The 57,671-nt window shown below is 34.7% G+C and carries 50 protein-coding genes (1 of these 50 running past the window's edge); 40 read left to right on the top strand and 10 right to left on the bottom strand.

What is annotated here, in order from left to right:
• Window positions 1-1,105: the 3' portion of a hypothetical protein gene (locus CF599_RS11540; RefSeq protein ID WP_121966172.1), read on the top strand. Its footprint begins 152 nt before the window's first position; only the last 1,105 of its 1,257 coding nucleotides appear in the window; its start codon lies beyond the left edge, outside the window; the stop codon is at window positions 1,103-1,105.
• 53 nt (window positions 1,106-1,158) lie between these two features.
• Here the strand turns inward: CF599_RS11540 and CF599_RS11535 are convergent, their stop codons facing one another.
• Together CF599_RS11535 and CF599_RS11530 are read right to left on the bottom strand one after the other, a co-directional pair.
• The gene (locus CF599_RS11535) at window positions 1,159-1,956 is read right to left on the bottom strand and encodes an AraC family transcriptional regulator (protein ID WP_121966171.1); all 798 of its coding nucleotides are present in this window, start codon (window positions 1,954-1,956) and stop codon (window positions 1,159-1,161) included.
• 4 nt (window positions 1,957-1,960) lie between these two features.
• Complete coding sequence (locus CF599_RS11530; RefSeq protein WP_254050289.1) at window positions 1,961-2,992, bottom strand: MBL fold metallo-hydrolase; 1,032 nt, start codon at window positions 2,990-2,992, stop codon at window positions 1,961-1,963.
• Between the two features lie 328 nt (window positions 2,993-3,320).
• On the opposite strand from CF599_RS11530, the gene CF599_RS11525 reads away from it, so the two are divergent.
• From CF599_RS11525 to CF599_RS11495, 6 genes are all read left to right on the top strand, one after another.
• Window positions 3,321-4,373, top strand: a complete 1,053-nt coding sequence (locus CF599_RS11525; protein WP_121966169.1) for a CNNM domain-containing protein — start codon at window positions 3,321-3,323, stop codon at window positions 4,371-4,373.
• A gap of 560 nt (window positions 4,374-4,933) precedes the next feature.
• Window positions 4,934-5,080 carry a hypothetical protein gene (locus CF599_RS19655; RefSeq protein WP_173835548.1) on the top strand — a complete coding sequence of 49 codons (147 nt, stop codon included), beginning with the start codon at window positions 4,934-4,936 and terminating at the stop codon, window positions 5,078-5,080.
• A 130-nt stretch (window positions 5,081-5,210) separates the two neighbouring features.
• The gene (gene thrA / locus CF599_RS11510) at window positions 5,211-7,658 is read left to right on the top strand and encodes a bifunctional aspartate kinase/homoserine dehydrogenase I (protein WP_121966167.1); all 2,448 of its coding nucleotides are present in this window, start codon (window positions 5,211-5,213) and stop codon (window positions 7,656-7,658) included.
• 1 nt (window position 7,659) lies between these two features.
• The gene (locus tag CF599_RS11505; RefSeq protein ID WP_121966166.1) at window positions 7,660-8,580 is read left to right on the top strand and encodes a homoserine kinase; all 921 of its coding nucleotides are present in this window, start codon (window positions 7,660-7,662) and stop codon (window positions 8,578-8,580) included.
• Window positions 8,580-9,869, top strand: a complete 1,290-nt coding sequence (gene thrC, locus CF599_RS11500; protein WP_121966165.1) for a threonine synthase — start codon at window positions 8,580-8,582, stop codon at window positions 9,867-9,869. Before CF599_RS11505 ends, thrC begins: the two co-directional genes overlap by 1 nt.
• Before the next feature lie 558 nt (window positions 9,870-10,427).
• Complete coding sequence (locus CF599_RS11495; protein ID WP_121966164.1) at window positions 10,428-11,156, top strand: MBL fold metallo-hydrolase; 729 nt, start codon at window positions 10,428-10,430, stop codon at window positions 11,154-11,156.
• Window positions 11,157-11,272: 116 nt separating this feature from the next.
• On the opposite strand, the gene CF599_RS11490 is transcribed toward CF599_RS11495, so the two are convergent.
• Complete coding sequence (locus CF599_RS11490) at window positions 11,273-11,545, bottom strand: hypothetical protein (protein ID WP_121966163.1); 273 nt, start codon at window positions 11,543-11,545, stop codon at window positions 11,273-11,275.
• Window positions 11,546-11,912: 367 nt separating this feature from the next.
• Between CF599_RS11490 and CF599_RS11485 the strand changes: the two genes are divergently transcribed.
• The 8 genes from CF599_RS11485 to CF599_RS11450 all read left to right on the top strand — a co-directional run bounded on the left by CF599_RS11485 (window position 11,913) and on the right by CF599_RS11450 (window position 21,598).
• Window positions 11,913-12,422, top strand: a complete 510-nt coding sequence (locus tag CF599_RS11485) for a hypothetical protein (protein ID WP_121966162.1) — start codon at window positions 11,913-11,915, stop codon at window positions 12,420-12,422.
• Window positions 12,423-12,693: 271 nt separating this feature from the next.
• Entirely contained in the window at window positions 12,694-15,063 is a 2,370-nt protein-coding gene (locus tag CF599_RS11480) for a TonB-dependent receptor (protein WP_254050288.1), read from the top strand.
• Between the two features lies 1 nt (window position 15,064).
• Window positions 15,065-16,354 carry a hypothetical protein gene (locus tag CF599_RS11475; RefSeq protein WP_121966161.1) on the top strand — a complete coding sequence of 430 codons (1,290 nt, stop codon included), beginning with the start codon at window positions 15,065-15,067 and terminating at the stop codon, window positions 16,352-16,354.
• 10 nt (window positions 16,355-16,364) lie between these two features.
• Window positions 16,365-17,555 (top strand): alpha/beta hydrolase, encoded by a 1,191-nt coding sequence (locus CF599_RS11470; RefSeq protein WP_121966160.1) that lies wholly within the window; start codon window positions 16,365-16,367, stop codon window positions 17,553-17,555.
• A 10-nt stretch (window positions 17,556-17,565) separates the two neighbouring features.
• Complete coding sequence (locus CF599_RS11465; RefSeq protein ID WP_121966159.1) at window positions 17,566-18,594, top strand: YncE family protein; 1,029 nt, start codon at window positions 17,566-17,568, stop codon at window positions 18,592-18,594.
• 175 nt (window positions 18,595-18,769) lie between these two features.
• Window positions 18,770-20,119 carry a sigma-54 dependent transcriptional regulator gene (locus CF599_RS11460; RefSeq protein ID WP_121966158.1) on the top strand — a complete coding sequence of 450 codons (1,350 nt, stop codon included), beginning with the start codon at window positions 18,770-18,772 and terminating at the stop codon, window positions 20,117-20,119.
• A gap of 175 nt (window positions 20,120-20,294) precedes the next feature.
• Window positions 20,295-20,900 carry a SatD family protein gene (locus CF599_RS11455; protein WP_121966157.1) on the top strand — a complete coding sequence of 202 codons (606 nt, stop codon included), beginning with the start codon at window positions 20,295-20,297 and terminating at the stop codon, window positions 20,898-20,900.
• Window positions 20,888-21,598 (top strand): DUF3307 domain-containing protein, encoded by a 711-nt coding sequence (locus CF599_RS11450; RefSeq protein ID WP_121966156.1) that lies wholly within the window; start codon window positions 20,888-20,890, stop codon window positions 21,596-21,598. The genes CF599_RS11455 and CF599_RS11450 overlap by 13 nt, the downstream gene beginning before the upstream one ends.
• A gap of 218 nt (window positions 21,599-21,816) precedes the next feature.
• Here CF599_RS11450 and CF599_RS11445 read toward each other — a convergent pair whose 3' ends face one another.
• Window positions 21,817-22,362 carry a hypothetical protein gene (locus tag CF599_RS11445; RefSeq protein ID WP_121966155.1) on the bottom strand — a complete coding sequence of 182 codons (546 nt, stop codon included), beginning with the start codon at window positions 22,360-22,362 and terminating at the stop codon, window positions 21,817-21,819.
• 588 nt (window positions 22,363-22,950) lie between these two features.
• On the opposite strand from CF599_RS11445, the gene kdpF reads away from it, so the two are divergent.
• The 8 genes from kdpF to lpxD all read left to right on the top strand — a co-directional run bounded on the left by kdpF (window position 22,951) and on the right by lpxD (window position 32,700).
• Entirely contained in the window at window positions 22,951-23,028 is a 78-nt protein-coding gene (gene kdpF, locus CF599_RS20075) for a K(+)-transporting ATPase subunit F (protein ID WP_080694226.1), read from the top strand.
• 102 nt (window positions 23,029-23,130) lie between these two features.
• Window positions 23,131-24,825 carry a potassium-transporting ATPase subunit KdpA gene (kdpA, locus tag CF599_RS11430; RefSeq protein ID WP_121966154.1) on the top strand — a complete coding sequence of 565 codons (1,695 nt, stop codon included), beginning with the start codon at window positions 23,131-23,133 and terminating at the stop codon, window positions 24,823-24,825.
• Window positions 24,826-24,828: 3 nt separating this feature from the next.
• Window positions 24,829-26,844, top strand: coding sequence for a potassium-transporting ATPase subunit KdpB (gene kdpB, locus CF599_RS11425; protein WP_121966153.1), 2,016 nt, complete (start codon window positions 24,829-24,831; stop codon window positions 26,842-26,844).
• A 7-nt stretch (window positions 26,845-26,851) separates the two neighbouring features.
• Window positions 26,852-27,412: a K(+)-transporting ATPase subunit C gene (gene kdpC, locus CF599_RS11420; protein ID WP_121966152.1), complete on the top strand. Its 561-nt coding sequence runs from the start codon at window positions 26,852-26,854 to the stop codon at window positions 27,410-27,412.
• Between the two features lies 1 nt (window position 27,413).
• A complete protein-coding gene (locus CF599_RS11415) occupies window positions 27,414-28,505 on the top strand; it encodes a porin (protein WP_121966151.1) in 1,092 nt (363 codons plus the stop codon).
• Window positions 28,506-29,636 (top strand): sensor protein KdpD, encoded by a 1,131-nt coding sequence (locus tag CF599_RS11410; protein WP_121966150.1) that lies wholly within the window; start codon window positions 28,506-28,508, stop codon window positions 29,634-29,636.
• Window positions 29,633-31,342 (top strand): ATP-binding protein, encoded by a 1,710-nt coding sequence (locus CF599_RS11405; RefSeq protein WP_121966149.1) that lies wholly within the window; start codon window positions 29,633-29,635, stop codon window positions 31,340-31,342. Before CF599_RS11410 ends, CF599_RS11405 begins: the two co-directional genes overlap by 4 nt.
• A 356-nt stretch (window positions 31,343-31,698) precedes the next feature.
• Window positions 31,699-32,700, top strand: coding sequence for a UDP-3-O-(3-hydroxymyristoyl)glucosamine N-acyltransferase (lpxD, locus tag CF599_RS11400; protein WP_121966148.1), 1,002 nt, complete (start codon window positions 31,699-31,701; stop codon window positions 32,698-32,700).
• 127 nt (window positions 32,701-32,827) lie between these two features.
• Here the strand turns inward: lpxD and CF599_RS11395 are convergent, their stop codons facing one another.
• Entirely contained in the window at window positions 32,828-33,577 is a 750-nt protein-coding gene (locus CF599_RS11395) for a metallophosphoesterase (protein ID WP_121966147.1), read from the bottom strand.
• Window positions 33,578-33,704: 127 nt separating this feature from the next.
• Between CF599_RS11395 and CF599_RS11390 the strand changes: the two genes are divergently transcribed.
• The 3 genes from CF599_RS11390 to CF599_RS11380 all read left to right on the top strand — a co-directional run bounded on the left by CF599_RS11390 (window position 33,705) and on the right by CF599_RS11380 (window position 36,833).
• Window positions 33,705-34,007 (top strand): hypothetical protein, encoded by a 303-nt coding sequence (locus CF599_RS11390; protein ID WP_121966146.1) that lies wholly within the window; start codon window positions 33,705-33,707, stop codon window positions 34,005-34,007.
• Between the two features lie 658 nt (window positions 34,008-34,665).
• Complete coding sequence (locus CF599_RS11385) at window positions 34,666-36,207, top strand: SulP family inorganic anion transporter (RefSeq protein WP_121966145.1); 1,542 nt, start codon at window positions 34,666-34,668, stop codon at window positions 36,205-36,207.
• A gap of 2 nt (window positions 36,208-36,209) precedes the next feature.
• Window positions 36,210-36,833 carry a carbonic anhydrase gene (locus CF599_RS11380; protein WP_121966144.1) on the top strand — a complete coding sequence of 208 codons (624 nt, stop codon included), beginning with the start codon at window positions 36,210-36,212 and terminating at the stop codon, window positions 36,831-36,833.
• Between the two features lie 51 nt (window positions 36,834-36,884).
• Here CF599_RS11380 and CF599_RS11375 read toward each other — a convergent pair whose 3' ends face one another.
• Window positions 36,885-37,178 carry a type II toxin-antitoxin system RelE/ParE family toxin gene (locus CF599_RS11375; protein WP_121966143.1) on the bottom strand — a complete coding sequence of 98 codons (294 nt, stop codon included), beginning with the start codon at window positions 37,176-37,178 and terminating at the stop codon, window positions 36,885-36,887.
• Window positions 37,168-37,383 carry a hypothetical protein gene (locus CF599_RS11370; RefSeq protein WP_121966142.1) on the bottom strand — a complete coding sequence of 72 codons (216 nt, stop codon included), beginning with the start codon at window positions 37,381-37,383 and terminating at the stop codon, window positions 37,168-37,170. The genes CF599_RS11375 and CF599_RS11370 overlap by 11 nt, the downstream gene beginning before the upstream one ends.
• Window positions 37,384-37,857: 474 nt before the next feature.
• Between CF599_RS11370 and CF599_RS11365 the strand changes: the two genes are divergently transcribed.
• The 6 genes from CF599_RS11365 to CF599_RS11340 all read left to right on the top strand — a co-directional run bounded on the left by CF599_RS11365 (window position 37,858) and on the right by CF599_RS11340 (window position 43,251).
• Entirely contained in the window at window positions 37,858-38,424 is a 567-nt protein-coding gene (locus CF599_RS11365) for a GNAT family N-acetyltransferase (RefSeq protein WP_121966141.1), read from the top strand.
• Between the two features lie 158 nt (window positions 38,425-38,582).
• Window positions 38,583-39,434 (top strand): GNAT family N-acetyltransferase, encoded by an 852-nt coding sequence (locus CF599_RS11360; protein WP_254050287.1) that lies wholly within the window; start codon window positions 38,583-38,585, stop codon window positions 39,432-39,434.
• A 13-nt stretch (window positions 39,435-39,447) separates the two neighbouring features.
• Entirely contained in the window at window positions 39,448-39,846 is a 399-nt protein-coding gene (locus tag CF599_RS11355) for a cytidine deaminase (protein ID WP_121966140.1), read from the top strand.
• 371 nt (window positions 39,847-40,217) lie between these two features.
• Window positions 40,218-40,724, top strand: coding sequence for a hypothetical protein (locus CF599_RS11350; protein WP_121966139.1), 507 nt, complete (start codon window positions 40,218-40,220; stop codon window positions 40,722-40,724).
• A gap of 967 nt (window positions 40,725-41,691) precedes the next feature.
• Complete coding sequence (locus tag CF599_RS11345) at window positions 41,692-42,399, top strand: hypothetical protein (protein WP_121966138.1); 708 nt, start codon at window positions 41,692-41,694, stop codon at window positions 42,397-42,399.
• A gap of 174 nt (window positions 42,400-42,573) precedes the next feature.
• On the top strand, window positions 42,574-43,251 hold the full coding sequence (locus tag CF599_RS11340) for a hypothetical protein (RefSeq protein ID WP_121966137.1): 678 nt from the start codon (window positions 42,574-42,576) through the stop codon (window positions 43,249-43,251).
• Between the two features lie 109 nt (window positions 43,252-43,360).
• On the opposite strand, the gene CF599_RS11335 is transcribed toward CF599_RS11340, so the two are convergent.
• Both CF599_RS11335 and CF599_RS11330 read right to left on the bottom strand, forming a co-directional pair.
• Window positions 43,361-43,954 (bottom strand): hypothetical protein, encoded by a 594-nt coding sequence (locus CF599_RS11335; protein WP_121966136.1) that lies wholly within the window; start codon window positions 43,952-43,954, stop codon window positions 43,361-43,363.
• A 655-nt stretch (window positions 43,955-44,609) separates the two neighbouring features.
• On the bottom strand, window positions 44,610-45,623 hold the full coding sequence (locus tag CF599_RS11330; protein WP_121966135.1) for a hypothetical protein: 1,014 nt from the start codon (window positions 45,621-45,623) through the stop codon (window positions 44,610-44,612).
• 474 nt (window positions 45,624-46,097) lie between these two features.
• Here CF599_RS11330 and CF599_RS11325 point away from each other — a divergent pair, with 474 nt between their 5' ends.
• Both CF599_RS11325 and CF599_RS11320 read left to right on the top strand, forming a co-directional pair.
• A complete protein-coding gene (locus CF599_RS11325; protein ID WP_121966134.1) occupies window positions 46,098-47,852 on the top strand; it encodes an MFS transporter in 1,755 nt (584 codons plus the stop codon).
• A 172-nt stretch (window positions 47,853-48,024) separates the two neighbouring features.
• Complete coding sequence (locus tag CF599_RS11320; RefSeq protein ID WP_121966133.1) at window positions 48,025-49,152, top strand: cysteine desulfurase family protein; 1,128 nt, start codon at window positions 48,025-48,027, stop codon at window positions 49,150-49,152.
• A gap of 74 nt (window positions 49,153-49,226) precedes the next feature.
• Here CF599_RS11320 and CF599_RS11315 read toward each other — a convergent pair whose 3' ends face one another.
• Window positions 49,227-49,625 (bottom strand): nuclear transport factor 2 family protein, encoded by a 399-nt coding sequence (locus tag CF599_RS11315; protein WP_121966132.1) that lies wholly within the window; start codon window positions 49,623-49,625, stop codon window positions 49,227-49,229.
• A 316-nt stretch (window positions 49,626-49,941) separates the two neighbouring features.
• On the opposite strand from CF599_RS11315, the gene CF599_RS11310 reads away from it, so the two are divergent.
• From CF599_RS11310 to CF599_RS11285, 6 genes are all read left to right on the top strand, one after another.
• Window positions 49,942-51,114 carry an AIR synthase related protein gene (locus CF599_RS11310; protein ID WP_121966131.1) on the top strand — a complete coding sequence of 391 codons (1,173 nt, stop codon included), beginning with the start codon at window positions 49,942-49,944 and terminating at the stop codon, window positions 51,112-51,114.
• Window positions 51,115-51,136: 22 nt separating this feature from the next.
• Entirely contained in the window at window positions 51,137-51,544 is a 408-nt protein-coding gene (gene ruvX / locus CF599_RS11305) for a Holliday junction resolvase RuvX (RefSeq protein WP_121966130.1), read from the top strand.
• Window positions 51,545-51,616: 72 nt separating this feature from the next.
• Complete coding sequence (locus CF599_RS11300; RefSeq protein WP_305800369.1) at window positions 51,617-53,128, top strand: malate:quinone oxidoreductase; 1,512 nt, start codon at window positions 51,617-51,619, stop codon at window positions 53,126-53,128.
• A gap of 416 nt (window positions 53,129-53,544) precedes the next feature.
• A complete protein-coding gene (locus CF599_RS11290) occupies window positions 53,545-55,587 on the top strand; it encodes a hypothetical protein (protein ID WP_254050286.1) in 2,043 nt (680 codons plus the stop codon).
• 250 nt (window positions 55,588-55,837) lie between these two features.
• A complete protein-coding gene (locus tag CF599_RS19525) occupies window positions 55,838-56,239 on the top strand; it encodes a hypothetical protein (RefSeq protein WP_158221782.1) in 402 nt (133 codons plus the stop codon).
• A gap of 22 nt (window positions 56,240-56,261) precedes the next feature.
• Entirely contained in the window at window positions 56,262-57,560 is a 1,299-nt protein-coding gene (locus CF599_RS11285) for an ATP-binding protein (protein WP_158221781.1), read from the top strand.
• Window positions 57,561-57,671: the final 111 nt, after the last annotated feature.

Genomic DNA, 57,671 nt, shown 5'->3' with positions numbered 1-57,671 from the left:
TACGCTATTTGATTCTGCCTTAAGCTACGTTAGCGAAGAGCACTTTTGCATTTTGGCAAAGACTGCTATCGCAATACTGCAAGAAAAAGAGAGTAAGTTAGCTGAGAGCTTATTAGAATATGCGAGTATTCAAATGCCTCATATTCTTCATCCTTATATAGAAGAATTATTGGCTATTAATGCCAACGGCGATAGTTATTACGCTGATTATTATTGGCGTTACTTGCCAGCAGAACAGTTGGAACCTTATCTAACGCAGTTCTTACATATAGATACAGACTTAGAAACGAAGATAAAAGTGTTTAACTGTTTAGTCGAATCACGTAATATTCAGGTGATAGAACAACTTATTCCACACGCATTAACATTAGAATTGAGTACTTATGCAAGTGCATCAGATTATGTAGATGGGTATTTAGAAAGTGTAGGACTTTATATAGAACAAGGGAAAGTAAAGAGCTATTGTTCTGAGCAAACTTACCATATTCTATTTGAACCAAAGTACCTAAATAAGCCAAGTACTGTTCATCTAAACCGCACAGATCACCCAACTTGGAATGGTACACCATTAGCAGATAAATATAAAATAGGTGGATACTTAGCAGAAGACGAGAACAATCCGTTTATGCATATCATCACGTTAGACCCTATACCAAAAGGCTTAAACATAAGTTTGCCTACTTTAGTGTTAGGATGTCATTTACGCGAATTAAATGAAAATGGCGTAGTCTATTATCAACATGATGAGCAGGGAATGCCACATAAGATAGGAGAATTAGGAATTATCGAATGGACAGAAGAGTACGCGATGGTACCTACAGAAGTAAGTATAGCTCCTACGGATGCAAGATGGGCATACCAATCTTGGGCAAGTAGCAACAGCAGAGAGAACTTGTTCAGAATAGGCGGTGAGCCTACTTGGATACAGAATGCAGATCTATTAACGTGTCCGATTAGTGGAGAGAAGATGCAATTCATTATGCAGTTAGATTCTGAAATCCCTGATGTACAGGGAGGCGAAGTCTATTACGGCAGTGGCGGAATATGCTATATCTTCTACTGTGAGAAGAGTAGAGTAAGTGGATATGTGATGCAGTGTACGTAATGGGTTAAATATATAGAAGCACAGAATTATTAATAATTATGTGCTTCTATATATTATTCAGCTCTTAATGCAGTAGGAGTAATTCCAAATTGTTTTTTAAAAGCAAAAGAAAAGTGAGATAGCGTCTCAAAGCCTATTTCCATGTAAACATCCTTTGTTTTCATCTTCTTTTCTTTTAGTAAAAAGTAAGCTTCTTCTAAGCGTTTTTGTTGTAACCACTTGTTTGGAGAAGTATAAAATATTTTTTCAAAGTCTCGTTTAAAAGTAGCCAAGCTTCTACCTGTTAGAAACGCAAATTGAACAAGGGGAACATTAAATCGAAAGTTATTGTTCATAAAGGCTTCTAGATTAATCTTTCCAGGTGTGTCAAATAAAAATAATACATTGCTGTAAATAGGATTATTTAGTAAGATAAGATGCAATATTTCTTCTTTTTTTAGTGTGATAAGTGTTTTTGTTATTGGGTAGTTAAACCATTGTTGTAAAAATTGGAAAAAGTTTTTTATAAGTTGAGTATTAGTTAACTTATAAAGAGAATCTGTAGAAGCGATAGTAGAAGATATATTGTTTTTTAGGGCAAAATCTTTTAATTGCTCTTCTTTAAATACGATAGATATGGATTCAAAAGGTTTGTCTACCGATGCGTATTTTACAAAACGTATAAGTGTGTTTTTTTTAAAAAGAATAATATCACCTTCTTGATAGAGATATTTAGTGACTCCATCATAAGCTTCTAATTTTCCAGATAGAATAATACAGATACCAGTTGTTTTGATAAATTGCTCTCCAGATTTGTTATTTTTGGTATAGCAAACCTTTTGTATTCCAAATAAATCATCTTGTTGTTTCATACTCTTATTGTTTCCACCAATAATTTGGTTCTGTTTTGATACTTTTTAGATTCACTATTTCTCCTATCATTGGTGTTGTAATCGCTTGTTTTTCTTTTAGAGCAGCAGTAGATACACGATCTAAAGGCTCATACCAAGAATGATTGGCTAGTACAAATTTAGAAGAATGAACCGGAAATAAGATATTTGCTTTTAAATCTTTTGTGGCTTGGATTACTTCTTCTGGCATCATATGAATGTATTTCCAACCTAAATCGTATTGTCCGTTTTCTAATATAGCTAAATCAAAGGGACCAAGTTTATTTCCTATTTCCTTGAAGTGTGTGTCGTATCCACTATCTCCTCCTAAGTATAGGTTGTGTTGTGGAGTTTGAAGAACAAATGAAACCCATAGTGTATTAGCTGTCCAAATACTTCTACCTGAAAAATGACGAGCTGGAGTTATCGTAACTTTAAAACCATCAGCTAAGTTAATTTCATCCCACCAGTCAGCTTCGATAATTTGATTAGTAGTATAACCCCAAGATTCTAAGTGAGCTCCTACACCTAAACCAACAATGACTTTGTCTATTTTAGACTGTAAGATTTTTAATGTTTTATAGTCCATATGATCATAGTGATCATGAGAGATAAATAGATAATCTATTTTAGGTAATTCTTCTGAGGTAATAATATCTGAGCCTTTGAAGGATTGAACCCCTCCTGGTATTGGAGAAGCACTACCACTCAATACAGGATCGACTAAAATATTTTTACCATCTATATGCATAAAATATGAAGAATGGCCTAACCACACTAAACTATTTTCTTGTTTGTGTATTTCTTCCCAGTCTATTGTTTTGGAAGGTATATTATTAGAGGGCTTTATATCTTTGTCCTTTTTAAAGAAGAATTCATAAAGAGCAATTCCTAAACTCTTAGTTACCTGAGGAGTATTGCGTGTGTTCTGAAATTTACCATCTTTAAATTGTGTTGATTTTTTAATGTTTTCTAACCTTGCTCCTGATGGTCGTTTTCCAAATTGTGGGTGTAACATAAATAATGAGATTAAAATAATAGAAATCAGAAGAATAATAAAAACTCTTTTCACTATGTTTAGTACATGTAATTTTATTTTTTTAGACTTCATCTGTAGTTTGTTATATCTGACAAAAGTAAAGTGGAAAGTAAGACATAACTTTCTTTAAAAGCTCAAATTAACTGTCTTGAGAAGTTCATTATTCTATTTCCACTAGAACATAAGACTAGATTTAAATATCAGTAACCAGTATTGACGTTTCAGTGCTTGTTTTGTATGTTTTGATTAATTATTTGTCTTATTACGTGGTTTAAATGAGTAATCTTGTCGATATATTTAAAAATAGATGACATTATTATTAGTTTACTTGTTTCTTGCCTTAGCGGTATCATTTATCTGTTCTATCGCAGAAGCAACCTTACTTTCTTTATCCACTTCATTCTTAAAAACAAAGGTAGAATCAGGAGATAAGAAAGCCTTAAAAATGATTGAATTAAAAGAAGATGTGGACAAGCCTCTTTCTGCTATTCTATCATTAAATACTATTGCCCACACAGTAGGTGCAGCAGGAGTAGGTGCACAAGCCACTATTGTTTTTGGTGAAGCTTATTTCGGTGTGGTATCTGCTGTATTGACCTTGTTGATCTTGGTATTGACAGAGATTATCCCAAAGACATTAGGTGCTAATTATGCCAAAGATATCTACGGATCTATGGCGTCTACTATTTCGGTGATGATGATGGTGAGTTACCCTTTAGTGGTGATGTCGTCTTTCTTAACGAAGCGATTGAGCAAGAAGAGTACAGAGTCATCTACCAGTAGAGAAGAGATCGCTATTTTAGCGAGTATAGGTGAGCAAGAAGGTATTATCGCGGTAAAGGAGAATAAGATTATCCAAAACGTATTTAAGCTAAACGCAGTGCGCATAGATGAGATTCACACGCCGCGTATTATGATGGTGAGTGCTGATGAGGAGATGACATTGAGAGAATTCCTAAAGAATAAAGAGCTGTTGCATTTCTCAAGAATTCCAGTATATAGCGATTCAAAAGATAATATCACAGGTTATGTATTGAGAGAAGTTGCCTTTGAGTACTTGGCAGAGGATAGATTTGATGTGAAGTTAAAAGACATCAAGAGAAAGATATTATTTGTATCTGAGAAGTTGAATGTAATTACTACTTGGAACAAGATGAAGGAGAATCACGAGCATATCGCTATTGTCGTTAATGAATATGGTGAGGTAGATGGTGTAGTGACGATGGAAGATATCCTAGAAACACTATTGGGGTTTGAGATTGTAGATGAGAAGGACAAGATTGTTGACTTGAGACAATTTGCAGAAGAGAGATGGCAAAACAGACAAAAGAAATATGCTTATTTAGCAGAGGATAAATAGAGTTAACCCACAATCAGTGTTAGCCAAATACTACAAAGTAATTCTACTTCATAGTTCTTTCATTAGTTCTAAAACCATACTATAGTATGCTTGTATCGCTAATTCAGAACTATCTTGTATAATTACTTTTCGTTTATATGTCTATCGCTCATTCTAGATTTAACAGACACTGTCTGTTGAATTATAAAACATAAAAACACCGAACTCTATCACTTCATTGTGGTAGAGTTTGTTGTTTTTATACCTTAAATCTGCAGATAACGTTTAAACGAGAATGAATTATACAAAACAGAGCAATATTAGTGATTAAAGCACACTCTAGTGTGGTTTGAGAGCTAATTGAAGCTATGTAAAGTAGAATTTATTCGCAGTAAATGGTAGTTACAGACTTAAGGTTATACCCTTTCTGTGATTTTTTTCATTAACAATTATATATCTCTAAAGTCTTGATATCATTGAGATACAACTATAGTGTAACTGCCTCTAAATTAAGAATGTTTGAATTGTTTTAACAATTTATTAGTTTATTTCAAAATGGTTTTGGTATCTTAGCCTTATCAATGAACGCGAATCTTAGAACATATAACCCTGTTTTAAACACTACTATCTTAAGTGGTGCAACTTCTCGTGTTTCTATCATTACTACTTCTACAGTAACTACGTCTACGTTGACATCTACGTCATCGTCGTCTATCTCGACCCTGTAAAGGGGGAAATTATTACATATAACCATCGTCTGTGGTCGTTTATTTTTTAACGGCTGTATTATTTATTGTCCAAAATCAACAGTATCAATTAGTTACTTTTTTTGGACTCAACCAAATCAATGAATTTTTTATGAAAGTAATAAAGTTTGGCGGGTCATCAGTGGCTAATGCCGTGAATATAAAGAGATGTATAGATATCATCAACAATATAGAAGAACCGGTTATCGTAGTGGTATCTGCCTTAAGTGGAGTAACAGATTTACTACAATTAGCAGCTGTACAAGCAGCAGATCACAAGGATGAATATGTAGACCAATTTAAAGAAATTAGCTTCCGCCATTTAGAAGTTATACGTGCCTTAATCCCTGTGAATGAACAAGCAGGAATATTAAGTAGTGTGATTAGAGAACTAAATGAGCTTGAAGTATTGTTACAGGGGTGTTATCTACTTCGCGAATTATCTCCTCGTATTAAGGATTTAATTATGTCATTTGGGGAGCGTTTATCTTCTTACATCATCGCTGAGGTGATGAAAGCACAAGGGCAAGACTGTCGTCAGGGGTACAGTGGTGCTTTTATTAAAACAAACGACAAGTTTGGAAAGGCGGCAGTGAACTTCGAGGTGACAGATGCCTTGATTGTAGACTATTTTCAAGAGCATAAATGTGCAGTGACTATTGTCCCTGGGTTTATTGCGGAGTCTGAAGAGAAGCAAGTGACTACACTAGGGCGTGGAGGTTCTGATTATACAGCAGCTATCATTGCCGCGGCATTGAACTTAAAGGAATTGGAGATTTGGACTGATGTAAGTGGTATTTATACAGCTAACCCAAGAGTGGTTAAACAGGCTAAAATCATTAAACACATCAACTTCCAAGAGGCAATGGAGCTTTCTCACTTCGGGGCGAAAGTATTGTATCCATCAGCTTTAGCGCCTATATTACCTAAGGGGATTTCATTGATTGTGAAGAATACTTTTGAGCCTGAGGCAGAGGGAAGTTTAGTGAGTACACTAGGGAGTACAGATCCTAATCCTGTAAGGGGAATTACGAATATTGACAATCTAGCGTTGTTGACATTAGAGGGACCCGGTATGGTAGGTGTAGCAGGTATTTCTAAGCGTTTATTTGAGGTGTTATCACTAGAGGATATCAACGTTATTTTCATTACACAAGCTTCTTCTGAGCACTCTATCTGTTTTGCTATTATCGCAGCGGATGCTGAGAAAGCAGAGAAGGTCATTAATGCTGCTTTTGAATTCGAAATACACAATAAGAAAGTGAAGCCTGTGCGTGTAGAACTAGGAATGTCTATTATCGCTGCTGTGGGGGATTATATTAAAGGTCACCAAGGGGTAAGTGGTAGAATGTTTAGCGCACTAGGACGTAATAATATTAATATATGTGCTATCGCTCAGGGGGCGTCAGAGCGTAATATTTCAGCTGTAATCTTAGAGAAAGATGTCAAGAAAGCACTGAATGTATTGCACGAGGCTTTCTTTGAGGAAGTGGTGGTTCAGTTGAACTTATTTGTGATGGGAATAGGAAATGTAGGAGGTAAGTTCTTAGAGCAAATCGTACAACAGCACAACTATTTAAGAGATCACCTTAAGGTAAATATCAGGGTAGTTGGTATTGCTAACTCTAAATTGATGTGCTTTAACGTAGAAGGCTTTGATTTAGCAGAGGTAAAGGATTTGTCTAACTGCGGTGCGCCGATGACTCAGGCGGGCTTCTTAGATAAGATTAAGGAGTTAAACTTGCGCAACAGTATATTCGTTGACAATACAGCTACTGCTGAGGTGGCGATGACTTATGGGGCTTATCTAAAGAACAGTATCGCTGTGGTAACGTGTAACAAGATTGCTTGTTCTTCTACTATGGATTATTACAAGGAATTAAAAACTTTGTCTAAAAAATACAATGCTCCATTCTTATATGAAACGAATGTAGGAGCGGGATTGCCGATTATAGATACAATCAAAAACTTAGTGGCATCAGGAGATCAAGTAAAAGAAATCCAAGCGGTATTAAGTGGAAGTCTAAACTTTATCTTTAATCAATATGACGGTTCTAAACCTTTTGCTGAGGTTGTGGCTTTAGCAAGAAAAGAAGGGTACACAGAGCCTCATCCATTGATCGATTTGAGTGGTGTAGATGTGAAGCGAAAGCTAATGATCTTAATGCGTGAGAGTAATTATTGGGTAGAAGAAGAGGATATCGCAGTAGCTAATTTTTTACCTGCATCTTGTATGGAGGCGAAGGATGCTGATACATTTATAGCTGCTTTAGCCAAAGAAGAAGCTCATTTTAAAGCGATGTATGAAGGTGCAAAAGCAAAAGGTGCTTGTCTAAAAGTAGTGGCAACACTTAAAGATGGTAAGGCTAGTGTAGGGTTGCAAGAGATTATGTCTAATCACCCATTCTATCACTTAGAGGGTAAAGATAATATCGTGATGTTCTACACAGACCGTTATAAAGAACAACCGCTATTGATAAAAGGAGCCGGTGCCGGAGCAGAAGTTACAGCGTCAGGGATATTCGCTGATGTAATAAGAATTGGAAGTAAATTGTTATAAGATGAAAGAAATTAAGATATTTTGTCCTGCTACTATCGCTAATCTATCTTGTGGATTCGATGTATTAGGAGTGTGTTTAGATAATGTAGGTGATGAGATGATTATCACTAAGACAGCAGAAAAAGGAGTGCGTATTAAAGCGATTATAGGCGCTGATTTGCCACTCGAAGTAGAGAATAATGTAGCGGGAGTAGCTGCTTTAGCCTTATTAGAGAAGTTGCAACCTGACTTTGGTTTTGAGATTGTTATTCACAAGAATATCAAGGCGGGAAGTGGCATCGGAAGTAGTGCAGCTAGTAGTGCAGGTGCAGTCTATGGTATCAATGCGTTATGCGGATACCCATTGACTAATAAAGAACTAATCTACTATGCGATGCAAGGAGAGGCTCTTGCAAGTGGTGCACCTCACGCTGATAATGTGGCTCCTGCGTTATTAGGTGGTTTTGCCTTTATACACAGCTACGAACCTTTAAACATTATACATATTCAAGCGCCAGTGGAACTATACGCTACTGTTATTCACCCGCAGATAGAGTTAAAGACTAAAGATGCTCGCTCAGTATTAAAACAATCAGTGACATTAAAGCAAGCAATTACACAATGTGGTAATCTTGGTGGATTGATCTGCGGGCTTTACACTTCGGATTATGATTTGATAGGTAATTCTCTACACGATGAGTTCGTCGAACCTAAGCGTTCACTGCTAATTCCTAACTATGCACAGTTAAAACAAGCTGCTTGTGATAACGGAGCATTAGGTGGTGGTATCTCAGGATCAGGACCTTCTGTATTTGCCCTAAGTAAAGGAAAAGTAAATGCAGAGCGCGTAGCAGAAGCGATGCGACAAGTAGTTAAAGATGCAGGATATGAATTTGATATTCACGTGTCACCTATTAACCCACAAGGTATAAAAGTGTTGTAATGAAGTATTATAGTTTAAATAACCCTCAGCGAATCGCTTCTTTTAAAGAAGCGGCAATACAAGGTATTGCAGAGGATAAAGGACTGTTCTTTCCAATGGAGATTCCTAGATTAGAAAAGGCAATTTTTGATAATATACAGCATTTAAGCAAGGAAGAGATAGCGTACCAAGTTATCTCTCCCTTTGTGGGCAATGATATTGAAGAAGCAGAATTGAGACAAATTGTTAGAGAGACTTTAGCTTTTGATTTTCCTGTAGTGCCAATAGATAAGGATGTTTATACATTAGAGTTGTTTCACGGGCCTACGTTAGCGTTTAAGGATGTTGGGGCAGGATTTATGTCTAGATGCTTGAGAAGTTTTGTCAAAGGAAAGAAAGAGAAAGTTACTATTCTAGTGGCTACTTCAGGTGATACAGGAGGAGCTGTAGCACACGGTTTTTATGATGTAGAAGGCATTGAAGTAGTTATTCTTTATCCAAAAGGGAAAGTAAGTAGCATCCAAGAGAAACAACTAACTACATTAGGCAAGAATATTAAGGCAATAGAGGTAGAGGGAAGTTTTGACGACTGTCAGGCGATGGTGAAGAAAGCGTTCTTAGATGAAGGCCTAAAAGACTGTCATCTAACTTCTGCGAACTCCATTAATATCGCACGTTGGTTGCCACAGATGTTTTACTATTTCTTGATGTATAAGGAATTACAACATCTAAATAAACCATTAGTGGTATCTGTACCTAGCGGTAATTTTGGAAATATTTGCGCAGGGATGCTCGCACAGCAAATGGGATTGCCTATCAGCCATTTTATTGCAGCTACTAATGCTAATGATACGATACCAAGATTCTTCTCGTCTAAAGCATACACACCAAAACAAACGGTAGAGACAATCTCTAATGCGATGGATGTAAGTGATCCAAGTAATTTTGTGCGTATTTTAGAGTTATTTGCTAAAGATGCAGAAGAGTTAAGTAATGATTTGTCAGCCTATTCTTTTGCGGATAAAGCTACACTAGCATTAATAGAAGAACAGTATGCTAAGAATGGTTATCTATTAGATCCTCACGCTTCAGTAGGATATTTAGGAATTAAGAAATACGCTAAAGAGCATAAGGATTTTACAGGTGTATTCTTAGGAACAGCACATCCTGTTAAGTTTCCTGAGTGCATAGAAGAATTGCTAAATATTGAGATTCCTATTCCAGATCGCCTTAAGGATATTATGAGAGGGGAGAAGAAGAGTACCGTGATTCAAAATTATGAAGAGTTAAAGAGAGTACTTTTAAAGTAATAATAGATTGTATTTTTTAGAAGAAAAGGTTTGGTGTCTCACTAAGCCTTTTCTTTTTTATGTATCTTTGCATCAGATATAAACAGTTAGTCAATAGATGATTAATCTCTGTTTATTCATCTTCCGTTCTTAAATGTCTATTTTTAGACAATTTCTCCTTTTATTTAGTTTATTGGTATATGTTGCAGGGTTTCTTGTGGTTTTGTTTTGAGTGAGTCCATAATGAGTCCATAGTAACTCCATTAAAATAGGCTTTTTAATGGAGTCACTATGCTGTCACGATGTAGTCATTATACATTCATCCAAAATTATTCTACTATATAGTAAGTGGTAGATAGTAATCTCGGAGGATTAGGTAGAGAAAGTTTAAATGAAAAGAAGTGTTTGTTCTGATTTAGGATAGATTGAAGAATCAATCTGTTGAATAATACAAAGATACTTACTTTTTTTAATATATGAGAAGAGGTAGTTTTTTTGTTTAAAGCGATTGAGTATTTCGTAATTGGGATTTAAGGTATGATTGATTACGTATCTTTACACTTTTAAATTACAGTGAATATGATTAAAGTAGTACCCTTAAAAGAAGGAGATTTTTATGAAGATGAGGTAAAGAACTTTTTACCCATAGGAGATAAGGTATTAACCACAGAAATACAGTTAGCAGTACAGCCCTTTTTGATTAGAACAGATAGCCATAATACGTTACTTGATGTAGGTTTAGGTTATCAAGAGAATGGGGAGTATGTCATCGATAAACTATTGGCAAAAGAGGGGTTAACTCCTTTAGATATTGACAGGGTGCTGATGTCACATTTGCACAAAGATCATATCAATGGGCTAGTAGAAGAAACAGATAACGGATATGTAGGGCGCTTCCCGAATGCGAAGATATACATTCAGCGTAGAGAAGTTGCCTTTTCAGAGTTGTCGATGGATGATATTTCTTTTGATTACGATATTTTAGAAGAGGCATTAGCTTTGCCAAATATTGTATGGATGAATGATGATCAGGGCAGTATAGATGAGCATATCACTTATCAAGTGGTAGGAGGACATACGCCGTATATGCAGGTGTTTTGGATTAAAGATGAGGAGCAAATCATATTCTATGGTGCGGATAATCTACCGAAGCATAGTTACCTAGAATTTAATATGGCATTTAAGAGTGATTATGACGGTAAGTTAGCGATGAAGTGGCGTACTGAATGGAAGATACAGGCGGAGGCAGAGCATTGGACAGTGTTATTCTATCACGATATGGAACGAGCAGTGTATAGTTGTGAGTAGATAAGGTAATACTACTTAGAATATTATAAAATAAATAAGACAGAAAGCTACGAATAGTAATAATTAGCAAACTCCATTTAAGTAGGAACTAAATGGAGTTTAATACAAAGAGAAAATTAAAAAGGATACTTTATATCGTTGTTTACAAGCCAGGTATCAAGATTATAAATACATCCTCTTACAATTTCAATTTCTCCATAATAAGGTGTTCTACAAGAACTTTCTAAAACAATATTGTTATTAATAATACTCTTTATTAATTGTAATTGATTATCAGAATAAACTTTTTCAATCTTATCGATTAAATTAGCAAGGTTATTTGCAACGTATGGAGTACGTTCTACTTGATTTAAGTATTTCATCATAAAAGCATTTTCTAATTTGGCCATAATTTTATAGTTAAAATATTATGTAGCAAACCTATATCATATAAAAAACTAAAAAAAGGACACTATTATAGCTAATAGGACATTAACTAAATTGTAAATGGCTTTAATTCAGATGTTTGTTTTTGGGTATAAAGGACAATATTTTTAGATACCTTCCAAACCCTTATAAACACTAGGTTATAATAGGGACAGTTTAATAAATTTTTTAGAGACCTTTACTTGGCATTATTTTATAGTATTGAGTTTATTGAGAGAGTACTGTTCTATCACGATATGGAACGAGCAGTGTATAATTGTGGGTAGAAAGTTTTAATAAATTCCTTAAAGTGTTGTATATTAGATACTCATTCTTTTAATATGAATAGCTATGAGTAAAAGAGATTTGTTTACAGCATTTGTTAAGTTAATAGGGTTCTACTTATTTCTTACCTATTTTTTGTCTCTATTAAGTAGTCTGTACTATTTGATTACTGTAAAGGAAAATACCTTTGGTAATTTACTAGCAGATATAGGTCAACATATATTTTTGTTAGTAGTATTTACTCTGTTAATGTTATATGGAGATAAGATAGTTAGTCTTTTCCGTTTGAGTAAAGGTTATGAGACTGATAATATTGAGGTAGGTAACGTGACTGCTATTGATATTGTTAAGGTGGGGATATTTATTATTGGTGGAATACTTATTGTGTTTAAGCTGCCTTACATGATTACGTGGATTATACAGCGATTTACTGTAGCAATCAGAAATGAAAATATGCCTCTCTATGGTGAGTATGGTGCTTTTACCGCTTTTACTAGTTTAGTTTTAGGATTCTTACTGTTAACTAATTTTGGTAGAATAGCCAAGTGGTTTGTCAAATGGAATAAAGAGGAATAATATAACCCTTCTAGTCTCGTGATTAGAAGGGTTTTTTGTGTTGTATATAGAGCGTATTTAAACTTTAACTATTCTATTTTTTCTTTATTTGATCAAGGGATATATTGAGTTATATTATTTCTAATTCTATACTTTTTATTTTTAATTAGTCTTTTCTGTGTGCTTTATTATTTTATAATAGGTGTTATAATGCCTTCTATTTAGAATTATTCTTGTTAGTGATGTAAATAAGTCTACATTTGTCACTGTTTAAAATAATTCTAAATAACAAGTGGGTACGCTGAACAAAGTTACATTATTGATGGCTCTAACGATGACTTCCATAGGTTGGAGTCAAGTGAAGAAGAGCATAATAATCACGAATCACCATAATCAAGCAGTGCAGAATGCTGTGGTAGTTATCAATGATCAACAGCATAAGACGGATAGAGAGGGTAAGGTACAGTTTGACTTAAAACAAGAAGCTACCTACACGATTCAAGTTTTTGCAGATAGCTATCAAAGTGTTTCAAAGACAGTGACTACTATTGAGGCGATCAGTAACTCGATAGCATTAGATGTGGATAATACTTTATTATCTGATATCATCGTTCGCACTAAAGATGATGAGCAAAAGAATAGTAATCGCAATATTATTCGCGCGGTTACAGTGGATACGAAGAGTGAAATACTACGTCCAAGTTCTCTGAACGACTTGATGAATAAGACGACAGGTGTACGTGTTAGACAAGGAGGAGGATTAGGTGCGGAGACAAATATTAACCTAAATGGCTTCCAGGGAAATGCGATACGATTCTTTAAAGATGGTATTCCTATTAACTATATGGGGCAGGGATATAATTTGTCAAATATACCACTAGATGTGTTAGATAAAGTAGAAGTGTATAAAGGTATTATTCCTGTGCACTTGGCAAGTGATGCATTAGGGGGAGCGGTTAACTTAGTCTCTTCTGCTATTCAAAACAATCAATTAAGAGTCTCTACTGAGTATGGATCATTTAATACTGTGCGTTCTGCTGTCAGAGGGCATTATAATCTAAATGACAACTTCTATATAGGAGGTGAAGTATTCTATAACTATTCAGATAACAATTATAAGATTAATACACCAGATGCAGAGTTAGCAAAGACTCACGCTAAGGTCAAGCTGTTTCACAATCGCTATAAACACTTCTATAGCAATGCTTATATCGGAGCTAATAATCTATCTTGGGCTGATAAGCTAGAGTTGGGAATTAGCTATTATACGATAGATAAGCAACTTCAGAATAGCCCAACTTCTATGGCTGTTCCTTACGGAGGTATTCAAGATAAGCAACACAGCATTGTCCCTACACTCCGCTATAAAAAGAAGTTCTTAAATGATAAGATTTCTGTAGATCAATTTCTTTCTTATAACGTGGTTAAATCACAAGCTATAGATACTCTGAAAGGGAGATATAATTGGCTAGGAGAGTTTACACCTAGAGGATTTAGAGGAGAGGGAGATATGCCGATGGATGCTGATATTGATATGACTTTCTTTACTTCTAGAACACTAATCGGCTATGAGATAAATACCAATCATCAGTTGTGGTTAAACAATACTTATAATTATACTAAACGAGAAGGAGTAGATCCTTATGGAAGAGTTCTTCAAGATTTAAATCAAACCGTGATAGAGTTACCAACGCATTATAAGAAAAATGTAGTAGCAGTTGGGGTGACGAGTCAGTGGTTAGATAGCAAGCTAGAGACTAATGCTATCCTGAAGATGTATAATTATTCAAGTAAAGGACTGAACACAGGGAGTAATGTAGATCTAACAGCTAGAGACATACACAGTGTGTCAGATAGTGATTTTGGGTGGGCATTAGGCGCTAAATATAAAATAGGCGAACAAACTAATCTTCGCTTCTCTATAGAAGACGCTAGAAGATTACCAGGATATACAGAGTTATTTGGTGATTATATTTTTACAGCATCAAACTTTAATTTAAAACCAGAAGAGAGTCTAAATCTAAATTTGGGAATAGAGCAAGAGGTGGGGAACTTGGCGTATAGTTTTAATAGTTTTTTCAGACATACACGAGATATAGTTGTTTTAGTTTCAGGTAACCCACCTCTTTCTATTTATGTGAATAAGGAGAAGGCTAATGGCTATGGTTTTGAAGGAGATGTAAGTCTAAAGGTAGCTAATCATTACAAGTTTTATGGAAACTTTACGTGGCAGAGCATTCGCTATGGGGAGTTTGATAAAGCTTCTGACAAATGGCTAAAAGGCAATAGAGTACCTAATATTCCTTACTTCTTTGCAAATATAGGTGCTGAAGCAAAGTTCGATAATATACTGCGCAAGCAAGATCAATGGACTGCGTATATGAATGTAAACTTCGTGCGTGAGTTCTATATTCAACCTATAGACAAATCAATGGAACCAAGTGGATTCTTAGGATTATTTGGCAGTAGTAAAGGGGATGTAAAGAACATAGTTCCTGATCAAACATCCGTTACGCTAGGAACAGTGTATGAATTAAAAGATAAAGGAGTATCTGTAGGTGTTGAGGTTAGAAATCTATTGAATCAAGACTTATATGATTACTTCAAAATACAGAAAGCAGGTAGAAGTATCTATTTAAAACTTAACTATAAACTCAATTAGTATGAAACTTATAAAACCACTATTATCGATGTCGTTTGTGTTTGCACTTGTGATGACATCTTGTTCTTCTTCTGATGACAATAATCCTGTCACTCCAGTAGATCCAGAAGTTAAACCAAGTCAATATTTTGTAATGACTTTATCTGAGGGGAAGGGACCTATTAAGAATGGTTTCCTAAAAGCCTATTCTACTTTGCCAAAAGGAGCGATAGATAATGCAACAGGGAATACTACTGCATCAGGTGGAATGGGAGGTTACCGTCAGTATGGTAACCGTGTATATAGAATGTTTGATGACAATAACTCTCGTGCTTTAGGGCAATTTGTCTTTGATGAGAAAGGATTTTATACAACTAAAAGTATTGCTGTAGAACCTAAGATCGCAGGTTCAGGAAACTTTACTTTGACGAATGACTTTACAACAGGATATTACTTTGAAGGAGCACAACCAGCTCAAATACAGGTTTTTGATCCAGTGAGTATGGCAAAGAAAAGTATGTTAGGTGATTACTCAGAACAGATTAATGCGTTAGAGAAAAAGCTAAACCTACAAGGAGTGAATTTTAAAGCGATAGGTCAGCATCTACTAGCTATCAATGGCAATAAGTTATATGCAGATATCACTTTTGGGAAGAATCAAGGTGCTCAGGGAGGTATGTTTGATGGAGTATCTAAAGATGTGCATATCGCTGTTATTGATTTGACTAATGGCAAATGGATAGGGGATACAAGCGTGAAAAACACAGGGAATATCGCTTTTGTGGATGAGAATCCATTATACTACTTCGATGAGAATAAGGACTTGTATTTTATCTGTCAAGGGATAAAAACAGGAGGATTAGGAGACCAATCTAAGATAGCTCGTATAAAGAATGGCTCGAATGAAGTAGATCAGTCTTGGGAGTTAGATTTTAATAGTTTATTCAACAGTGTTTCTCCAGGTAAATTCTCAACTATCTATGTAGAGAAAGGCAAGATCGTAACCTTAGTAAATGATGCACCGTTAGCAGATCCACAGAAGATTAACCTAACGCCTATTTGGAAATATGTCGTTATAGATGTTAAGAGTAAGGCTGTTACACCTATTCAGATAGAAGGAGTAACATTAGTAGAGACACCGGCAGCTTCTTTAGGAGTATCTAAAGTAGATGATAAGAAGTTTATCCGCGTGGTGAATGACACGAAGCTTGGGTACTATGAATTATCAAGTGATTTGCAGAAAGCAACTCCATCTATAGAGATTCAAAAAGGAGGAAAACCTCAAGGGCTTTTTAAAGTAAACAAGTTATAAGAGATAATCAATGAAGAAGTATGTGTTTATTGTTTTAATGATGGTTATGAATTTGCAAGCACAGAATAGTTTTAAAGTAAGGGTAGAGGTCACGGTAGATGACTTCGCTAAGACAGAGGATGCTATTTATCTAACGGGAAATTTCAATCAGTGGAAGCCTAAAGATGAACGCTATCTAATGCAGAAAGTAGCAGGTACAGGTAATCAGTATGCTGTAGAGGTAGAGAACATCATTCAGGGGGTGCTAGAATACAAATTCACAAGAGGTACTTGGCAGTCTTTAGAGTCTTCTACTCAGGGGAGGTTAATCAATCTACACGATGTGATGATAACAGAAGATACTGTGCTAAAGAATGAAATCAAGGCGTGGAGAGATCAGTTTAAAGCATCTACTGCTCCTGATGATTTGATCGTTCTAAAGAACTTCTATATGCCAGAGCTTAATAGAGTAAGGGATATACGAATTTATCTACCGAAAGATTATGAATCTAGTGAGAAACAATATCCTGTATGGTATATGCACGATGGACAAGATTTGTTTGACGAGGCAACATCAGAAGGGAGATTAGGACCTGTAGAATGGGAAGTCGATGAGACTGTAGCTAAATATGGAGATCAATATATCATCGTAGGGATAGATCACGATTATCAAAAGAATCTTAGGGAGAAAGAGTATTCGTTCTTTGCTACTCAAAAGAATCCAATAGCAGAAGGGCAGGAATATATCTCGTTTATCGTGGAGACCTTAAAGCCTTATGTTGATGCACAGTATAGAACCTTGAAGGATGTAAAATATACAGGTATAGCAGGGGGATCTCTAGGAGGGCTAATCTCACTATATGCAGGATTAACGTATCCAGAGACATTTGGCAAGATTGGGGTATTCTCTCCGTCGATATGGCAAGATGACAATAATCTAGATGTTTACATAAGTAGGTTATCTGCTAATCAACTTGAGAAGATTCAAAAACAACAGTATTATATCTATGGTGGTGAACGTGAGAATAGAAAGAAAGGAGATGGAAATGTAGTTAGAATGGATGAGGATATCTTGAGGTTTTTAGAAGTACATCAGTCTAGATTAAAGTTGAATTATGAGTTAAATATTAATCCAAGAGGAAAGCACGGCGCTTGGTATTGGCAACAGGCTTTTAATTGGATGATAGCAGACTTATCTAAAATAGAAAGTAATAATTTTTAATAATAACAATATGAAATACATCAAATCACTAACATTTATGAGTGCTACGGTGTTAGCAGCAATGGGAACTACTGCTACAGCACAAACAATAGATAAGAATCAACAAGTAGGAAAGGGACTTTATGAGGTTGCTTATAACAGTGTAGATAATGGAGTTTATGTAGCTTCTGTACTTGATTTTAAAACAAAAGAAGGAAAGATCTTTAAGTTAAATGGAAATGACTTATCAGTAGAGAAAGAGTACAGTGTGAATGGAAATCCTGTGTTCGGTATCGCTGTAAATGAGAAATCTCAAAAGATTTATGGTACGAATACAATCACAAATGCTGTAACTGTATTAAACCTTAAAACGGGAGAAACAAAAGTAATTCCAGGTACTAATGAAAGTGGACACAATAGAGAAATCGCTATTGATGAAAAAACAAATACTATCTATGCTTCAGATACACAAGAAGACGGTAAGATTTGGATTATTGATGGAGAGAAAGATGTGTTGAAAGGATATATTGACAACACAGGAATTCATACAGCAGGTCTGACGTTTGACACAAAGACTAAGAAATTATATGCTGTAAATATGGGAACAAATGAGGTGGCTATTATTGATCCTCAGAGCAAGAAAGTAATCAAGAAGTTCGCTTCAGGTGGTGAAAGCCCAATCAACGTATCAATCGATGAAGCAGGAAGAAGATTATTTGTTACTAATTCGTCAACAGGTTTAACTGTATTAAATGCAGATAGCGGAGAATTACTTAAAGTAGTTAAGTTTAATGGAGGTTCTTTAGGAGTTAACTACTTGCCTAAACAAGATAAAATCGTTTTAGCAAATAGAGTAGGCGGTAAGACTGTTATCGTAGATGGTAAATCTTATGAGGTAGTGAAAGAATTAGAGACAGGAAGTCATCCTAATACTGTAGCTGTAAATAAAAACTCAGGTATCGCTTATGTAACGAATAAAACTAAGAAAATGCCTGCAGTAGAAGGGCAAGAAGCTCAAGTAGATACTAATGGTGATACTGTTAGTAAAGTACAATTATAATCATTTATCCTACCATATATTTTATCTATAATTAAAGAATGGCTACCCAGTAGAGGGGTAGCCATTTTTGCATATTATAAACCGTTCTTTATATTTTCTGCTAATTTTAAAAAAGGCTTTAAGCAGAGATAAGGATTCTTTCATACCTTTAGCACTTTATATAAAATCAGTGAATATGGCACTACAGAAGATCTTAGTGGTAGATGACGAAGAGAAGTTGCGCAAGCTCTTATCGCGTATTATAGAGTTAGAAGGATTTGAAGTACATCAAGCCCCTGATTTAAAATCAGCGACTAAGAAGTTGGCACAAGTACCTATCGATGTGGTGTTATGCGACGTTAAGTTGCCGGATGGAAACGGAGTAGCATTCGTAGAACATATTAAATTAGTACATCCTACCGTTGAGGTGATTTTACTTACGGCCTATGGGAATATCCCTGATGGGGTACAGGCCATTAAGAATGGCGCTTTTGACTATATCACTAAAGGGGATGACAACAATAAGATACTTCCGCTACTATATCGTGCCTTAGAACGCGTGGCAGTAAACCGTACGTTAGAAGAGAATAAAGTGGAAGTAGAAGAAGAGGTTACAGGCTTTGATCAAGTAATCGGCAAGTCTTCTTCTTTTATGGCAGCTATTCACTTGGCTAAGCGAGTTGCTTCTACCAATGCTACAGTATTATTAACCGGAGAAACAGGAACAGGAAAAGAAGTATTCGCACAGGCTATTCACCGAGTAAGTAATAGAGCGAAACACAGCTTCGTAGCGCTTAACTGCTCTGCTTTTAGTAAAGACTTATTAGAGAGTGAATTGTTTGGGCATAAAGCAGGTTCGTTTACCAATGCGATGAAAGATCAGAAAGGGCTATTCGAAGAAGCACATCAAGGAACTATATTCTTAGACGAAATAGGAGAAATGCCTATCGAGCTTCAAGCTAAGTTACTTCGTGTATTAGAAACAGGAGAGTTTTTAAAAATAGGTGATACTAAACCAACAAAGGTAGATGTGCGTATAATAGCAGCTACTAATCGCAACTTCGAGAAGGAGATAAACGAGGGACATTTTAGAGAAGACTTGTATTACCGTATTTCTGTATTTGAGATTAACCTTCCTGCATTGAGAGAGCGTATTGATGATATTCCGTTATTAGCAGAGCTTTTTAGAAAGCAGTTTGCAGCAGAGCAACGCAGTGCTGTACAGGCTATCTCTACTGAGGTATTAGAAGCAATGAAGTTATATCCGTGGCCAGGGAACATTAGAGAGTTGCGCAATGCGATGGAGCGTGCTATTATCTTGTGTATGCACACCAAGTTAGAAGTAAGTGACTTGCCTTATGAAGTACAACAAAAATACAAACCTACAGAAGACGGTCTATCAGCTCTTGATTTGGCGTCTGTAGAAAAACAACATATCCAAAAAGTACTTCAACATACGAATGGCAATAAAACCAAGACAGCAGAACTGTTAGGTATTGCCTTAACTACGCTATATCGCAAGATGGCGGAGTATGGGATAGGGTAGTTTCTAAATATTACAATTTTTTGTTTTTAGAACTTTAAACGTAATAATTTAAATGACGGATACAAGATGGCTTAAAAAGGCCAAGTTTATAAAGATGGCTTTTTTAGGCCAATTTATATAACTTGGCCTTTTTAGGCCATTTTTTTAATATATTTGTATAGAGAAATGTAAGATTATGATAGCAGTTATAACAGGCGATATAGTAAATTCGAGGAGTGTAGATCCAAAGGAATGGCAACCTCAATTGAAGTCTTTTTTAGAAACAAGCATTAATGACGTGTCTAAATGGGAGATATATAGAGGAGATAGCTTTCAGATAGAAACAACGATAGAGAAGGCTTTTGAACTTGTTTTGATGATTAAGGCTCTAATTAAACACATCAGTAATCTTGATGTGAGAATGAGCATAGGCATAGGTGAACAAGGTTATACTTCTGAGAAAGTAATAGAGTCTTATGGGCAAGCATTTATTAATTCGGGAGAAGCATTTGAAGAGTTAAAGGATAAGACTTTGCGTATAAAGACAAATAATAAAGAGTTTGACGATTATTTTAATCCTATCTTAGGGTTGATTAGTTTTATAGCTGATCAATGGAAACCTGTAACTGCCGAAACAGTCTTTTATGCACTGAGCAATAGGAATATGTTGCAGAAAGAAATAGCTGTATTGATGAATAAAGACAGTACTACAGTTAGTAAGGCTCTGAAAAGAGCTGCTTATGAAGAGGTAATAGATATTCTAAAATTATATTCTAATAAAGTAACATTATGCTTGACTTAATCATCAAAGTAGTATTTGCTCATTTAATAGGAGATTTTGTACTGCAAACAAATAAAATGGTAGCCGATATTAAACATAAGGGGATTAAGTCTCCTGCCTTACTTAAGCATACTGCTATTCATTTTATTGCTCTATTGGTTATTACAGGATTTGAAGAGAAGTATATCATTGGGGTATGGATATTATCTATGTTGCATTTATTGATTGATATATTTACTAAAACGTACTTGTCAAAAAAACTAAACTCAATTAAGGTACTACTCATTGATCAAGGACTACACGCTATTAGTATTGCTTTGTTTGTTTACTATTATTATCCTTTTGAGATAGATTGGACGATAATAATGGGTAAGAATGCTTTAGCACTATATAGTGCAATAGTACTATTAGTATATGCATCTCCGATTATTATTAAGAAACTGATAGAGCTTCTAAATTTTACTGTACCTAGTAATGGATTAGCTAATGCAGGAAAGTATATTGGTATCCTAGAACGTTTATTTATATTCTTATTTGTGGTATTGCAACGTTGGGAGGGAATAGGTTTTCTATTAGCTGCTAAGTCTATCTTTAGGTTTGGAGACTTGAAAGCAAATAAAGAAGTTAAACTGACAGAGTATATCTTGATTGGAACCCTTATGAGTTTTGGATTGGGAATCGCGATAGCGTTACTGTATAGTTTTGTTATTTCGCTTTAAAAGATATTTTTATGATATATATAAGCTCCTAATTAGGGAGCTTTTTTTATACCTTAAAGAATGAGAATGTATCATACTGCACGTAATCATTATGATAATTATGAAACACTTTTCATTTGCTGATGTATGTTAAGTTACTTTTAAAGTAGTTATTACAAACAGGGAAAAAGTTCTATCAAGGTAGGTGTTTTTTGAGCTCTTTTCTTTTAGATAAAGGACTATTCTATATCAAGTTCTCTTGTTACAATTTGTTTTTGTTCTCTACGTTGAGATTTAATCTTTACTGATTTTAGTTGTTTCTGATATTTATTCTTATCTCCTTTAAAATGCATATTTCCTTCTGATAAGACAGAGTTTTGCTTTACCATCATCCCATTATAAACACAAGACTCTATACCACAATTATGTTTTGAGTAATCACCGAAGTTTCTATGTTTAATACGCTTATCAGTTAATATTTTTTGTTGATTATTTCGAATATCATTCCATATTTTATCTTTATCTCCACTAGTTAGATCTAATTCTATTGTAGATAATTCAAAGTAAACTAAAGGATCTTTTAGTTGTAAAAACGCATAATATTTTTGAAATAACTTATTAGCATACTCTCGAACAGTTACTTTATCAGCAGTACTTAGTCGTTCATTTTCTATTATTGACCGATATAGGCCAAGAGTATTAAAATCTGTATATTTTTTATAATTATCGATAAAATAGAAGTATTCTTCTAAGGTCAATTGGTTAAATCTCTTTCCTATTTTCATATCCCAAAAATAAAGAAAAAGAATTTGTATATCTATTTAGTCTTATAATATAAAGTGAGAGCCTTTCAAAATGAAAGGTTCACTCCATAAAACCCTATCAAAACGATAGGGTTTCTTTTTTGGCATCTGTGCCAAGTTTTTATAACTGATTGATTGATAGTGATGTTTGTTTTTTGTGCCAAAGTGGTACGCCATTCGCTTATACATTGGCAAAACAATACCTAATGAAAACACTATACCCATTACAAAGCAGGCGTAACAAACGGTTACGCCATAAACCCAGAATCAGCGTTAGCCAAATACTACAAAGCAATTCTACTTCATAGCTCTTTCATTAATTCTAAAACCATACTACAGTATGCTTTAATCATTAATTCAGACCTATTTTGTATAATCACTTTTCGTTTATCTGTCTATCACTTATTCAGGGTTAAAAAAGAATTAGCTGTAAGAGCTATAATAAACAATCAAACCTAACTTAAATATATTATCAATGACAATTTTAGCGTGTATCGTTTTAGGCGTTGTGTGCTTTGCCTTGTTTTACAAAGCCATTCAGTTTTTTGACAATCTATAATTCAACAACCAATGATTCTATTATTAATTATTGCTTTGGCAGTATTTGCCTATCTGTGTTATGTCTTACTTAAACCAGAAAAATTCTAAGAAAATACAAAAGGAAATAGGGGCAGCCTTATTGATTTTTATAATGGTGTTTAGCACCGTGTATTTAGTACATCAACTATTACTATTAATTGATTAATTATAATGAATACAGAAATGATCGGAATCATTGTCACTTTCTTAGTGGCAGTCGGGATTTCAATTCCTTTAGGGAAATATATAGCAAAGGTATACGCAGGTAAACCTACCTTCTTAGACGGCATAATGTCGCCTTTAGAGAATCTGTTTTACAAGAGCAGTAAGATTAAGTCTGAAGAGGGAATGAATTGGAAACAGCACTTAGTAGCCTTACTAACAATTAACGCTGTTTGGTTTGTGATGGGATTTATCTTATTAATGACACAGGGCTCGTTACCTCTTAATCCTGATAACAATCCAAGTATGCCTGCTGACTTAGCGTTTAATACGATAATCTCTTTCTTAGTCAACTGTAATTTACAACACTACGCAGGAGAAACAGGAGTAACGTACTTGACACAAATGTGGTTAATGTTCTTACAATTTGTAAGTGCGGCAACAGGAATGGCTGCTGCAGTAGCAGTGTTTGAGGCATTTAAACACAAAACAACTACACTATTAGGGAACTTCTATGTATACTTTGTGAAGTCGATTACTCGTATTCTATTACCTCTAAGTGTTGTTGTAGCAGCTATCTTGATTTTTCAAGGTACACCAATGACTTTTGAAGGAAAAGATACTATTACAACAATAGAAGGACAACAAGTAGAGGTTTCTCGTGGACCTGCGGCTCCTTTTATTGCCATTAAACACTTGGGAACAAATGGTGGAGGATTCTTTGGAACAAACTCTGCACACCCTTTTGAGAACCCTACTTACTTGACTAATATGACTGAGATGATCGCTCAGTTGATTATTCCATTGGCAATGATCTTTGCCTTTGGGTATTATATCGAACGCAAGCGATTCTCGTGGATGATGTTTGGGGTAATGACAGTAGGATTCTTATGTCTAGCAGTACCAAACGTGCTGATGGAAGCAGGAGGTAATCCTAATATTACTGCGATGGGTATAGATAACTCTATCGGATCTATGGAAGGAAAAGAAGTACGTATAGGAGCTACTTCATCAGGATTCTGGAGTATAGTGACAACCGTTATTTCTACTGGTTCGGTCAACTCTATGCACGATAGTTCTATGCCGCTATCGGGAATGAATGAACTACTGGCAATGATGATTAATAGCTTCTACGGTGGTGTAGGAGTAGGTATCCTAAACTTCTTTGTATTCATTGTATTAGCAGTGTTTATCAGTGGTCTGATGGTGGGGAGAACACCTGAGTTATTTGGTAAGAAGATAGAAGCAAAGGAAATGAAGATAGCGATGGTGATTGCGTTAATTCACCCACTGCTTATTTTAAGTAGTACAGCATTGGCAGCAGCCTTTCCTGATTTGACACGAGAGACTTTAAACAATCCTTCGTTCCACGGATTTAGTGAGATACTGTATGAGTACACTTCTTCTGCAGCCAATAATGGAAGTGGATTTGAAGGACTTGGTGATAATACTCCTTGGTGGAACTTCTCGACAGGTATTATCTTACTAATGGGACGTTTCTTACCTATCATTGGGCCAGTAGCATTAGCCGGATGTTTAGCACAGAAACGCTATGTACCTGAGAGTGCAGGAACACTACCAACAGATACTTCAACATTCGGATTGATTGTGCTTACCGTGATCTTAATCGTAGCGGCATTAGCTTTCTTCCCAGTATTGACTTTAGGACCAATTGCTGATTATTTTACAATAATAAGTTTATAGAAAATGGCAACTCAAAATAATAAAGCTCTTTTTCAAAAAGAGGTAGTGATGAAAGCATTAAAAGAAGCTTTTATTAAGTTAGACCCAAGAACGCTATTCCGCAATCCAGTGATGTTCACTGTAGAGATAGGAACAGCGATTATGTTAGGGGTGTGTATATGGATATTATTAGGTGAAACAAGCCAAGGTAGCTTTGGATACAACTTCACCATCTTTTTATTGTTGTTTGTGACTCTGTTGTTTGCCAACTTCGCTGAGGCTATCGCTGAAGCAAGAGGAAAAGCGCAAGCGGATAGTTTGCGCAAAACAAGAGAGGAAACGCCTGCAACATTAGAAGATGGTTCACAAGTATCGTCTTCTACTTTACTAAAAGGAATGGTCTATGTATGTGTAGCCGGAGATATAATTCCAGCAGATGGGGAGATCATAGAAGGTTTAGCTACCATAGATGAAAGTGCTATTACCGGAGAGAGTGCTCCTGTGATTAGAGAAGCTGGAGGAGATAAGAGTTCTGTAACTGGAGGTACCAAGGTATTGTCAGATCGTATTAAGGTACGTGTCACTGCTCAGGCAGGAGAAAGCTTTCTTGATAAGATGATTGCTTTAGTAGAGGGAGCGAACAGACAGAAGTCGCCAAACGAAATAGCCTTGACAATCTTATTAGCAGGTTTTACCTTAGTGTTTACTATTGTGATTATTACGTTGAAGCCTTTTGCGGACTTTGCTAATGTAGCAATTACGATTAGTGCCCTGATATCACTTTATATCTGTTTAATCCCTACTACGATAGGTGGTTTATTATCTGCTATCGGTATCGCTGGGATGGATAGAGCGCTAAGAGCAAATGTGATTACTAAAAGTGGTAAGGCTGTAGAGACAGCAGGAGATATAGATGTGTTGCTATTAGATAAAACAGGTACGATTACTATTGGTAACCGTAAGGCAACAAATTTTCATCCTGCAAATGGTGTCGATAAGAATGTACTGATTAAAGCAGCAGTCTTGAGTTCACTAAGTGATGATACACCAGAAGGGAAGTCTATTATAGAGTTGGCAGGTGTAGATCCTACAGATTTTACAGTAAACAACCCTCGCTTTATCTCTTTTACAGCAGAGACTCGAAGTTCGGGTATTGACTATGACGATATACGCATACGCAAAGGAGCAGTAGATGCAATTAAGAATATCTGTGTACAAGCAGGTAACATATTTCCTGACGAGGTGGCAACAAGTGTGCGCAATGTAGCAGAGAATGGAGGTACGCCATTAGTGGTATCTCAAAACGAGCAAGTTTTAGGGGTAGTAGAACTACAAGACGTAATAAAACCAGGTATACAAGAGCGTTTTGCCCGATTGAGAAAAATGGGTATTAAGACGGTGATGGTGACAGGGGATAATCCAATGACAGCAAAGTATATTGCTAATGCGGCGGGTGTGGATGATTTTATCGCAGAGGCAAAACCGGAAGATAAGATGAATTACATCAAGCGTGAGCAAGCAGAAGGACGCTTAGTAGCGATGATGGGAGACGGTACAAATGATGCGCCTGCTTTAGCACAAGCAAACGTAGGGGTAGCGATGAACAGCGGAACACAAGCTGCTAAAGAGGCAGGGAATATGGTGGATCTTGATAATGACCCAACTAAATTGATTGAGGTTGTAGAGATAGGGAAACAATTGCTAATGACACGTGGTACCTTAACTACGTTCAGTATCGCCAATGACGTAGCGAAGTACTTTGCTATTATTCCTGCTTTATTCATCACAGCTATTCCTGCTTTACAAGGTTTAAATATTATGAATCTTCACAGCCCAGAAAGTGCTATTCTATCTGCTGTAATATTCAATGCGATTATTATTCCATTCTTAATTCCCTTAGCATTAAGAGGAGTGGCGTATAAACCAATCGGTGCAAGTGCACTATTGCGACGCAATTTACTAATCTATGGATTAGGTGGTGTGATTGTTCCTTTTATAGGAATTAAGCTAATTGACCTTTTTGTATCACTATTTATGTAATAAAACAATGAAAACAAATCTATTACCCTCTATTATATTAACCACAGCCTTATTAGTACTGCTATGTGGTGCTTATCCTCTAACGATGTGGGGGATAGCAAAGCTTTCTCCTAATGCGGGTGAAGGATTTGTAACTGAAGCCGCTAACGGAAAGAACTATGTAAACATCGGACAGTCGTTTACTTCAGATAAATACTTTTGGTCTCGTCCATCAGCCGTTGATTATAATGCAGCAGGTTCAGGAGCAAGTAATAAGGCGACTACCAACGGAGAATATTTAGGTACTGTACAGCAGCGCATAGATGACTTCTTGGTTAAGAATCCTGAGGTTAAGAAAGAAGATGTTCCGGTTGATTTAGTTACTGCAAGTGGTAGTGGTCTAGATCCGAATATCTCTGTTCAAGGAGCTAAAGTACAGATCGCTCGTATTGCTAAAGCAAGAGGAATTGAAGCAAGTCGCTTAGAACAATTAGTGGTAGAGCAAACACAACAACCACTATTAGGTATATTAGGACCTAAAAAACTGAATGTTATAGAATTAAATATCGCATTAGATGCGTTAAAATAAGATGAAGAAGAGAATTTCTTTAGTGGGTGCACTTGTCATCGGTGCACTTGCTATTTCATCAGCCCAAGCTCAAGAACGCAAATGGACAGATGATCTTAAAGTACAAGCGTATGGGGAGTTATATTATACATACGACTTCAACCAACCTAAAAAAGGACAACTTAACAACTTTCTATATTCGTTTAATAGACATAATGAAGTGAATCTTAACTTCGGAATGGTTAAACTAAACTATTCAAAAGAGCGTGTACGGGCTAACCTTGCCTTTATGGCAGGAACTTATGTACAGTCTAACCTTGTGAATGAACCTGATGGATTAAAGAATATCTATGAGGCAAATATAGGAGTAAAGCTATCTCCTACAAGAGAGTTGTGGTTAGATGCAGGGATTATGCCTTCGCATATAGGGTTTGAGAGTAATATAGGAGCAGATATTATGACGATGTCACGCAGTATGATGGCGGAGAACTCTCCGTATTTTTCTTCTGCGGTTAAGTTATCTTATTTAACGCCAAATCAGAAGTGGATGCTTGCCTTGAATGTAATGAACGGTTGGCAACGTATTCAGCGTCCTGAAGGTAATTCTACTATAGCAGTGGGGCATCAGGTAACTTATACACCCAATAGCAAATGGATGATTAACAGTAGTTCATTTATAGGTAGTGATACACCTGATGTAGAGCGTAAGATGCGTTATTTTCACAATCTATATGCTTCTTATCAATGGGATGAGAACTTAAAGTTATTGGCAGGGTTTGATATTGGTGTTCAGCAAAAGGAGAAAGACGGTAAGGCATATAGCAATTGGTATGCTCCTTTGGTTATGGGGCAGTATAAGCTAACAGATAAGTGGCGAGTGGCTGCAAGAGTTGAGTATTACTGTGATAAAGACGGAGTAATTATAGGTACAGATACCTCTAATGGCTTTCAGACTTTGGGATATTCTGTCAATGTAGATTATCAGATTACAGATGAGGTGCTATGGCGAATAGAGGCAAGGTCTTTGAACAGTAAAGATGCTATCTTTATGAGAAATGATAAAGAGGTAACAGGACAAACATTTATAGGAAGTAGTATTTCAATTCGGTTGTAGATGGAAAGAGAAAGTCGTCAAAGTGCAGAAGATTTCTTAGAACTTATTCGTCGTTCTAAACGAGGTAAGTTTAAGGTATATATAGGGATGAGTGCAGGGGTGGGTAAAACCTATCGTATGCTATTAGAAGCAAGAGATTTGCAGCGAAATGGTATTGATGTGAAGTTGGGGTTTATAGAAACTCACAATCGCAAGGAGACGCACGCCTTATTAGAGGGATTGCCTATTATACCACGTAAGGAGGTTTTCTACAAGGGAAAGATGATTGAGGAGTTGGATATTGAAGCCATCCTTACTGATCGCCCTGAAATAGTTATTATTGACGAATTAGCTCATTCTAATATTGCAGGAAGTAAAAATGCAAAGCGTTGGCAAGACGTAATGGAGATATTAGAGGCAGGTATCAATGTGATATCTGCTCTAAATATCCAGCATATAGAGAGTCTGTATAATGCAGTAAAAGACATTACGAATATCGATGTCACAGAGCGTGTGCCAGATAAAGTGTTGCAAGAAGCAGATGAGGTAGTGAATATTGACTTAACTTCTGACGATCTAATCGAACGATTAAAAGAAGGAAAGATATATCCTGCGGATAAAGTACCTGCTGCATTGCAGAATTTCTTTACTTCGTCTAATATTTTGCAATTGCGAGAATTGGCATTAAGGGAGGTGGCTTCTCACGTAGAGAATAAGGTGGCAAGTGAAGTAAGTATGTCTATCTCTGCTAAACCCAATCGCTTTATGGCGTGTATTAGTTCGAACGACAGAAATGCTAAGATCGTGATCAGAAAGACAGCTCGCTTGGCAGGATATTTTAATTCAAAGTGGTATGTACTCTATGTACAGACGCCTAAAGAACACCCTGATAAAATAGCGTTAGACAAGCAGCGACATTTGATTAATAATTTTAAATTAGCTACAGAATTGGGAGCTGAAATTATAAAGAGTGAACATCAGAATATAGCCAAAGCAATTATGATACAGGTAGATCAACGACAAGTGACTACAATCTGTATTGGCAAGCCCCGACTGCGTTTATATCAGATTATTTTGGCAACTAATGTATTTAATCAATTGTTGAAGAAATTGTCGTCTTTACCGATTGATATTATAATCTTTTCGAAATGAGAATTAAAACAAAACTAACTTTAGGTTTAGGACTTTTATTTACACTTATTATTTTCTTAGGGGGAATAGCAGCAGTGTATATTCACCTTCTAAAGCTTGATACGCGTAATATCCTACACGATAACTATAATTCGCTTTTGTATGCGAAGAGTATGTTACGCGCTTTAGATAAGTCCGGAGATAGTCGTTTAGCCCAATTTGAAGAGCAGTTAAAGAAACAAGAAGGCAATGCCACAGAAGAGGGGGAAAAGGAGATGAATGCTACCTTACGTACCTATTTTGAAGCGTATAAGAAAGACGGTCAACGCAATGAAGACTTGCTTCAGATCAGAGAATGGCTAATAGAGGTGATGGAAATGAATATGCACGCTATCGAACTCAAGAGTGAATTAGCTAATAAGACTGCAGTACAGGCAACGGTATGGATAGCTATCGCAGGGACAGCGTGTTTTGTAATTGCATTAGGGTTATTGATTAACCTGCCTTCTAATATAGCTAATCCCATTCAGAAACTGACGATGAGTATTAAGCAGATAGCTAGTAGTAACTATAAAGAACGTGTGTTTTTAGATAAGAATGACGAGTTTGGCGAGTTGGCACAGTCCTTTAATACAATGGCACAGAAGTTAGAAGAATACAACAATAGCCATTTAGCAAAACTAATGCGTCAGAAGAAGAGGATAGAGGCTCTGATTAACAATATGCCTGATGTAGTTATAGGGTTGGACGAGAATATGCAAGTAATCTTTGTGAATGAGGAGGCGTGTAAAGTATTGGGGTTAACAGAAGAGGAGATGATCGGTAAGAGTAGTAAAGATATTGCTATCTACAACGATCTAATGCGTATGCTGCTAAAGGAAATGAATGTAGAGCAGACAGAGAAAGAACCATTAAAGATTATTCACAATGATAAGGAGAACTACTTTAACAAGGAGTTTTTACACATTGAGATTACACCTACAGGAGAGGAACACAAAGAATTGGTTGGGCACGTAATCATTTTAAAAAATATCACAGAGTTTAAGGAGTTAGATGCGGCTAAGACACGTTTTATTGCTACCGTTTCTCATGAATTTAAAACACCAATATCTTCTATGAAGATGAGTTTACAGTTGTTGAAAAACGAGCGAATAGGCAATTTGAATGAAGAACAGAGCACACTAATAGACAGTATTCAAGATGATGCAGGGCGATTATTAAAGATTACTTCCGAATTACTTAATCTTACTCAAATCGAAAGTGGAAAAATAAGTATGAATATGAAGCCAGCTGAGGTAGCGCAAATCGTGCAGTATGCAGTGGAGGCAAACCATATTCAGGCAGAGCAAAAGAATATAACCTTAAATGTAAAACTACCTGAACTAATAGACAAGGTTAGATTAGATGCTGATAAGACTACTTGGGTGCTGACGAACCTTATTGCTAATGCGATTAATTATTCTCACGAATCATCAATAGTTGAGGTTAATGTAACACAAGACGAATTTCATACCATCATAAAAGTGAAGGATGAAGGAATGGGAATACCTCCGGAATATTTAGGGCGTGTATTTGATCGTTACTTTAGAGTGCCAGGCACACATAAAGAAGGTACAGGATTAGGACTTTCTATTAGTAAAGAAATCATAGAAGCACAACACGGAATAGTTACAGTAAATAGTGAATATGGTGTTGGGAGTGAGTTTGTATTGACGTTTAGTATGTAATAAGAGGTATCTTGTTTTATTGCCAAGCTAGTTATTTATTCAACATTTTGATGAGTTAATCATATTTTTACAAATCTATTTGTACTTATTTGTGTGGAAGAATGTTAATTTGTGTATTCTTAAATAAATGAAGTAAAATGTCAGATATCTTTTAAAATGTAGATATTATTTGTCTTATTTTTAATATTAATCAAAATACTACCGCTTTAGCCTATTTAATTTTTAAGTAATCTACCTTTTTTGAATAAAAAACAGTTACTTGTTGATAAAAATAAATTAATTTCATTTTGTGGTGTAACATTTTTTACTTTTCTTCGTTTTAATTAAACAAAACTCATAAACTTTATTTTACAATTATGAAATCATACTCTTTAACTGAATTGAACGATGTTTTAAATGGCGTTGTTGTCGGAAGTACATTAAAACAAATTAGTACTGCTGAACAGTTGGAAAAAGCAAAGGAATGCCAAATCTCATTTATTGGTAATAAGAAGTACGAACGCTTGTGGGGTGAATCAAAAGCTCCTATAGCTATTGTAAATAAAGATATTTCTATTCTACCAGGTATTGATAGAGCATTTATAAAAGTAGATAACGTTGATTTAGCATTAGCGAAGTTACTTACGTTATTTGCACCTAAGATGCCTGTATTTAAAACAGATATTCATCCTAATGCTACGATAGACAGTACTGCTGTGATCGGAGAAGGAGCTAAAATAGCTGCAGGTTGTGTAATCGGTGAGAATGTAGTAATTGGTAAAAATGTAAAGATATATCCTAATGTAACTGTATTAGATGATAGTACTATTGGAGATAATACGATATTATGGTCAGGTGTTGTTGTGCGTGAACGCACTCATATTGGACATAATTGTATTTTACACCCTAATGCAGTGATTGGAGCAGATGGTTTTGGCTTCTGTCCTTCTCCTGAGTTAGGCTTAGTTAAGATACCTCAAATCGGTAATGTAGTTATCGGTAACTATGTAGAGATAGGGGCAAACTCTTGTGTTGATAGAGGTAAGTTCAGTGCTACGATTATCGGAGATGGTTGTAAGATAGATAACCTTGTTCAGATAGGACATAACTGTGAGTTAGGTAAGTTCTGTATTATGGCAGGGAATAGTGGTTTAGCAGGATCTGTTACGTTAAAAGACTTTGTCGTAATCGGTGGTAGTGCTTCTATTAAGGATCACGTTACTATTGGACAAGGTGCTGTAGTCGGTGCAGGATCTGGTGTTACTGGAGATGTTGAAGCTGGTAAAACAGTATTGGGATACCCTGCTCAAGAGGCAAAAACAACATTGAGACAATGGGCTGCGTTAAAACAGTTAGTAAGCAATAGAACGAAGAACTAATTCTCTATTAAGAGATTTTAAATACAAGCGACTAATCTGTAAAGGTTAGTCGCTTTTTTAATACCAGAATATGTGATAGACAGCTAAACAAAAGGGAATTATATAAGATATAATGCTGATTTGCTGTTTATATCTCAATAATTAATTCCCTATTAAAGCCATTGTCTTTGTCATCTATGTATCCATAGGGATTGCAGATTACCTGTGTAGTGCCAATGTTGTAATTTATAGGAGTGTGAATATGTCCGTGTATCCAATATATCGGTTGATGTTCAGCAATAAAATTTTCCAAGTTAGAGGCATAAGCAGCGGTTACTCCATCGTTTTTGTACTGTTCAGGTACAGATTGTAGGCTTGGAGCGTGATGTGTTACTACTATGTTTTTAGATGCTGTAGATGTGTTTAAACTTTGTTCTAACCAACGCATTGATTTCTGATGTATCTGATAAACATCAATACTTCTTATCTTGGAGTAAGACGGGTCTTTTTTAATGCGCTTATAATCATTCATTCTCTCCTGACAAAGCATACCATATTCAACAGGACTACCAAAAATAGAGAAGTCTGTCCATAATGTACATCCGTGAAATCGAGTATCACCTATATCTACGCAGCTATTCTCTAATACGTGTATTTTAGAACCTATAGCAGCCTCTTGAATTTTATGTAATGTTTTAGGGTAGCTCCCTTTGTAATATTCGTGATTGCCTAATAGATAGATAACTTCTTTATTAGGTATGTACTTTTTTACCCATTCTATACCTTTAATACCTATATGCGTATCTCCTGCCAAAACAATTATATCTGCTTGGTCAAAATTTAGAGAGGTACTATAACCAAACTCTAAATGTAGATCACTAAGTATTTGTACTTTCATATTATCCTTTTAAGCAAAAATAAACAATAAAGTAGAGAATCTGCACTTAGAAGTATATCTACTATTTTATAGTAAAATTAACAACTCAACGCATTGTTTTTTTTCTAAAAAAACTATTTTTGTTCCTATGAAATATGTATCACTAATCGTATTATTCTTCTTTGTAAACTTTATCGCTATGCCGACTATTGCGGTGTTGGCGGGTATTGAGTTGGATATACCTTCAGTTACAATTTCTGAAGAGAACAAGAAACCAATTACCAATGCGGAAGAAGAAGAGAAAGGCCACCTATGGGACTTTAGCTCTTCTAAAGAGGTTAACTTATTTGACGCAGGGGAAGGATTGGAAACAAACTTTTCTCAATTAAAACTTGTATACGAATCACAAGAATTCGATATCTTATCTCCCCCTCCTGAACGCTTAGTTTAGTGGTTCCTATTAGTAAACGCTAATAGAGAATATAACAAAAGACATTTTATAGGTTACTTATCTATCTATTTTATAGGTAAGGATGATTATGCAGTTTATCCTAGAATATTTGATAGATAGATAAACGAAAGATAATATACAATATAGGTTCAAATTAGTGATTTAAGCATACAATCGTGTGGTTTAGGGAGCTAATGAATAATCTATGGCGTAGATTATTTTGTAACGTCTAACTAATGCTAGGTTTATATACTGTAGAGCATGTGCTATGTTTCTTTCTGACTCCTATGATGTCTTTTGTTGTAACAGAAGTCTTCCTTGCAAAAGTGTTAATTGTCCGCAATGACGAAGACTTTAGTTAATTAATCATTTCCTTTTTTAGCCCTGTGATATTGAATTATTCAATGTCTACCGCTTTGATTTTTTGGTAACAATCAATCAACAGGATTTGTATTGCCTTTATCTAGGCTATAACCTTAAATCTGCAACCACCATTTACTGTGAATAAATTCTACTTTACACAGCTTCAATTAGCTCTTAAACCACACTGTAGTGTGCTTTAATCACTAATCTTGCTCTGTATTGTATAATTCATTCTCGTTTAAATGTTATCTGCAGATTTAAGGTATAAAAAGGAAAACTTAAGCGTAAAATAACAATGACAAATAATATAAGTATGGCAGCACTGAAAAAAAGTGTTGCTCCAGGCCTTGTGGTCTTTTTAGTAGCACTCCCACTGTGTTTAGGGATTGCGTTAGCATCAGGTGCTCCACCGATATCAGGTATTATATCAGGAGTAATCGGAGGAATAGTAGTAGGGTTATTAAGTAACTCAAATATAAGTGTAAGTGGTCCTGCAGCAGGATTAGCAGCTATTATCTTAGGTGCGGTAACAGAACTTGGTTCATTTCAACTTTTATTAACTGCAGGGGTAATTGCAGGGGTATTACAAATCGTTTTGGGACTATTGCGTTCAGGTACAATCGCTAATTATTTTCCATCAAGTGTAATTGAGGGAATGCTTGCAGGTATCGGATTAGTAATTTTAATTAAGCAGTTGCCATTAGTGTTTGGAGTAGGAGTATTAGGAGATATTACTTCTTTTGCCTCAGTTCAAATGGGAACTATCATTATAGCAGTTATTTCTTTAGTGATATTGCTTACTTGGAATAAAATGAAGTGGACTAAGAAAGTCTCTTTCTTACCTGCTGCATTAATTGTAGTTGTAGTAGGTATTTTAATCAATCAGTTTTGGGTAGCAACAGGAAGTTCGTTAGCGATTGATCAATCGAGATTGGTATCTATACCTCTGTTTGAGAGCTTATCAGATATCACTTCTATCTTGGTTTTTCCAGATTGGACAGGTTTTGTTAATCCAGCAGTGTGGATGATAGGTGGTACAATAGCTATTGTAGCATCTATTGAAACATTATTATGTGTGGAAGCAACGGATAGATTAGATCCATTAAAGCGCCATACTAATACCAATAGAGAATTAAAAGTACAGGGTATTGGTAATATCCTTAGTTCACTATTAGGTGGATTGCCAATGACTTCGGTAGTTGTGAGATCATCTGCTAATGTTAATGCAGGAGGGCTATATAAAGCTTCTGCTGTAATTCACGGAGTATTTTTATTAATTGCTGTTATTTCATTGCCTTTGGTGTTGAATATGATTCCATTGGCATCTTTAGCAGCAGTACTTATTTTGGTAGGGTATAACCTTGCTAGACCGGCTATAGCAATGCACTTTTGGCATAAAGGTTATACGCAGTTTATCCCATTTATTGTCACATTTATTATGGTAGTAGTTACAGATTTATTAGTAGGAGTAATGGTAGGAATGGGAATCAGCGTTTTGTTTCTACTTATCGGTAATGTCCGCAAAGCCTTTTCTATGCAGCGCTCTGTAAAAGAAGACCAATTAGTATATACGTTGACTTTAGCAGAGGAAGTATCATTTTTAAATAAGACAGCTATCAAGAATAGGTTGTACCAATTGCCTGATGATTGTCACCTAGCGATTGACGCTAAGCGTATGGGGTACATCCACATCGATGTCTTGGAGTTGATAGAAAACTTTATTAACGTGAAAGCAAAAGAGAAAAACATATTAATTACAACGACAGGTTTCCACAAAGAAATCAAAGTATCAGGAGATCAACAGAACATTATTTTATCACACAGAAAAACTATATAATTATGAATTCATTTACAAAAGAAATATTAGAAAACACAACGCCTGCACAAAGCTTAGATTTATTATTAGAAGGAAACCACCGCTTTGTAAACAACTTAAAGTTTAACCGTAACTTTTTACACCAGTTGCAAGAAACCAAAGACGGACAACATCCACACGCTGTCATTTTGAGCTGTATGGATAGTAGAGCCCCATTGGAGCACGTTTTAGATCAAGGAATTGGTGATATATTTAGTTTGAGAATAGCGGGAAATGTATTGACAGATGAAGTAATCGGAAGTATGGAATATGCGTGTAATGTGGTTGGAAGCAAGCTTATTATGGTATTAGGTCACAGCAGATGTGGTGCAGTAACAGGTGCTTGTAATCATACGACATTAGGTAAGTTAGATACTATCTTAGAGCGTATCCATCCTGTGGTAGATAGAGTAAAAGCAAAACACAATGGAGAAGATTTAACTGCTTCAGAATTAGTAGAGTTAGTTACAATAGAGAATGTAAGAACGATAGTAGCACAGCTACAAGAAGTGAGTCCTTCTTTAACGAAGCTAATTGCTGAAGAAAAGATTGGAGTAGTGGGAGCTTATTACGATGTAGTAAGTGGTAAGGTAGAGTTGATCTGCTAAGGTTATTTGATTAGAGAAAGAAAAAGGGCATCTTGAAGAAGATGCCCTTTTTTATACGGGATATTTAGATGTACTTTGTTTTGTGTTAAATACAGCTACGATGTGAATTACTTTCTTATAGCCATCAATTTTAAAGAGAACCATATACGGAAACTTTTTAATTGAGATTCCACGTAAATTATTCTGCCTTATTTGAAAGTAAGGGTTAATCTTTAGTATCTTGATTGTTTTGTCTAGTTCCGTTTTAAAGGATACTTGAGTTTGCTTTGATAAAAGGGAATAATACTCAAGTATATTATCTAAGTCTTGTATTGCACTTGGAAGAATAACTACACTATAGTCCATACTTTTTATATAGATTCTCTAGAGCGTCATTAATCGGAACGTATGATGTACTAGGCTCTGCGACTCTGTGTTCTAAGATGTCTTGTTGTTCTAATGTAAGATTAAAGTCATTAATCTGCTCACTATAATCTGCACCGATTATATCAAGAAACTCTTGAAATATGATGTCTTTATCGTCCGGTATTATTACATGATAGCTTATCATAATAAAAAGGGGTGTTAATTAGTGATGTTTACTTTTTATCTTCTCTACAAAGGTATTTATTTTTTTTGGTTTTTTAGATGTAATTATAAAAATTACTAAACATATTCAAACATTAACTTATTGATTATTCATTTGTTGCATATGTTTTAACCTAGAATAAGCGTTAGCCAACTACTACAAAGAAATTCTACTTCATAGCTCTTTACTTATGTTCTACCATGCTTAATTCTAATCTACCTTATATAGTTAATTTTTGTTTATTTGGATGTTGTGTATTATAGGGTATGGAAAGCATTGTATAGAGTAGTTTGTTGTTAAACGATGTGCTTTTTACAACTTATTACTGTCTATTCAGCTTATAAATATGTCTCTTGGTACTAAAAAAATATAAGATGAAGCATTACTTTTTTTAATTTGCAGTACAGAAAGTAGTAATTATGCTATATATTTAGGCTTATTACTGATGAGAAAAAAATGAGAGAATTTATATTTGACAGTGTTGATACAACACGATTTAAACTTAGGATACTTGAGGCTGAGCCATATCAGGAATTCTTGAAGTTAGCTACGGATGAGGAAATGCTTTATTATATCGGTATTCCAAGTGAAGAAGTAGCAGAAGAGAAAACAAAGAAACTATATGGTTTTAGAACGTATAATAAATCGTATTTGATGTTCTTGATTATGGATACAACTTCAGATAAAGTGATAGGACACTGTGGATTCCATACGTGGTATCTAGAGCATAATAGAGCTGAGATAGGGTATGCGTTATATAGTGAAGAATGGAAAGAAAAAGGGGTAATGAGTGAAGTGCTAAATACTGTTTTAGATTACGGATTTAATACGATGGGCTTAACAAGGGTGGAGGCATTCGTCAGTCCGGATAATATAGCTTCGTTAAAGACGGCTGAGAAATTGGGCTTCGTAAAAGAAGGACAATTAAGAGGTCATTATGTGAATAATGGTATGGTAGAAGATTCTGTAGTATTTGGTCTTTTAGCGAGTGAGTTTAACCCAGAAAATGTGTTAGACAAATAAAACGAAAGGTAATTATACAAAAGAGGTCTAAATTAGTGATTGAAGCATACTATAGTATGGTTAAAGAGCTAATGAAAGAGCTATGAAGTAGAAATGCTTTGTAGTATTGGGGGTTTAGCCCACTAGTGGAGAATGATTAATAAATTAAAGTGAATAGAATGGCAATAGAAATACGCGATTTAAGTGAAGTTAGTATTAGTGAATTAGTTGAAGTATTTAACAGTGCATTCTCTGATTATGTGATACCATTAAAACTAACAGAAGAGGCCCTTCGCTTTAAATTAAATAGTGAATTAATAGATATGATCTATTCAGTAGGTGCCTTTGATCAAGGTATACTTGTTTCGTTTATGTTGACAGGAGTGCGCACAGAAGATGGATTAACTCGTTATTACAATGCGGGTACAGGAGTGACTCCTGACTATAGAGGACAGCGTTTAGTTGCGCAGATGTACACATATGTATTGCCAATATGGAAAGAAAAGTCAGCTAATAGTACTCTACAGTTAGAGGTAATCAAAGGAAATGATAAGGCAATCCGAGCTTATAAGAGTCAAGGGTACACTATTAATAGAGATTTGCTATGCTTTAAGGGAGAGCCTAATGAGGTGCTTTATACCGTAAGAAATATCACCATCAGTACTGCGGAGGAAGTGATATGGGAGGAGCTTCAAGCTTTTTGGGATATACAGCCTTCTTGGCAAAATGCTGTAGCTGTACTAGATAAAATAAAAGAGGATGTATGCTTTAAACTCGCGAAATACGATTATGAAACAGTTGGCTACATTGCATATCATAAAAGTAGTGGAAAGATATTTCAACTAGCTGTATCTAAAGCTTATCGCAATAGGGGAATAGGCAAACTTCTGATGAATGATGTAATGACTACATTGCGCAAACCTTTATTGATCACTAATGTGGATCACAATGGTACTGATACGATAGAGTTTTTAAAAGGCGTTGGTTTAGAACATTATATCACTCAACATGAGATGGTGAGAAGCTTATAGTTTAACTAAGAATATGGAAAGTAAAGAACTAAAGGCGATAGCTCTTCAATATGCTAAAGCAAATGAACTAAACGATTTTATCGCTTATGGCAGTGTAGCAGCAGCGATAGAGACGATAGATGGTAATGTCTATACAGGAGTAAGTATTGATACAGCATGCTCTATGGGGTTCTGTGCTGAGCACGGAGCTGTGGCAGAAATGCTAAAACACGGCGAAAATAAAATAAAACGTGTAGTGGCTGTCACGGAAGATGGCAATGCAGTACCTCCGTGTGGTAGATGTAGAGAACTGATGACACAACTAGCTCAAGAGAATGAATCTGCAATAGTAGAAGTGGAGAATGAGGTATATGTGAACCTTGGATCTTTAATGCCATATGATTGGAAAAAGGGAATGAATAGAAAGTGGTAAAAGAGTTAACTCATATTTTGAGTAAATAGTGAAGTATATAGAACGAGACTTAGGTAGAATAACCTAGGTCTTTTTTGTGCTTTATAGGTAAGTAATAAAGAAGGGATTGTTATCCGTGTTTGTAGTATTGTTTTACGAAATGTAGATTATTGGGTTTTATTTGATTAGAATACACTAATAAAATAAGTTTATTTAATTAAAAATTCTCATGAATTGATTATTTAACATTTGAGAGAAAACAACATTGTTAAATATTAGTTATAAAACACTGTTATTCGCTGATTGTGAATATATAAGGGTGTTTTGTTTAGTATTGTTCACATATTTTGAAATAGATTTGCCGAAAATAAAAAACAAAACAACAAATTAAAATGAAAAAGCAAACACTATTTAGTATCCTTTTAGCAATGATGTTAACTGCAACTTTTACAGCTTGTTCTTCAAGTGATGATGTACAAGTAACTGAAGCAGGGAAGAGCAATTCTCTTTTAATGGGAAAATGGGAATTAATAACGAAACAAGAGCTTGATAAAAAAGGTGATGTGATAGGAGAGGACTTGTCTAATAGCCATAATTACCCTGCACAGATCACTGAATACCACAAACAAGGAATTACTATACAAACTGACTTTTCTAGCCAAAAAGACAAACAAGGTAATTACTTTAATGAACGTTCACCAAGACAATGGGAGTTAATAGGTACTAAATTATACTTAGGGATAAGTAAAAGCTTAGAGCAAAAAGCTGATCAGGTATATGATGTGAAGGTATTAGATAGAGGACAGTTAGTCATCGAACGCAAGTTAGATCAATATGATATAGCGAAATACTCTTCTAATGTATCAAGTATCAGAATTATCTATAAGAAAGTATTGTAGATACTAGGAGGTTGTAACCAAAAGAATCAGTAAATAATAAGTAATATAAGTATGAAAAACAGTTAGCTAGATGTAAATTTAGTTAGCTGTTTTTTTTGTTTATTGTCCTCTTAGACATATATACCTAACAATAATATATCCTCATTTGAAAAGAGTAAATATCTTTAAAGTAAATCCTACAATAGAACAACTCCTTCCTGATATGTGCCGAATAAGTGCAGTATCAGTGAATAATGCTTGCTCAGAAGGTCTCGCTCAGCAAGAATACCTCACTAATACCTCACGTATCACCAAATGAAACAATAGTGGAGATAGACGAATTTCGTCTCTATTTTACTTTGGTGAGGACTATGTTATGTTTTTGTAGTTAACTAATTCTATTTACCCTTTTCAAGACTCTTGCAAAGGTCAGGGTATTATCGTTAGTATTTTGTACCTAGGGAAGAAAACGCCACTTTTTACCACTTTTTGGCTAATTATGCCTATTCGGTCTTAAAACACAAATAATTATATAAAATCTCCAATCCCTTATGTACACTAGGATTGAAAGGGTATATCAGAGGGTTTGTTCGGGAGGCGTTGTAGAACGCTTTGGTAGTTCTTCGGAAAAAGGGCTCTCTTTCCGAACAATTGTTGGATTCTTCCGCAGGCGTTCCGAAGAAAGGTGTGATTTGTGTGTATTAAAATACTGAAAATCAATTGTTTGTAATAATTAAAAATGGTCAATTTAGGCAAAAAGTAGTCATTTTTGGTCTTTTTTGCCTAAAAGTTCCTTGAGATCAAGGATAGTATTTTAGTTTACATAGTTTTGCAAAGTAGTTAAATAATTCTGTTTTAGAATCTATCCTGATGGAAATACAGATTTAAGGTTAAAGATTAATTTTAATCAATCAGTATTTGAATTTAAAGGAGAGGAGTATACCTTTGATCAGTTATATGAAGTGATTCATAAAGAAATTATATAGTGATGAAAGAAATAAGATTTATAGATAGTGCTTATCCATATGCACACGACATTAAGGAATTCAGTTGGTTTGGGAGAATAGATGAAGATCTGAAACTGTGGTTTGATCTACATTTAAAAACAGATGATTATTATAGTAAAGAAGAGGATATCGAGGAGGAAGATGAGGACGAAGACGATGAAGGAGAGTACACTAGTGATGTACAGTGGAAGTCAAAGATAGTATGGGATAATTACCACTGCTGTACTATGTCATCATCGTATTGGTCAGATGAACAAGGGATTTTATTAAATGCAGGCGGAGATAAGTTTGATTTCTCAAGAGTAGAGAATCACATTTTTAAGCTAGATACGTTGCCTTTAGGAGATGATGTGGATTATGATGATTTGGCCTTTAGTATTTATCTACTAGGACACGATACTTGTGCTAATCACACGATTCAATTTGCTAAAACTACACAAGATCAGTTTAGAATAAATTGGATAGGAAATGTAGCATTAACTTATGGAGGATTTACTGATTTTGATCATTCTTTTGAGGCTGTTATAGAAGATGTCTTTTTTGAAGGGTTTCGCTATCCTCAAGAGTGGACGCAAGAACAAGCATTAGAGAACTTTAGCAAGGTATTAGCTGATCTAGAGCAATGGGAATTAATAGATCTTAATCCTAAAAGTTTTAAACGAGAATATAAATTAATGAGGAGAGTATAGCATGTATATTTCTAGCTTGTAATAGCGGATTAAAGAAGAATTAATTAACAAGTGTTTTGCATTCTTAGAGGGTGTATAATTTAGAGAAATATGTATCTTTCACCTTGTAAATAGAGATCCTTAAATGCGTTTTGTAAACTTGGGGAGTAGTAAAAATAATACATTCTTTAGCATATGGGAATAATCGTAGGTGGAGTAGTAATAGATAAGAATTATCAGTCTGATATAGAGGGTTTAGAACGTATATTAGGTAAGAAATTAGTCTATGAAGGAGATACGATTTTTAAAAAAGCCTCTGTCAATGAACAGGAGGCAGATAACTGTGAAGTGTACTTCTCAGATAGAGGAACTTTAGTGTTGACTTCTATTGAGAGGGCATCTATTCTTCATAAAGCAATAGGGCAAGAGGTTTTATCTTTTGTGATAGATGAAGAGTCTATGGCATTTGGGTTAAACTACACTCGTAATAACTTCTTAGTGCGTAAAGTATTAGAAGTAGAAGGAGATATCGTAGAGAGTAAAGGTGAATTGCTTGATTTTGAAGAAGGCGAAGAGGATAAGCTAGAGTTGATATACCACGTGATAGAAGAGCTATTAGATGAGTATATTTGGGACATAGAACCTCAAGAGAAGTGTATCAGTTATCGATTGGTTAGCTTAGAGGTAGATGATCAAGATTTAGAAATGGCTTCTTATGTTATTAATACCGTTGAATTTGATGATTTAGAAGAGGTTTCTGCACTAAAGGATGATAAGCAAATCATCAATACAAAAGAGGAAATAACCAAGGTTAAGAGATCTAAAGAATCAATCCTGAAGAAGGTTATTAAAGGAATTAAATTAAGAGGATAATAGAGTGTATTATACTAGATCCTTAAATCTAGACATAATAAAAAGGGAGAAATAATCTAATTATTTCTCCCTTTTTATATCTTCAGTAAATGAAGATTGTATATCTATCTTAGAAGTTGTCTTTTTTCTCAACAGGTTTGTTCTTGTTGATTTCATCTTGAAGTTGACGGCGGATCTTTTGCTCGCGTTCTAGAGATGATTTTCTTAGCTCATCAAGTTCTGCTTCAGTTTCTGCTAACTTGCTTTGTGCTTCTTTAATGCTAGAGAAACTCTTCTTAAATCTATAGTAAATCACGCCTAAAAGACCTACTAGAAGTCCCATAATAGACCATATAATAGTCATAAAAGTAGATTTCTCAGAAGACATCCCTAATACATCTATATTCGTATTAGTAGCTAATGTAGTAGCAAGTGAATCTTGTGTTATCTTTAACTGCGAAGTTAATGACTCAACAGATTCTTTATGTTCTAAAGACGCGTCTTTATTGTTCACGATAGTTAGTTGTAACTTCGTAAGAGAGTCATTTACGTTCTTTTGTAACTGTTGAAGTTTATCTAATTGTACAATTTTAGAGTTTTGCCAATTCGTTGATTCATTTAAAAGTGTGTTGAATTGGTTATCTATTGTATTCTGATTGTCTTGTGCAAAACCAGCCAAGTTAATTGCAAGTAAAGCAACAGCTAATGTTAATTTGTTTTTCATCAATTTTTTTTCTTCCTATATGTCCAGAACTGACACTTGTTATTAGATAATTTTAGCCTTTGGTGTACCTACTCTTATATTCTGAATAGGTAAAAACAGATAATAAATAACGTAATATAGTATATTAATGCGCTACCTATTTCTTAGAAAAGATGAATAAATTATGGTTTATATTCAGAATCCTTATCTGTCTTTGTTTACTTGTGCAATATATAAAATGTTTAGTATTATCTAAAATTGTTTTAAAATTCTAATAAAATTTAAATAGATAACAGTATATAGTTCGATATCAGTATGTTTATTTGGTTTATAGGTGTGATATTTTAAATAAAATGGAATAAAACTGAATGTTTCGATTACTTGAATGCTCTTATTTTAGGAATATTAAGAGTTAAAAACGTTAAATAGTGCCATTATTTTATGTTTTATAAATTAAATTTTGTTGTCTTAAGATAAAATGAATGCCTATATTTTAGCGTGTTTTAATAATATAAGTTTGCAATTGTATTTATAGTGTAAATAAGTATTTAGTACCATTACCTTATTTAGATAAACAAAGTTTGGACGACTTTGTTGTGCATAAAAAAAGCCATCGATTTCTCAATGGCTTTATTCTATAACTATAAGGCTTTTGTTTAAAAGCTTTTGTATAAGATTATTTGTTTTCTGATATATAGGTACCGAAAGTAAGAGCAGGTTTTACAAAAGATTTATTTGTATCACTTGCTTTTACGAAAGTAGTATTTACTAAACGGATAGTGTGTTGTAGTTTTGCAGGAGAACCATCTACAGGTTCAGTCCATCTAGAACTAATTGCTATCTGTCCTTTAGGAGCAGCCCATAACTCTACTAATTTATTTGGGTTATTAGCATTCGATCCAGGGATGTCACCTGCGTTATTACATACATCTTTTACATTGATACCACCGCGTTCATATTTCTTTAAAATAACTAATCTTTTGTCATTAAGTTCAATTATAGCATCAGAAGTAGTCGCATCTTTAGGAAGATCTGCTTCAGTAAGATTAACGATCAGTGCTTCTGTATCTGCTAAACTATATAGTGAGTTGTTACAGTTATAGTTATTAAGACCTTTATTATTATTGTTAGTAAAAGCAAAGGCTAAAGTTCTATTTGCATAGTTAGTAGTACCAAATAGCATTTTATCGTATTTGATATTTGTTTGTCCCTCACTAAAGTTAACATTTAGCAATGAGAAGATATACTGATATACTAAAGCAACAGAGTTGTTCGCTTCTTGTACATTATTAGTAATCTGAAGATTTCTACTGATAATAACTGTTCCTCCAGGAGATGCAGGTATGCTCTGTATCACTGATGGTGTAGCAGGTGGAGGTAAGTTACAGATAGATTTACCTTCTACCTTATCTGTATATTTTCTATACTCTAGAGAAGTAGTAGTTCCATCTATTTCTATTTCAGCTCCAGCTACAGTCTCATCTTTCATAATGTTATCCGCATCTACTACTAAGATAAGAGCTTCATCTTTCTGTAGCTTATAGAAGATTTTCTCGGCACCAGGTGTACCACATCTTTGTACAGCATTATCTTTACTGAAGTCGATGTCTTTATATACTAAATTACCATCATTGCAAGAGGTAAGTAAAAACATAAGAGAAATACCAGCAAGGGTAAAAAACTTTTTCATCTGTTGTGAATCTATTATTATGTTCAGCAAAAATAGTTTTTTTCTTTCTATAAAACAGACTACTGATAGATATTATGTTTTTTATAGGCTTTAATCATACTATAGAGACTATATTGATCGGATAAGAGGATAGAGGGGAAGCTATAAGAGGTAATGGTAGTAGTGTGTTTTTATAATGTGATTAATAGGTTGATTATGTTATGGTTAAAATTAGTTTGGCATAGTGATGAAATTTGTAGCTGAGTTTACTTCAGTGGATGTAGTATTTGTCTATATTTGAAAATGTTAATTTGACCCAAAATATGTGATAGACAAATAAACCAAAAGTAATTATACAAAATAGGTCTGAATTAGTGATTCAAGCATACTGTAGTATGGTTGTAGAGCTAATGAAAGAGCTATGAAGTAGAATTGCTTTGTAGTATTTGACTAGCACGTAATGTGGGTTTAACCATAATAAACACCACTAACCATATGAGTAATTCTGCAGTTAAGACTAATTATCCTGCGTTATATACACTAGTTACCGTTTTTTTCTTTTGGGGATTTTTTGGAGCTGGTAATAGTATTTTTATCCCTTTTTGTAAGGCGTACTTTCATTTAGATCAGTTTCAGTCACAGTTGATTGATTTTGCTTTCTATACCGCCTATTATTCAGGGGCATTACTTCTTTTTATTTTAAGCACTATTAGAGGAAAAGATCTAGTAACAAGTTATGGCTATAAGAAGTCAATTGTATTTGGTTTATTATTCTCGGCAGTAGGATCAGGATTAATGATTTGGGCTGTGAATGTCAACATATATATTGCTTTATTAGTAGGATTATTTGTAGTAGCACTAGGATTCTCATTACAGCAGATAGCAGCTAACCCTTTGGTTATATCAGTAGGGGATCCTAAGACAGGTACAAGTAGAGTAAGTTTAGGAGGAGCGATAAATTCACTAGGAGGTACGATAGGTCCACTGTTAATGGCATTTGCCTTATTTGGTAGTACGGTAGCATTGACAGATGATCAGATACAGCATTTGAGTTTATCTAGTATGACCATGTTATATGCAGGAGTGGGATCTTTATTCGTTATCGCGGCTGCACTATTTAGATTTTCTAAGAAAATACCGGATGGGGTAAGAATAGAACCTATGGAATCTGCTAAAAAAGCGATAGGTACATTAGTGACGATGACTGTTCTGCTAGTGATGATTTATGTGCCAGTATTTAATACGTATAGCAATCATTCTCTTGCTCCTATAGAAGTAATCACAACAGAAAGAGAGAAGTTAGTCTCAATATTGGAAACTAGTACTGACGAATCAGCAAAACAAGCGATAGAGAGTAAGGTTGTTAATCTAGATCTAGATAAAAAAGAATATACAGAGGCACTTGATAATAAACGTATAATACTGTTAAGTACAGCGTTATTAGTGATAGGAGGAGCTATATTTTATGCATACCGCAGTAGTAAGAAAAACCAGCAAGGTTGGGGAGCGATGCAGTACCCACAGTTGTTATTGGGGATGTTTGGTATTTTTGCTTATGTAGGTGTAGAGGTAAGTATCGGAAGTAATCTAGGTGAATTATTAAAGTTAGAAGAATTCGGAAGCTTACAGTCTTCACAGATTACCCCTTATATTTCGATGTATTGGGGAAGTTTAATGATTGGTCGTTGGGCTGGAGCAGTGAGTGTGTTTAACTTGTCTAAGACACGCGAACTTATAGCGATGATAGTTGTTCCTTTCTTAGCATACTTTGCTGTACTAGGCGCTAATTATATGGCAGGTAATGATGTTACACCATTATATTACTACTCTATTTGCGTTGTATTACAGATTATATTGACTTATTGGGCTAAGAATAAATCAGCGAGAACATTAGTAATGTTTAGCTTGTTTGGACTAGTAGCGATGATAGTAGGATTATTTAGTTCAGGAGTAGTAGCTATCTATGCTTTCTTAGCAGGAGGGTTAGCGTGTAGTGTACTTTGGCCAGCTATTTTTAATATTGCCATTATAGGTTTAGGAAAGTATACTGCTCAGGGATCTTCACTTCTAATTATGATGATCTTAGGAGGAGGGATTATACCACCGATACAAGGTAAAGTAGCTGATATTATTGGGATTCACCAGTCGTATGTAGTGAGTTTATTGTGTTTTGTTTACTTGCTTATTTTTGGTATTGTAGCTAAAAGGGTATTGCTAAAACAAAATATTGAGATTGATAATATAGCCTAGAAGAACAATTGAAATAAAATAAAGTAATTTGAAGTATATACTTTAAATTTGCTAATTGACTTGTACTAATATTACGAGTTTTATTACATTTGCGAATACGTGACAATTATAGACAATACAAAACTACTCTTGGTAACAAGAGATTAACAATAATAGACCAACAGAAAATACAATGAAACACGTTTATCTAGATAATGCTGCGACTACATCTGTACGTCCAGAGGTGATAGAAGAAATGGTGAATGTTCTTAGAAATGATTATGGTAATCCATCTTCGACATACGCTATCGGTAGACACGCAAAAGCATTAGTTGAAAATGCAAGAAAGGTAATTGCAAAGCAATTTAATGTATCTTCTTCTGAGATTATATTCACATCATGTGGAACAGAAGGAAATAACTGGATCTTGCGTTCTGCAGTTCGTGATTTAGGAATTAAGAGAATTATTACAACTAAATTAGAACACCATGCTGTGTTAAACACAGTGAAGCAATTAAATGCTGAGTTCGGTGTTGAGTTAGTGTTTTTAGATATTCTACCATCTAGTGAGATTGATTATGCTCAGTTAGAAGAGTTGCTTAAAGATGATTCTAAGCCAACGTTAGTTACTTTAATGCACGTAAATAATGAAGTAGGTACAGAGTTAGATTTAAAACGTGTAGCTGCATTATGTGAAGCGAACCATGCTTTATTCCATTGTGATACTGTGCAGTCTATCGGTAAGACTAGAATCGACTTAACAGAGACTCCTATTGACTTTATCGTAGCTAGTGCACATAAGTTTCACGGACCTAAGGGAATAGGGTTTGCGTTTATCCGCAAAAAGAATGTGATTAAACCAGTTCTTTTTGGTGGAGAGCAAGAGAAAGGACTTAGAGCAGGAACAGAGGGAGTACACCAAGTAGTAGGTATGGCTAAGGCATTAGAGATGGCTTATGATTTATTAGAAGAAGAGAGTGCTCATATCGCTAGTATTAAGGAATACTGTAAAACAAGATTGTTAGAAGTATATCCTGATGTGTGTTTTAATGGTAACAATGTAGGGTTTTACAATATCCTAAATGTATTATTACCACTATCAGAAGAGAAAGCTGCAATGATGTTATTCCAGTTAGATATGAAGGGTATCGCAGTATCAAGAGGAAGTGCATGTCAATCAGGTAGCCAAAAACCATCACATGTATTATCACAATTTTTATGTGCAGAGGACTTGAAAAAACCAAGTTTAAGACTTTCATTTGGACATGAGAATACAAAAGAAGATATAGATGTTTTAATAGATGTATTAAAAACAATCTAATCTATAAAGAGATTAAGAAATAGAAAAACCACTCTGTTAAGAGTGGTTTTTCTGTTTAATATACTTGTGTCTAGTTATTTATTTTGGAAAAAATCGCCAGCAAAAGGATTGTCCACTAGCCATAACCATAGACCATCATCGTTCTTTTTCATCATACAACTTGTCGCCCCTTTCATTTCAATAGGGTTGCCATCAGGCATTACTGCATTCATAGACCACTTGTCTATCCAAATAGCATGATCACCAACTATTGTTGCTTTATGGCTATCGCCAATTATCTCCGGTTTCCAATTACACAGATGTTGCATTGCTATCTTTATATTATCTAATCCCCTGATCTCTGATCCATCTCTATCAATATATACTGCATCTTTATCAAAGCAGCTCAATGCTCCTTCTAAATCCCCATTCACAATACAACTACGGAAATACTTTACAGCACTTTCAGGTGTTTTTCTATCAAATTGTTTCATTATTATGTTTTTACTGTTGTTTAGTGATTGTAATCAGACTATAAAAGAGCCTATTTTTACTTTTCAAATATACACATATATCAACTTAATAGAGGAATTGCTGTGCATAGTTTAAAGATATATAGTCTTTGATAGTATAGTCCGCAATAAGTAACAAAAGGCACTATGAAGATAAATGTGTGACTCAAATTTTATTGGATAGGATGGTTTAGTATCTATAAAAGATACTTTTACTCAAAAAAGAGAAAAGTTCACTAAAAATAAGATTGCTTTACATTAACATTAGCATTAAATTTGCGGAAACAACACAACACTTATGAGTTCAAATAATAGATACGCTCTACGCGGAGTTTCTGCTGAGAAGGAAGACGTTCACAATGCAATTAAGAATATTGACAAAGGATTATTTCCAAAGGCTTTCTGTAAGATAGTTCCTGATTACTTAACAGGAGATGAAGATTACTGTCTGATTATGCACGCTGATGGTGCCGGTACGAAGTCTTCATTGGCTTATATGTATTGGAAGGAGACAGGAGATATCTCTGTATGGAAAGGAATCGCGCAGGATGCTTTGATTATGAATATCGATGATTTACTATGCGTAGGGGCTATAGATAATATTATGCTATCTAGCACTATAGGGCGTAATAAAAACTTGGTGCCTGGTGAAGTACTTTCTGCTATTATTAACGGGACAGAAGAGTTAATCAATGAATTAAAGACATTCGGAGTGACTATACACTCTACAGGAGGAGAGACTGCAGATGTAGGTGATTTAGTTCGCACGATCATTGTAGATTCTACTGTGACTGCACGAATGAAGAGAAGTGATGTAATCAACAATGCTAATATCGAGGCTGGAGATGTAATCGTAGGATTAGAATCATTCGGTCAAGCTACATACGAGAAAGGATACAATGGAGGAATGGGAAGTAATGGATTAACTTCTGCAAGACACGATGTATTCGATCATTCATTAGCAACTAAATACCCTGAAAGTTATGATTCGTCTGTACCAGAAGAATTAGTATACTCAGGAAAAGTACAATTAACAGACGCAGTAGAGGGATCTCCTATAGATGCAGGTAAGTTAGTTTTATCACCTACTCGTACGTATGCGCCTATTATTAAGGCTATACTAGATAAATACAAGTCAGATGAAGTACACGGTATGATTCACTGTAGTGGTGGAGCACAAACTAAGATTCTTCACTTCATCGACAAATTACATATTATTAAAGATAATATGTTCCCAGTTCCTCCGTTATTTAAACTAATTCAAGAGCAGTCTAATACAGACTGGAGAGAGATGTACCAAGTGTTTAACTCAGGTCACCGTATGGAATTATACGTTAAGCCAAAAGTAGCAGCTGATATAATCGCTATCTCAGAATCATTTAATGTTAAGGCGCAAATAGTAGGACGTGTAGAGGCTTCAGAAGATAAGAAGTTGACAATCACATCTGAATACGGAAGATTTACATACTAAGAATAAAAAACTATATTATAAAATGGCAAGATTGCTTTCTATTGACTTCGGTAAAAAACGTACAGGAATAGCTGTATCAGATGATTTTCAAATAATAGCATCAGGATTAACGACAGTCGATACAGAGCAACTATTGCCGTTCTTGAAAGACTATTTTCAAAAGGAGAATGTAGAGAGGGTAATCATAGGAGAGCCTAAGCGCTTAAATAATGAACCTTCTGAAGTAGTTCCTATATTAAATAGTTTTATCGAAAAGTTTAGTCAGTCTTTCCCTACTATGCCAGTAGAGCGCATAGATGAGAGATTTACTTCTAAAATGGCTTTTCAAACGATGATTGACAGCGGGCTTAAAAAGAAGCAAAGACAGAATAAAGCTTTGATCGACGAGATTGCAGCAACTATTATTCTGCAAGACTATATGAGAAAATAGCAGTCAATCATTTTTATATTTATTTAAGAAAAGTTATGGTCTTATTCTCTTAAATAAACAGTAATTTTGCATATAAATAAATCCGATATAATGTCAAGTATACAAAAATCAGAGGCTGATGTTGTTTTGGTAGGAGCAGGTATTATGAGTGCTACTCTCGGAGTCCTACTGAAAGAGCTGAAACCAAACTTAAAAATAGAGGTTATTGAGCGTCTCGACAGTGCGGCTGCCGAAAGTTCTGATGCAATGAATAATGCAGGAACTGGACACTCTGCGTTTTGTGAATTAAATTATACGCCTGAAAAAGCAGACGGTACAATAGATGCTAGTAAGGCAATCAATATTGTAGAGCAATTCGAAGTTTCTCGCCAATTTTGGTCTTACTTGGTTAATAAGAACATTCTTAAGAACCCAAGTAATTTTATCCATACAGTACCTCATATGAGCTATGTATGGGGAGAAAATAACGTTAACTACCTTAGAAAACGTTATAATGAGTTACAGAAATACCCATTGTTTCAACAAATGGAGTTCTCTGATAACCACGATAAAATAAAAGAATGGGCTCCATTAATTATGGAAGGCCGTAAAGATGAGGATGTATGTGCTGCTACGCATATGTCTTTCGGAACAGATGTTAACTTCGGTGATTTAACTCGCCAACTTTTCGACCACTTAAAAGATGAGGATGGAGTTAATATGACTTTTAACTGTGAAGTTACAGATATTAAAAAAGTTGGTTCTGATTGGACAGTTTCTTCAACAGATAGCAAAGGACAAAAGAGAGTCGTTACGACTAAGTTTGTTTTTGTTGGTGCTGGAGGAGGTGCTATTCTATTACTTCAAAAAGCTGATATTCCTGAGAGTAAAGGTTATGGAGGTTTCCCTGTAGGAGGAGAGTGGCTAGTATGTCGTAACCCTGAGGTAGTGAAGCAACATATGGCTAAAGTATATGGTATGGCTTCAGTAGGAGCGCCACCGATGTCTGTGCCTCACTTAGACACTAGGTTTATCGATGGGAAGCATTCATTGCTTTTCGGACCATATGCTGGTTTCTCGACTAAGTTTTTAAAGCAAGGTTCATACTGGGACTTAATTAAGTCTTTAGAATTTAATAATATCGGGCCTATGTTAGGAGCTGGTATGCGTAATATGGATTTGACTAAATACTTAATAGAACAAGTATTACAATCGTCAAAATCTCGTTATGAAGCACTTAGAGAGTACTACCCTGATGCTAAAGATGAGGATTGGAAATTAGAGCAAGCTGGACAACGTGTACAGGTTATTAAGAAAGATAAAGATGGTAAAGGTGTCCTTCAGTTCGGTACAGAAGTAGTAAGTGCAGCTGATGGATCTATAGCTGCTTTATTAGGAGCTTCACCTGGAGCTTCAACAGCAACTCCGATTATGCTAAAATTACTTTCACAGTGTTTTAAAGAAGAGTTTAAATCAGCTGAATGGCAAGCTAAGTTTAAAGAAATGATTCCTACATTCGGAGTTAAATTAAACGAACACCCTGAATTAGTAGCAGAGGTAAGAGAAAAGACAGGAAAGGTATTAAAAATATACCCTTATAATTAATAATAGGAAAGCACTCTATCTTTAGAGTGCTTTTTTTGTGGACGCAGACTAATAATAGTCTGCGTTTTTTGTTTATAGAGGAATTGTTATTTCTTAATCCCAAAATCCGTGATAGACATACAAACGAATAGTAATTATACAAGATAGGTCTGAATTAGCGATACAAGCATACTATAGTATGGTTTTAGAGCTAATGAAAGAGCTATGAAGTAGAATTGCTTTGTAGTATTTGGCTAATGCGGATTTTGGGTTAATGTATAGTGCTTTATATTAAGTGTTTTGTCATTTTGTATTTGTTTAATTTTGTCAAATTATGGTATTGAACTTTATTATTTATCAAAAATGGTGAATTATTCATAAAATGTGATTTTTATCGTCTATATTTACAGCTCTCTTACACCACACATATACAGGCAATGCTTAAGTCCCTAAAATTGCGAGGTAGAGTACTTTACCTCTGTTTTCCATTTACCTTATTGGTACTGTCTTTTGTGGCAGGCTGTCAGAAAGAAAAAGAGCATAGAGATTCTTTACATCAAACTATTTCTTCTTTCGTCAATGCATTCGATTATTACTTAGCTGATTCTATATTGCTTTCTAAAGTTGATACTATAGGTGAATTAGTTTTATCCATACCTAATTCTCGTGCTAATAGAGAGATAATAAAAGACTTTATAGATAAGACTAAGCCTAATAAAGTCTACAGTGATCAACTCTATAATTATGGCTTAGAAGATAGTGATAGTTCTAGTGTAGCAGATGCTTTATACTTAAAGAGTGAGTATTATTCTAGAAAGATTATGATGGATAGCTCTTTCTTTTATCTAAGCCAAGCAGAGAGATTGTTTTTAGAACTTAATGATTCCTTAGATTTAAGCCAATTTTATCTTCGAAAAGCTATTTTACTTACGAAGAACGGAGTGTTTTCAGAAGCAGAAAAACATATCGATCGATCTATTAATTATAATCCTACTACTATATCTGAAAGAACCAAAGTAGTTCAGTTTATGTTCTTAGGTGAGATATTTAGTGGTCTAGAAATGTTAGATGATGCACTACATTTTTATAATAGAGCTTTAAATATTTTAAATACTCCAAGTAAACCTGCTTATATGTTACCTTATGATATTAATCTGAATAAGGTTTATATTTATGATAACATCGCTAGATTATATATTAAACAAGGTAAATATAAGCAAGCTAGAGAATTGCTTCTGAAAACGATAGATAACTATATCGATCATTCAAATATCACATCAGAAAGATACTATGCTTTTGCTGCTATAGATTTAGCTAGAGTTAAAATGTTAGAAGAGGATTATGAAGGCGTAGAAGCACTTTTAAAACAAACATTGTGTATAGGAATTAAGAATAGTAACAAAATCTTGATTAATAACTCTAAGCTTGGTTTAGCAGAGTATCTGTATGCTACGGATCAAATAGACAAGGCAAAAATAGCCTTAGATGAAGTACAAGAGACTGTTAGGAGAGTAGGTGATTTTGATTCTCAGTTAAAAGCATTAGAAATACTTATAGCGTATGACTCTAGAAATGTAGAAAGCCACTTTATTGAATATAAGCAAATTAATAGACAGAATAAAGATGAAGCTAATATCTTAAGGAATTACTTTATTAGAATTAAGAATGAAGCTGATTTATTAAACACAGTGAATAGGGATCTTAATGCGAAAAACAAGCTATTGATGATTATGGGCGGCAGTTTGGTATTAGTGCTGTGTGTTATCTTGTTTATATATATATATCAGAATAAGTTAAGAAAAGTTGGCCTAAGTAAGATGTTCCAACGCGATACAGAACATTACTATAATTCAATTATTAATATCCAAAATTCTTTAGCCTTAGTTAAGGACAGAGAACGTGGTATGATTGCGAAAGAGTTAAATGATGGGGTGATAAATCGACTGTTTGCAGCTCGATTCTCTCTCGTGCAGCTCGAGAGAGAACAGATAGGTCATCAAAAAGATCTTTTAGTAAACGAAATCATAGAAGTAGAAAAGTATATTCGAGAAGTATCACATACTATTGTAAATGAAGGGAGTACGAAGATTCAGGAATTCGAACAGTTGCTAAGAGAATTAGTCTTGATGCAAAAAAAACAGTCCCTTATAGATTTTACTATTCAATTTGATCAACAACTGAATTTAGAGAAGTTGAGTCATAGGAAGAAGATTAATATTTATCGATCAATACAGGAGGTACTTATTAATGTGCATTTACATTCATTTGCACATAGTTGTAAGATATCGTTTAGTTATAAAGACACTACTTCTTTTGAAGTACGCATTGTTGATGATGGAGTAGGCTTTGATACAAGGTCAATAAGAAAAGGTTATGGACTATTACATATTAAAGAACGACTAGAGATGATAGAGGGAAAATTATTAGTTAATAGTAAACCGAAAGATGGAACGACATATTTATTCATTATAAGTAGCTAGAAGTAGAGAGCGATAATGAAGAGAAGGATATTGTTTCTCACGATATGTTTGTTTTTGCATTATATGTGTGTAAAATGTTTTGTGTTTACTGTTAATTGAAAATAGTAAGTATTTTAAATTCGTTTGTTTTATAATGATTATTCATTAAAAAATGTGAAAGTATCGGCAAATGATTTGTTCTATATATTTGCAATGTTTTTTGTAGATTTCAAAAGAAGTCTTTAGTAGTTTCTTTATAGTAAGAGAGAATATGATTATTAGGATAATTAAGTATTGTGTGTTTTTGTGTTTTTTCTTTTTATTCTTCAGTTGTAATGGAGGACTAGAGAAGAACAATACTAAATTAGAACAAGTTGATCAGTTCATAAAGAGCTATAATAGATTCAATGTATCAGAACGTGATAAGACTAGTGCAGATTCAGTTGGTAAAGTACTTTTAGGTTTAAAAAACACACCAGAAAGTAGAGATATACTGAGAAAATACATTTTATTAACGGGATCAGATCGCGTCTACATTGATGAACTTTTTAAGCGATCTGGAAAGAAAGAGGACTTAAAGAATGAGGCACAAGCTTATTTTCTACTAGGTCAGTTATTCGGAAAGAAGTTTCAGACAGATAGTACCTTTTATAACTATACGAAGGCAGCTTAAAGAATCTGATAGAGCGCTAGTATTGCTAGAAGATCCTGCAATAAAGAAGTTTTTTAATGAAGATGCGATACGACTTAATAAAGTAACAATCAATGCTAATATAGCGGAAATCTACATTAAGCAAAAGAACTATGAGAAGGCGAAGCTCTTAATACATTATACCATAGATAATCTTATTATTAATGAGTCAACCTATGATTCACTAATGCTAGCGCACTTATTATATAATCTTGCAGATGCTGATATTAAAAGCAATAATTATGTAGATGTTGAGAAGAATCTAAAGAATGCTATAAGTATACAGTTAAAGTATAATAACTTACAAGATTACAACTCTTATAAAATAACATTAGCGGAGTTCTATTATCTTACAGGAAATGAACAGGAGGGAAGGGAGACATTAGATGAAGTTATGATTTATGCTAAGAAGTATAATAACTACATATTAGAGAAGGATGCACTTTCTATTTTATTAAGGTATAAGAAAGATGATTACCGCACTAACTTCATTAGGTATGAAAAACTCCAAAGTCAAAAAGAGATGATTACTAGGGTAGGTGGTATATTATTCTTTATTGCTACGGTTGTTTTCTTTATCTTATTATTTAGACAGAAGTCTAAAGAAATGTCTTTAGTAAAACTCTTTCAGAAGGATACGGAGAAGTATTATAATTCTATTATGAATGTGCAGAATGAACTTGCAGAAACTAGACATCTCGAACGAAAAGATATAGCGAGGGAATTGCATGAGGGGGTACTAAACAGGTTGTTCGTTACTAGATTTCTCTTGATGCAAGTCAATAAAGATTCAGTAGAAGATCATAAAAATTCTCTTATTAATGAGGTTAAAAAAGTGGAACACTATATTCGAGGAGTATCTCACGCTTTAGCAAATGATGATGAGTTTAAGATTAATGAATTTGATCAATTACTAGAAGATTTAGTATTTATTCAGAATAGGAGTGAGACAACTAAGTTTCATTTGTATTTAGATACGAATATCTGTTTTAGTAAATTGAGTAATAAGTATAAAGTACATATTTATAGAATCGTACAGGAATGCCTTCAGAATGTGCATAAACACGCACAGGCGACAGAGTGTAATGTATCTTTTCTTGTGATAAGTGACACCACTTTTGAGGTTGTGATTAAAGATAATGGCTGCGGATTTAATACTGATATAGTCAAGAAAGGTATTGGTTTTGCAAACATAAAAGGTAGAATCGAACTGATGAATAGTCAGTTAGTCGTTGTCAGTATTAAAGAAGAAGGAACTAAGATTTCGTTTATTATAGAGTCGAAATATATACAAGATCAATAGCGTCCTAAATAAATTTAGCACATAGAATATCCTCCCACTTTAGTAGGATACGAGTATATATTTGATAATTTTTAAAACAGAATCCCCTGTTGTAATTTAGGAGGTGGCTTT

It is taken from the genome of Myroides sp. N17-2, assembly GCF_002286775.1.
Lineage (GTDB): Bacteria > Bacteroidota > Bacteroidia > Flavobacteriales > Flavobacteriaceae > Flavobacterium.
This window is presented reverse-complemented; position numbering and strand designations above follow the sequence as displayed.

Coding starts and splice junctions, on each gene's coding strand:
- CF599_RS11465 (WP_121966159.1), top strand. CDS start 17,566: ATGAAATACATCAAATCACTAACATTTATGAGTGCTACGGTGTTAGCA.
- CF599_RS11410 (WP_121966150.1), top strand. CDS start 28,506: ATGGAAAGAGAAAGTCGTCAAAGTGCAGAAGATTTCTTAGAACTTATT.
- CF599_RS11340 (WP_121966137.1), top strand. CDS start 42,574: ATGGGAATAATCGTAGGTGGAGTAGTAATAGATAAGAATTATCAGTCT.
- CF599_RS19655 (WP_173835548.1), top strand. CDS start 4,934: ATGAACGCGAATCTTAGAACATATAACCCTGTTTTAAACACTACTATC.
- CF599_RS11315 (WP_121966132.1), bottom strand. CDS start 49,625: ATGAAACAATTTGATAGAAAAACACCTGAAAGTGCTGTAAAGTATTTC.
- kdpC (WP_121966152.1), top strand. CDS start 26,852: ATGAAAACAAATCTATTACCCTCTATTATATTAACCACAGCCTTATTA.
- CF599_RS11485 (WP_121966162.1), top strand. CDS start 11,913: ATGAGTAAAAGAGATTTGTTTACAGCATTTGTTAAGTTAATAGGGTTC.
- kdpF (WP_080694226.1), top strand. CDS start 22,951: ATGATTCTATTATTAATTATTGCTTTGGCAGTATTTGCCTATCTGTGT.
- CF599_RS11460 (WP_121966158.1), top strand. CDS start 18,770: ATGGCACTACAGAAGATCTTAGTGGTAGATGACGAAGAGAAGTTGCGC.
- CF599_RS11445 (WP_121966155.1), bottom strand. CDS start 22,362: ATGAAAATAGGAAAGAGATTTAACCAATTGACCTTAGAAGAATACTTC.
- CF599_RS11490 (WP_121966163.1), bottom strand. CDS start 11,545: ATGGCCAAATTAGAAAATGCTTTTATGATGAAATACTTAAATCAAGTA.
- CF599_RS11530 (WP_254050289.1), bottom strand. CDS start 2,992: ATGTTACACCCACAATTTGGAAAACGACCATCAGGAGCAAGGTTAGAA.
- CF599_RS11365 (WP_121966141.1), top strand. CDS start 37,858: ATGAGAGAATTTATATTTGACAGTGTTGATACAACACGATTTAAACTT.
- CF599_RS11330 (WP_121966135.1), bottom strand. CDS start 45,623: ATGAAAAAGTTTTTTACCCTTGCTGGTATTTCTCTTATGTTTTTACTT.
- CF599_RS11380 (WP_121966144.1), top strand. CDS start 36,210: ATGAATTCATTTACAAAAGAAATATTAGAAAACACAACGCCTGCACAA.
- CF599_RS11535 (WP_121966171.1), bottom strand. CDS start 1,956: ATGAAACAACAAGATGATTTATTTGGAATACAAAAGGTTTGCTATACC.
- CF599_RS11525 (WP_121966169.1), top strand. CDS start 3,321: ATGACATTATTATTAGTTTACTTGTTTCTTGCCTTAGCGGTATCATTT.
- ruvX (WP_121966130.1), top strand. CDS start 51,137: ATGGCAAGATTGCTTTCTATTGACTTCGGTAAAAAACGTACAGGAATA.
- CF599_RS11335 (WP_121966136.1), bottom strand. CDS start 43,954: ATGAAAAACAAATTAACATTAGCTGTTGCTTTACTTGCAATTAACTTG.
- CF599_RS11470 (WP_121966160.1), top strand. CDS start 16,365: ATGAAGAAGTATGTGTTTATTGTTTTAATGATGGTTATGAATTTGCAA.
- CF599_RS11395 (WP_121966147.1), bottom strand. CDS start 33,577: ATGAAAGTACAAATACTTAGTGATCTACATTTAGAGTTTGGTTATAGT.
- thrA (WP_121966167.1), top strand. CDS start 5,211: ATGAAAGTAATAAAGTTTGGCGGGTCATCAGTGGCTAATGCCGTGAAT.
- CF599_RS11390 (WP_121966146.1), top strand. CDS start 33,705: ATGAAATATGTATCACTAATCGTATTATTCTTCTTTGTAAACTTTATC.
- thrC (WP_121966165.1), top strand. CDS start 8,580: ATGAAGTATTATAGTTTAAATAACCCTCAGCGAATCGCTTCTTTTAAA.
- CF599_RS11320 (WP_121966133.1), top strand. CDS start 48,025: ATGAAACACGTTTATCTAGATAATGCTGCGACTACATCTGTACGTCCA.
- CF599_RS11505 (WP_121966166.1), top strand. CDS start 7,660: ATGAAAGAAATTAAGATATTTTGTCCTGCTACTATCGCTAATCTATCT.
- CF599_RS11415 (WP_121966151.1), top strand. CDS start 27,414: ATGAAGAAGAGAATTTCTTTAGTGGGTGCACTTGTCATCGGTGCACTT.
- CF599_RS11495 (WP_121966164.1), top strand. CDS start 10,428: ATGATTAAAGTAGTACCCTTAAAAGAAGGAGATTTTTATGAAGATGAG.
- CF599_RS11325 (WP_121966134.1), top strand. CDS start 46,098: ATGAGTAATTCTGCAGTTAAGACTAATTATCCTGCGTTATATACACTA.
- CF599_RS11375 (WP_121966143.1), bottom strand. CDS start 37,178: ATGGACTATAGTGTAGTTATTCTTCCAAGTGCAATACAAGACTTAGAT.
- CF599_RS11310 (WP_121966131.1), top strand. CDS start 49,942: ATGAGTTCAAATAATAGATACGCTCTACGCGGAGTTTCTGCTGAGAAG.
- CF599_RS11290 (WP_254050286.1), top strand. CDS start 53,545: ATGCTTAAGTCCCTAAAATTGCGAGGTAGAGTACTTTACCTCTGTTTT.
- CF599_RS19525 (WP_158221782.1), top strand. CDS start 55,838: ATGATTATTAGGATAATTAAGTATTGTGTGTTTTTGTGTTTTTTCTTT.
- lpxD (WP_121966148.1), top strand. CDS start 31,699: ATGAAATCATACTCTTTAACTGAATTGAACGATGTTTTAAATGGCGTT.
- CF599_RS11360 (WP_254050287.1), top strand. CDS start 38,583: ATGGCAATAGAAATACGCGATTTAAGTGAAGTTAGTATTAGTGAATTA.
- CF599_RS11455 (WP_121966157.1), top strand. CDS start 20,295: ATGATAGCAGTTATAACAGGCGATATAGTAAATTCGAGGAGTGTAGAT.
- CF599_RS11450 (WP_121966156.1), top strand. CDS start 20,888: ATGCTTGACTTAATCATCAAAGTAGTATTTGCTCATTTAATAGGAGAT.
- CF599_RS11355 (WP_121966140.1), top strand. CDS start 39,448: ATGGAAAGTAAAGAACTAAAGGCGATAGCTCTTCAATATGCTAAAGCA.
- CF599_RS11405 (WP_121966149.1), top strand. CDS start 29,633: ATGAGAATTAAAACAAAACTAACTTTAGGTTTAGGACTTTTATTTACA.
- CF599_RS11345 (WP_121966138.1), top strand. CDS start 41,692: ATGAAAGAAATAAGATTTATAGATAGTGCTTATCCATATGCACACGAC.
- CF599_RS11350 (WP_121966139.1), top strand. CDS start 40,218: ATGAAAAAGCAAACACTATTTAGTATCCTTTTAGCAATGATGTTAACT.
- CF599_RS11370 (WP_121966142.1), bottom strand. CDS start 37,383: ATGATAAGCTATCATGTAATAATACCGGACGATAAAGACATCATATTT.
- CF599_RS11475 (WP_121966161.1), top strand. CDS start 15,065: ATGAAACTTATAAAACCACTATTATCGATGTCGTTTGTGTTTGCACTT.
- kdpB (WP_121966153.1), top strand. CDS start 24,829: ATGGCAACTCAAAATAATAAAGCTCTTTTTCAAAAAGAGGTAGTGATG.
- CF599_RS11385 (WP_121966145.1), top strand. CDS start 34,666: ATGACAAATAATATAAGTATGGCAGCACTGAAAAAAAGTGTTGCTCCA.
- kdpA (WP_121966154.1), top strand. CDS start 23,131: ATGAATACAGAAATGATCGGAATCATTGTCACTTTCTTAGTGGCAGTC.